Source organism: Nonomuraea sp. NPDC049637, assembly GCF_040675235.1.
Lineage (GTDB): Bacteria > Actinomycetota > Actinomycetes > Streptosporangiales > Streptosporangiaceae > Nonomuraea.
On the sequence record NZ_JBFAOM010000048.1, the window covers coordinates 1 to 55,822 of the forward strand.

Below are 55,822 nucleotides of genomic sequence, written 5' to 3' on the forward strand. Positions count from 1 at the left end.
GGCGCGGAGATCGTGTTCCCGCTTCAGGACGTGCCGACCGGAGCCGGTTTCAACGCCCGGCACCCCGACGGGACAGTGGTGGAGTACGTCCATCATCGTCCCATCTAGAACTGGCGAGCAGCGCGCTTCGGCTCGCGGCCCGGGACGAGGTGGCCTTTCCTGTGGAGGGTGCGGGACCCGGCTGGGCGCCCCCAGACGCGATCACGACCGCACCCGCGCGGTCCATGTCGTATCTCGCGGAGGACTCGGCCGCCCATCAACACCGGACATCCCCCGGCCAGGCCCGACGGAGAAGAATGATCACTTGCGTGGTCCTGCAGCACGTTCAGCACGGCAGCGGCGACCGGGAGCCGTTTGCTCGTCGACCCACGGCGTGCGCCCGTGCTGGTCGGCGGGAGAGTTCGCCGGTCACCGTGGCGGGGCCGGGCACGAGGATTGACTCCTCCTCGTACAGGTTCCGGTACGTCTCCTTCGGCAGCCCGTGCCGATCGAGCAGGTCCACGGCGTCATCCCGGGCGAGGTGACTCGATCGCATGCGGCTGGCCCTGGCAGCGAAGTCCTGAAGGACCGGCCCGGCGCCCGGTCAGCGGGCCGCGGGGAGGAAGGCGCGTCGCCACGCCTTGGCGGTCAGGCGGAGTTCTGTGAACACCTCTCCTGCCCTGCGCGCGTCGCCGGCGTCCCCGCCGATGTGGGCGCGCAGGGCCAGCGCCAGGCCTTCGTGCAGGCGGTACCCCGCGGTACGGGCCAGCGCCAGGGCCAGGTCGGCGTGGCGGAGCGCCGGTTCGCGGGCGCCGCGCAGGCTCTGGCCGGCGGCGAGGCCGAGCAGCGCCTTCGTCTCCGGATAGCGGTTGCCCGCCGCCCTGGCCAGCTCCAACGCCCGGCTGTGGTGGTCGAGCGCGGCGTCCACGTCGCCGAGCGCGAGGTGGATCAGGCCGAGGGTGTGCAGGGTGTCGGCGACGAGCCTGCGGTGCCCGGTCTGGTGGGAGGCCTCAAGCGCCGTGGTGGCCAGCCGGAGCGCTTCGCCGAGGTTGCCGTCGTCGCGTTCGACCGCGGCCAGGTTGCGCAGCGTGTCGGCCTCGTTGCCGCGGTTGCCGATCTCCCGGTGCAGGTCCAGCGCGGCCAGGAGGGTGTCGCGGGCCACGGGCAGCCGGTCCAGGCCGTGCAGCACCTCGCCCATGATCGCCAGGCCGTTCGCCTCGCTGGCCCGGTGCTCCAGCTCGCGGCACAGACTCAGCGAACGGGTCAGGCTGGCCTCGGCATCGTGCAGGCGGCCCATCTCCAGGTAGAGGCAGCCGAGATTGCCCAGGTTGATGGCCTTGGCCGGGGTGTGGGCGAGGTCCTCGTTGAGGGCGAGCGCGCGTTCGAGGTGATCGACGGCCTCGCGGAGCATGCCCAGGTCGGCGTACGTGGCGCCGGCGTTGCACAGGGCGGCGGTGAGCGCCTCGTGCCAGCCGGTCTCCTCCGCCAGACGCATGGCCTCCGCGTAATGGTCGAGCGCCTGCTGCTGGCGGCCCTGGAACCCGTTCAGCCCGGCGAGGCTGAGCAGCAGCGCGACCTGCGCCCGTCGCTCGTCGGCCGCCTTGGCCGCCGTCAGGCCGGTGTAGCCCATCGTGCGCCACTCCGCCACCTGGTGACGCAGGAAGAAGTAGCCGCGCAGGGTGTCGGCGATGAGCCAGGCCAGCTCGTACGGGCCGTGCTCGGCGGTGTGGGTCACCGTGGCCAGCAGGTTCGGCAACTCGGCGTCGAGCCACCCGGACGCGGCCGTGTGGTCGGGGAAGCGTTCGGCGGCGGGCGGCATGGGCAGCCGCAGGAACTGCGGGTACAGCGTACGTGCCGCCGCGTCGGCCCGGTCGAGGTAGTGGCGGTGCAGGCGGACCAGCTCGGCCCGCTCGTCGCGGGCGTACTCGGCGGCGCACAACCTCAGCAGGTCGTGCTGGGCGAACCGGCCCGGCAGGTGCTCATCCAGCAGGCTCGCCGAGCGCAGCGCGGCCGCCAGCGCCTCGGCCTCCTCTTCGGTCGTCTCCAGGAACGCGGCCATGGCCGGAACGGTGATGTCGGGGCCGGGGATCAGGCCCAGCAGCCTGAACAACCGGCGCGCGGGCGGCGTGAGCGCGGTGTAGGAGAAGTGGAACGTGGTCCGCACGGCCGATTCGACGTCCCCGGGGATCTGGAGCACGTCCAGCCGGTCACCTGCGCGCAACCGCTCGGCGTACCGGGCGATGGGCCGGGCGGCGGGCCCGGCGGCGGGCCGGTGTGCGGGCCGTACGGGCTGACTGGAGGCGGCGGGCGCGAGCGCGCCGAGCAGGTTGGCGGCGGCGATGCGCAGGGCGAGCGGGAGGTGGGCGCACAGAGCGGCCAGCTCGGCCACCGCCGCCGGCTCGGCCCTGACCTGCGCGCGGCCGAGCAGCCGGGCGAGCAGGTCGCGGCACTCCGCCTCGGTGAGCGCCGGCAGTGGCAGCACCCGGGCGCCGTCGAGCGCGACCAGCCCGGCCAGCGTGTCCCTGCTCGTGATCAGCGTGGCCGAGCCCGCCGTGCCGGGCAGCAGCGGGCGCACCTGGCCTGGGTCCGAGGCGTTGTCCAGCACGACCAGCACCCGCTTGCCTGCCAGCATCGTCCGGTAGAGGGCGGCGGCCTCGTCCGGGTCGGCGGGGACCTGCTCGGGTGGCACGCCGAGTGCGTGCAGGAAGCGGGCGAGCGCGTCGATCGGGCCGAGCGGGTGCGCGGCGGCGTAGCCGCGCAGGTTGACGTAGAGCTGGCCGTCGGGGAACCGGTCGCGGGCGCGGTGCGCCCAGTGGACGGCGAGCGCCGTCTTGCCGACGCCCGCCGTGCCGGTGAGCACCGCGATGGCCGCGCTCTCCCGCCGCCCCTCCAGGAGCCCGTCCAGGCGGCGCAGCGCGGCGGTACGGCCGGTGAAGGCGGCCACGGCGGCGGGCAGTTGCGCGGGCACGGTCACCGCCCGTTCCGGTTGCCGTCCGGCCGGGACCTCGGGCGGGCGGGTGAGGATGCGTTCGCGGGCCCGGCGCAGCTCGTTCCCCGGTTCCACGCCCAGCTCCGCGGCCAGCCTGGCCCGCATCTCGCCGTACAGGCGCAGGGCCGCCGCCTGCTCGCCCTGCTCGGCCAGCGCCGTCATCAGCCTGGCGGCCAGGCCCTCGTGCAGCGGCTCGTCGTGCACCACCCGCCACAGCGCGGCCACCACCTGCGGCCCGGCGCCGGAGGCGGCGTCGGCGTAGGCCAGGGCGGCGGCGACGCGCGTCCTGGCGGCGGCCACCGCGATCGGATGCTCGCGCAGACGGCCGGGCGATCCGGCGAGCACCGGACCGCGCCAGCACGCGAGCGCCGCCGCAAGGTCGTCCGCGGGCTCGTCGGGGAGGGTGCCGGCGCGGGCGGTCAGTGCCTCGAAGGCGGCCAGGTCCAGGCAATCAGCGGCGGACGCGAGGAGGTGGCCGGCGGACGTGCGCCGGATCGCCTCTGTGCCGAGGACCGCGCGCAGCCGGCCGGCGTACACGTGGATGAGGTTGTCGTACGTGCGCGGCGGCCGGTCCTCCCACAACACGTCCACGATCTCGTCGGACGGGACCGGCCGCCCGGCGTGCAGCGCCAGCAGGCCGAGCAGGGCCCGGGGCATCGCCGCGCCGACGTCCAGTTCGACGCCGCCCTGTCGGACGGCGAGGGGGCCGAGCACCCCGATCCACGGCGGCGCGGCGCGCTCGAAGCCGGCCAGCAGCTCGGCCCGGTCGGCGTCGGCCAGGGGCAGCGCGGCGACCAGGCGTTCCAGGGAGGCGCGCTGCGGGCGGCGTACGTGTCCCCGCTCGATGTCGCGCAGCGTGCGCACGCCTACACCGGCGCGGGTGGCCAGTTCGAGCTGACTCCATCCCGCCGCCACCCGCCTGCGCCGGAGCGCTTCACCGCCCGAGCTCATCTGGATTCCCGCCGCGATTCCTGCCGGTCGCCCCGCCTCAGACACCCCGTGTGCCTGGTGGACATACTGGCAAATAGTTAAGAAGCTTGCCAGTAAATCCGAGGCGCCGATTTTCTACGGTTCGGCGCATGGACCTTCTCGCCGTCGGATGTGGGGTCGCCCTCGTCGTGGTGTTCGGCGCCGCGGTCGCGGGCAAGGCACGCGACCTGCCCGCCTTCGCGCGGTCGCTGGAAGAGAGCGGGATCGTCCGCCGCCGGTGGCGCGGGTGGGCGGCGGGCGCGGTGACGACGGCCGAGTCGGCGGTCGTCGTGCTGCTGGTCGCGCCGGTCCCGCCGCAGTACGGCTTCGCCCTGGCCGCGGCGGTCTGCACGGTCTTCACGGCGGCCGTCGCGTTCACCGTGGCCCGGCGTACGCCGACGTCCTGCCTGTGCTTCGGCGGCCCGCCGCGCACGCTGGGGCCGGTGCACGTGGTCAGGAACGTGCTGCTCACCGGCGTGAGCGTCCTCGGGTACGTCGCCGGCGCTGCCCCGGCGGCGACGGTCCTGGCCGGCGCCCTGGCGCAGAGCGCCGTCGCGGGGCTGGCCGGAGCTGTCGCGGCGCTGTTGCTCATCAAGATCGACGATCTCAGGAGCGTGTTCCGATGACGTACTTGCTCATTTTCGTCACCGTGCTGAGCGTGCTGAACCTCCTGCTGGTGCTGGCGCTCATCGCCCGGCTCCGCGGCAGCGGGGGCGCCCGCGGAGCCGGGCCCGCGCCGGAACGGATCCCCCTGCCGGTGCTCCCGCCCGGAACGACGCCCGCGCCGTTCACGGCCACCACCCGCGACGGCGAGCTTGTGGACGCCGGCGCGATCCGCCTGGTCGGCTTCTTCAGCCCCGCCTGCTCGCTGTGCGGCGAGCGCCTGCCCGGCCTCCTGGACTACGTGCGCCGGGGCCGCTTCCGCCGGGAGGAGGTGCTGGCGGTGCTCATCGGCACGCCCGACGAGGTGGCGGAGCTGGCCGCCAGGATCGGACCGGCGGCCAAGGTGGTGATCGAGGAGGAGCCGGAGGGGCCGGTGTGGCGCGCCTTCGGACTGCGCGGGCTGCCCGCCTTCTACCTGCTGGACGAACGCGGCGTGATCAGCGGTTCGGGCACCGAGCCCGCCGCGCTGCCGACCGCGGAGCCGGTGTGAGGCCGGGCGACGGGAGCCCGGCGCGGTCGCTCTGGCAGGCCGTGGCGCTCGCCTGGGAGGCGGGCCGATGGTACGTCGTGCTGCAGGCCGTGCTGACCGCGGCGACGGGCGTGGCGCCGGTGCTCACCGCCTGGTACACCAAGCTCGTCCTGGACGAGGTGGCGGGGCGGGGCACCACGGCGGCGGCCCTGGCGCCGTACGTCGCCGCGCTGCTGGCGCTGGCCGCGGTCGCCGGGACGGGCCCGTACGTGCTGACCTTCGCCGGCGCCGAGTTCGAGCGCCGGGTCGGCCTGCTCGTCCGCGACCGGCTCTACACGGCCGTGAACGCGCTGCCCGGCCTCGCCCGGCTGGAGGAGCCCGCGTTCCAGGACCGGCTGCACCTGGCCGAGCGGGCCGGCAGTGCCGGGCCCGGCCGGGTGGTGACCAGCGCGCTGGGCCTGGCGCAGGCCGTGCTCATGACGACGGGATTCCTGGCCACGCTGGCCGGAGTGAGCCCGGCTGTCGCGGTCCTCGTCGCCGTCGCGGCGCTGCCGCTGCTCCGCGTGCACCTGCGGCTGGGACGGGAGCAGGCCGAGGTCATGCGGACCACGGGACACGGGCAGCGCAGGGAGCTGTTCTTCGCCCGGCTGCTGAGCATGCCGCACGCCGCCAAGGAGATCCGCCTGTTCGGTCTCGGGGACTTCTTCCGCGGCCGGATGCTGGCCGAGCTGCGGGCCATCGACGCCGAGCGGCGGCGGGTGGCGGTGCGGCAGCTCCGGGGACAGGGCGGGCAGGCGCTGCTGGCCGCCGCCATCTGGGGGGCCGGGCTGGTGTGGATCGTGGCGGAGGCGGCCGCGGGCCGGGCGTCGGTGGGCGATCTGTCGGTGTTCGTGGCGGCGGTGGCAGGCACGCAGGGCGGGCTGGCGGCGGGCGTGCGCAGCCTGGCCGCCGCGCACGAGGCGCTGCTGCTCTTCGGCCACTACCGGGCGGTCCTGGACACCGCACCCGACCTGGCCCCGCGCACGCCGTCCGGGCGCGGCGCGCCGTCCCCCGGCCCGGTCCCGCGGGGGATCGAGGTGCGGGACGTGTGGTTCCGCTACGGGCCCGACCAGCCGTGGGTGCTGCGCGGCGTCGATCTCGACATCCCCTCCGGCCACTCGCTGGCGCTGGTCGGCCTGAACGGCGCGGGCAAGTCCACCCTGGTCAAGCTGTTGTGCCGGTTCTACGACCCCGAGCGCGGCGCGATCCTCTGGAACGGCGTGGACCTGCGCGAACTCGACCCGGCGGCGCTGCGCGAACGACTGGGCGCGGTCTTCCAGGACTTCGCCGCCTACGACCTCAGCGCGGCCGAGAACATCGCGGTCGGCGACCTGACGGCCGGGCGCGCGCGGATCGAGGCGGCGGCCGTCCGCGCGGGCGCCGACGCGATCCTACGGGCGCTGCCGCGCGGCTACGACACGCTGCTCACCAAGCTGTTCTCCGACGACGAGCAGTCGGGCGTGACGTTGTCAGGAGGGCAGTGGCAGCGGATCGCGCTGGCCAGAGGGCTGTTGCGGGACCGTCCCGAGCTGATGATCCTGGACGAGCCGAACGCCGGTCTCGACCCGGCCGCCGAGCACGAGGTGCACACCGTCCTGCGCGAGCACCGCGCCGGCCGGACGACACTGCTGATCTCCCACCGGCTGAGCACGGTACGCGACGCCGACACGATCGCCGTGCTCGCCGACGGCCGGATCGTCGAGCGCGGCGACCACGAGGACCTGGTACGCGCCGGCGGCCGGTACGCCGAGCTGTTCGCGACCCAGGCCCGCGGCTACGCCCCGGCGGGCGTCCGTTGACCGCGGTGGCCGTGGCGGGCGTCGTCGGCGTGGTCGTCCTGGTTCTTCTCGTCGTCCTGGTTCTCGTGTTGCGGGCGCGGTTCCTCACGGTGACCGTACGCGGGCGGAGCATGGAGCCCGCGTTGCGGCACGGCGATCGTGTCCTGGTGCGCAGGTCGCCCCTGGCCCGGGTGCGGCCAGGACGGCTCGTGGTGGTCGCCGCGGCTCCGGGGCTGGGCATGAAGTGGATGGTCAAGCGGGCGGCGGCGGTGCCCGGGGATCCGGTGCCGCGCGCCGAAGTGCCCGCGCTGGCGACCCGGCCGGAGCCCGTCGTACCACCCGGACAGCTGGTCGTGCTCGGTGACAACCGGCCGATCAGCCTCGATTCCCGCAGGCTCGGCTACGTACCCGCCCGGCAGCTCCTGGGCGTGGTCGTCGGCCACCTGCCGCGAACTCCGCGCCGGCGTCCCGCCGGGCGGTGAGGAAAAGGTGAGGAAAGGACAACAGCAATGGTCAAGCTCGCGGAGCGGGTGCTCGCCCGTGTCCTCCCCCAGACGACCGCCGGCGCCGGCTGCACGTACCGCACCTGGTGCGACCACTGTGGCGGCTCCTACTACAAGCGGATCTTCTTCTACACCGACTGCACGTCGAACTACACCGCCTGCAACAACCCCTGCCCCTCGTTCTGACCAACCTCGGAGGCCGGACGGCAGCCCGCCGCCCGGCCTCCGGCCCAGTCACCAGCCGTGGACGTCGTTCAAGGTGAGGGCGGCCGGCGCAGCGTTCCAGCCGGGCGAATCCGACGACAGCGCGACGATCGGCCTGCTGCGCGAGACGGCCGGTGATCGGCGGCTACGACCTGCCGTGATGCGAGTGATGACCGGCGGCACTCGGCCCTGGAGGAGATTCACGCAGCGCTGCGCATGGTGGCCGCCCCGCACGCGCACCGCGGGGCGGCAGATCACCACGGACAGGGTCCAGCCCGCACGCCAGACCATCGCACGATCGGGGCCTACCCCGGCGATCGGGCGCAAACACCCTGCCGGCTCCCCCTGCTGGGCCCTTGCGGCAGGTCTGACCTGGTGGGACAGATCACGCGCCGATCCGAGGCCCGTGTTCTGACGGGGCGTGCGATGTACTGAACGCCTCGCCGAGCACGTCGCGCGCGGACGGAAGTCGGCGATGATCAGCCGGAGCCGAGCCCGGCATCCCGCGCCCGGACAACCGCCGCCGAACGGTCGGAGACGTGCAGCTTGGCGAAGATGTTGGAGACGTGGTTGCGCACGGTCTTCTCGCTCAGCACGAGCCGCCGCGCGATCGCCTGGTTGTTCAGGCCGACCGCGACCAGGTCGAGGATCTCCACCTCGCGGTCGGTCAGCTCGGGCAGCGGGCGCGGGCGTGCCGCGGTCGTGGCGAGCACCGACAGCAGGCGTTCGCCCGTAGAGGCGCCGAACACCACCTGCCCGGCCGCGACCGCCCGCACCGAGCGCACGATGTCCTCGCCGGTCGACTCCTTCAGCAGGTAGCCGCGGGCTCCGGCGCGGATCGCGGCGAGCACGCTCTCGTCGTCGCTGAGCATCGTCAGCGCCAGCACGACCGTCTCCGGCCGGTCGGCGAGGATGCGGGCGGTCGCCTCCACGCCGCTGATGCCCGGCAGGTGCAGGTCCATCAGCACCACCTCCGGCGCGACCCGTCCGGCGAGGTCGACGGCGGCCTCGCCGGTGCTCGCGACGCCCACGACGTCGATCTCCGGCGCGTCGCCGAGGAGCGCGACCAGGCCCTCGGCGAACACCGGGTGGTCCTCCACCACCATGACCCTGATCATCAGGCCGCCAGCGGGAGTCTGACGAGCAGCAGCGTGCCCGGGCCCGAGCCGGTGACCAGCTCGAACGTGCCGTTCAGCTCCTCGGACCTGCGCCGCATCGAGGCCAGGCCGAACCCGCGCCGGACGGGCGCGCCGACGCCCACGCCGTCGTCCTGCACGCGCAGCTCCAGGGTGTCGGTGGCGCGCAGCGTGACCGTGCAGCGGGAGGCCATGGCATGCCGTACGGCGTTCGTCAGCGCCTCGGCGGCGATCCGGTAGGCGGCGAGCTCGACCGGCGGCGGCAGCACGGGCAGGTCGGGCGGCACCTCCACGTCGACCGCGAGGTCGCCGGCGAAGCCCCTGCCGAGCTCGGCCAGCGCGCCGGCCAGGCCCAGGTCGTCCAGGGGCGGCGGCCGCAGGTCGTTGACGATCGTGCGGACGTCCTCGACGGTGGCGCGGATGCGCCTGGACAGCTCGTCCATCACCCCCTTGGCCTTGGCGGGGTCGGTGTCCACGAGGCGGCGGGCGCGGTCCGTCTGGAGCGCGAGCGCGGCCAGGTTGGGGCCGAGGCCGTCGTGCAGCTCGTACAGCAGGCGGTCGCGTTCCTCCTGGCGGGCGGCGAGCATACGGCCGTGCGAGCGCTCCAGGTCGGCGCCGAGGCGGTGGGCGTGCACGGCCACCGCGACGTGCGGGGCGAGCTCGCCCACCAGCCTGTGGTCCTTCGGGCGCAGCCGTTCGCCGAGCAGCAGCGCGCCGACCGGCTCCCCCCGGTGCAGCAGCGGCACGCTCTCGGCGACCTCTCCCGGACGGCCCCAGGAGGCGACGACCGCGCCGGATTCCTCGACCGCGACGTAGTGGACGCGCAACACCCTGCCGACCTCCGCGGCCATCTGGTCGAGCAATTCGCCCGGCACGCCGGCGCCGGACAGGCGGGTGCCGAGCATGCGCAGCGCGCGGGCCGGGTTGTCGCGGTCGCCGTACACCAGACGGTTGGCGGCGGCGAGGACCCAGGCGTACAGGGGATGCACGACGAGCGCCACGAGCACCGCCGACACGCCCGCGCCGACGATGCCACCGAGGGTGAACGCGACCAGCGCGTACATGATCAGCAGCCCGACGCTGAGCGCGCCGAAGGCGAGCGCCCGCGACAGCAGGAGGTCCAGGTCCCACAGGCGGTGGGCGACGATCGCGACCGAGACCGCCACCGGCAGCGGCACCGCCGCCAGCACGAGCGCGCCCGCCCCCCACGGCGCGGCGAGCGCCACCCCGGCCAGCGCGACCGTGATCAGCGCGGCGGCCACCACCCACTGCAGCCGCCTGCGCACCTCCTCGCCCGACGACCGGTAGCGGACGGCGAGCGAGGCCACCGCGGCGGCCACGGCCCCCGCCGTGCACACCACGACCGGCCCGTCCAGCACGTCGGGCAGGCCGCGCAGACCGGCCAGCACGCCCGCGTACCCGTCGGGGAACAGGCCGGGCACGTTCTCGTACGGCACCGGCCGCAGCATCCAGTCCAGCGTGTTGGCCCCGATCGCGACGAGCGCCGCCACCAGCGCGGGCCGCCAGCGGCGCGAGGGCAGCCGCCCGTCCGGGAAGATCAGCAGGAAGACCGTCGGCACGACGAGGTAAGCCGGCATCCACAACCAGTTGGACGCCCACATCGCCCAGTCGTCACCCGGCAGCCGCCCGCCCCCGACGCCGCCTTCGACACCCTGGTTGATGCCGAGCAGCCCGTACGTGCCGAGCGCCAGCCCCACCGCCTGGGCCGCCCCGGTGAACACCATCACCCAGCCCACCCGGCCCGCCGGCCCGCCCGGCCGCTGCGACACCACGAAGAGCCCCGGCACGCCGAACGACAGCGCCGCCACACCGCGGAAGGCGTCGAACCGCTCGACGATCCCCGTGACGCCGAGCGCCCGCAGCCGCGGCTCGACCGCCAGCGAGCCGACCACGAGGGCGACGAGCACCCCGCCGACCAGCGAGGCTCGCCGTACCGATCTGTCCTTCATGGAGTGAATCGTGCCACCCGGGTGTCCCGCCGTCACGGGACGAGAAGTCCCCTCCGGGTCGGGACATGAGACTCATGACGCCCGGCGGCCGCCCCGCACATCCTTGAGGCCGTTCCCTACGACCTCAGGAGAAGAACATGTCCGTCGCCACCACGACCACCACCGATCGGCCGCTGAAGGTCTCGCTGCTCGCCGGGGTCGGGCTGCTGCTCGCCCTGGATCTGGCCGGCGCGCTCATCTCGCTGTCGGCCGGGCTGAACGCCACGTTCCTGGACGCGCTCGGCCCCCAGGCGCGCCTGTCGGCGCCGATCCCGATGATGGTCGCGCAGGTCGTCCTGGTCGCGGGGGCGACCAGCCGCCGCCGGGCGCTCGCCGCGCCCGCCGCGGGGCTGCTGGTCGTGGCGGGGGTGCTGGCGTTCATGTCCGGCTTCTACGACGGAGGCTACGCGGCCGACCTCACCGGCGGGCAGCGGATCTTCCAGATCGTCCTGGTGTGCGCGCATCTGGGGGTGGGCGTGCTGGCCGCGATCCGGCTGGTCAGGATGCTGCGCCGCCGTAAGCCACTTGCGTGAGCAGGAAAACGTCGATCGCCGGAGCCGGCGGCGCAAGGTGAACCATCACGACCCGTCCGCAGCACGTCCAGCCATCATGGAGGCCAGCCACTCCCGGTCAGCGGCAACCGCGTCCAGGTCGCCAGGATCCTCAAGAGCACGTGATGGCCGAGCCCGCCATGCGATGACCGCCATCTGCGTGCTGCAAACGGCGCGGGGCACTGGGAGGCCTAACCCTCAAGACGAGCCACAACCACCTGCTCGGGCATGGGCCACACCCGGAGAGATCCGATCACATGGCGGACAAAACGCAGTTTTCGACGCACTACAGGCTCTAAGAGGTTGATTGGTCGGATGAAACGTGACCTTGGCGTGATCGCCTTCGTCTGAGGGGTTGGCCACAATGAGGGCCATCCCCCCACTGGAGGCCCTTGTGCGCCACGGCAAGCCCTGGCGGCTGCTCCTCGCGGCAACGCTCGCCGCGAGCGGACTGACCGCTCTCTCCCCCGCCTCCGCCCAGGCGGCCGGCACCGTCTTCCACGTCTCCCCCGACGGCGACGACGCCGCCGCCGGCACCGAGGCGGCGCCGTTCCGTACGATCGAACGTGCCCGGCGCGCGGTGCGCGCGATCCTGCCCAGCGCGCCCGAGCCGCCCCGGGTACGCGTCCGCGGCGGCGTCTACCACCTCGCCGAGCCCCTCACCTTCACCCCCGCCGACTCCGGGGCCGTCTACGAGGCGGCCCCCGGCGAGCAGGTCGTGCTCAGCGGCGGACGCCGGCTGACCCCCGCCTGGACCCCGTACCAGGGCGCGACCCTGGTGGCCGACATCGGCGCGGGTCTCGACTTCGACGAGCTCTTCCTCGACGGCGCCCGGCAGATCCTGGCCCGCTACCCCAACGTCGATCCCAGGGAGCCCGTGCTCGACGGGTACGCCGCCGACGCCATCTCCCCCGAACGGGTGGCCCGCTGGAAGAACCCCACGACCGCGCTGGTCCGCGGGCTGCACCAGGGCGAATGGGGCGGGAACTCGTTCAGGGTGAGCGGCGTCGGAGCCGGCGGCGCCCCGATCCTGAAGTGGGTCGGCGACAACAACCGGGGCGACGGCCTGCATCCGCAGAAGCGCATGGTCGAGAACGTCCTGGAGGAGCTGGACGCCCCCGGCGAGTGGTTCTACGACAAGGACGCCGGCCGCCTCTACCTCCAGCCGCCCGCGGGCCTCGACCCGGCCACGGCCCGCGTCGAGACCGCCGAGCGTGAGGAGCTCGTGCGGGTGGTCGGCGACTCGCCCTCCGCGCCGGTGCGCGACCTCACCTTCACCGGGTTCACCCTCACCCAGACCCACCGCACGCTGTTCAGCCGCCCGTACGAGAAACTGCAGCTCGGCGACTGGGCCATCGTCCGCGCCGGCGCGGTCTACCTGCGCAACACCCAGCGGGTCGCCATCCGCGACGCCCGGTTCGACCAGGTCGGCGGCAACGCCGTCTTCATGGACGGGTACGCCGAAGGCAACGTCGTCTCCGGCGGCGAGTTCCGCGGGTCAGGGGCCAGCGACGTCGCGGTCGTCGGCTCGCCGGCGGCCGTCCGCGAGCCGTCCACCTGGGACGACATGCGACGCACGATCACCGACACCACGCCGGGCCCGAAGACCGAGGACTACCCGCGCGACATCACCATCAGCGGCAACCACATGACCCGCAACGGCCGGTTCGAGAAGCAGAGCTCGGGCGTGCAGATCTCGATGAGCCGCCGGGTGACGGTGTCCGGCAACACCGTGCACGACGGCCCGCGCGCCTGCGTCGACATCAACGACGGCACCTGGGGCGGCCACGTCATCGAGGACAACGACATCTTCGACTGCGTGAAGGAGACCTCCGACCACGGGCCGATCAACACCTGGGGCCGCGACCGCTTCTGGCCGCTGACCGCCGGCGACGCCCAGAAGAAGGCGTACGCCAAGCTCGACGCGATGGAGACGACGAAGATCCGGCACAACCGGATCCGGCACTCCTCCCACTGGGACGTCGACCTCGACGACGGCTCCTCCAACTACGAGGTCACCGGGAACCTGCTGCTCAACGGCGGGGTGAAGCTGCGTGAGGGCTTCTTCAGGACCGTGCGCGGCAACATCTTCGTCAACGGCGGCGGCCACTTCCACGTCTCCTACGCGAGCAACGGCGACGTCGTCGAGAAGAACATCTTCGTCACCGACGACCCCTACGACTTCATCCAGAGCGACCCGTCCACGTCCGGGACGGTCTACGACGACAACCTGTTCTGGAACAACGGCAAGCCGGTCGCCGACCTCAGCGCCGCGTGGCGGGCCCGCGGGCTGGACACCCGCTCGGTGGTCGCCGACCCGCTGTTCGAGGGGCAGAGCCCGTACGCCGACCCGGCCAAGCTCGACTACACGCTCAAGGCCGGCTCCCCCGCCCTCGCGCTGGGCTTCCAGCCGTTCCCGATGACCGGGTTCGGCAAGCCGGGCTCGCCCACGCCGCCGCCGCTCACCTGGCGTGCGCCCGAGACCGGCATGACGATCGGCAACCTGGCCGAGCCGCTCATGGGCGCGACGGCCACCGAGGTCCACAGCGACGAGGTGAAGTCCTCGGTCGGGCTCACCGACTACGACGGCCTGTTCCTGGCCGCCGTCCCGGCCGGGTCCCACGCCCACGGCCAGGGGCTGCGCACCGGCGACGTGATCAGGGAGATCGCCGGGACCAGGGTGACCGGCCGCGACAGCTTCTGGAAGGTCTACAACCGCACGCCCGCCGGGCGTCCGGTGCCGCTGAAGGTCTGGCGCGCGCAGGCGCTGACCGAACTGAGCCTGACCAAGGCGTACGGCGTGGAGACCATCGACAACGTCTCCGGCGTCACCTACACCGGCGAGGGCTGGGACTGGAAGAACGACCGGCGCGGCGGCGGCGGCTCGACCCTCGACGACCTGCACGCCACCCAGACCGACGGCGACTCCTTCGAGCTGGCCTTCCACGGCACCGGCGTGGAGTACATCGCCCAGGTCAACTCCGACGAGGGCAAGGTCGACCTCTACCTGGACGGCAAGCTCGACGCCACCATCGACAACAGCAACCCGACCCGGGAGTACCAGAAGGTCGTCTACACCAGGACCGGGCTGGCGCCCGGCCCGCACACGCTCAAGGGCGTCAAGAAGGACGGCTCGTACTTCATCGTGGACGGCTTCAAGATCCACTCCGCCCCCGCGAGCGAGGACGGCGAGCCTCCGGTGACGACCGCGTCCGGGGTGCCCGCCGGCTGGTCGGACGGGCCCGTGGAGGTGGTCCTGACCGCCGCCGACGCCGGCTCCGGCGTGGCGCGCACCGAGTACCGGCTCGGCGACGGCCCCTGGCAGCCCTACACGGCCCCCGTCCGGGTGGACCGCGAAGGCGAGAGCGTGCTGGCCTTCCGCAGCGCCGACCGGGCGGGCAACGTCGAGGAGCCGAAGTCGGTCACCGTCCGGATCGACGCGACGGCCCCCGCCCTGACCGTCACGCCGGACCCCGCCCGGCTGTGGCCGCCGAACCGCAAGCTGGTGCCGGTGCAGGTCGCGCTGAAGGCGTCCGACGCCGGGCCCGTCACCGTCACCCTGGTCTCGATCACCAGCTCCCAGGGCGACGCCCGGGAAGACGTGCGCGAGGCCGCCACCGGCACCGCCGACACCTCCTTCGCCCTGCGCGCCGAGCGGGACGGCGGCCAGGACCGGGTCTACACGATCACGTACCGGGCGGTGGACCGCGCGGGCAACGCCACCGAGGCCCGCGCCCAGGTCACCGTGGGACACGCCGGGTAGGCAGCGGACGGACCGGCTCCTTCCAGCCGGTCTGTCCGACTTCCGCCGTCATGCGCGTGGCGGGCTTCCTGTCAGGGCAGGACCCCGCCATGACGTCTGCGCGAGGCTTCGACGGCGGGTCCGGGATATTCCGCCGCAAACCAGTAGAACAGATCGCCACCGAGCACGAGGGCGAGCTCAACCGCGTGCTCGGGCTCTGGCAGCTCACCGCGATCGGGGTGGGCGGCATCATCGGCGCCGGCATCTTCGCGCTGGCCGGCGCCGTCGCCAACCAGACCGCCGGGCCCGCCGTGGTGATCTCCTTCCTGATCGCCGGCATCGCCAGCGCCGCCGCCGCGTTCTCCTACGCGGAGTTCACCGGCATGATCCCGAAGGCCGGATCGGCGTACACGTACGGGTACGCGGTGCTCGGCGAGATCGTCGGCTGGTTCATCGGCTGGGACCTGCTGCTGGAGTACACCGCCATCGTCGCGGTCGTGGCGATCGGCATCTCCGGCTACTTCGGCTTCCTCCTCGGCCAGTTCGGCATCGACCTGCCCGCCTGGATGCTCGGCGCGCCCGGCACCGGGCCGGGACACGTCGTGGACCTGTTCGCGGCGATCCTGTGCCTGTTCATCGCGTTCCTGCTCAACCTCGGCATGCGGTCGGCCGCCCGGTTCGAGACGTTCGTCGTCGCGATCAAGGTCGCGGTGGTGCTGCTGGTGATCGTGGTCGGCTTCTTCTACATCGAGACGGCCAACTACACGCCGTTCTTCCCCTTCGGCTTCGGCGGGGCGGTGACCGGCGCGGCCACCGTGTTCTTCGCCGTCTTCGGCTACGACGCCATGAGCACGGCGGCCGAGGAGTCGAAGGACGCCCAGCGGCACATGCCCAAGGCCATCCTCTACTCCCTGGCCATCTCGATGGTCCTGTACGTGCTGGCCTGCCTCGTGCTCACCGGCATGCAGAACTACCAGGACATCGACCCCGAGAGCGGCTTCTCCTCGGCGTTCGCCTCAGTCGGGCTGTCCGGGCTGGCCAGCGTCATCGCGGTCGGCGCCATCGTCGGCATCCTGACCGTCATGTTCACGTTCATGCTGGGCGTCACCCGCGTGTGGTTCGCGATGAGCCGGGACGGGCTGCTGCCCTCCTGGTTCGCCAAGCTCCACCCCGTGCGGCACGTGCCGTCCAGGGTGACCTGGATCGTCGGCGCCGGGTCCGCGCTCATCGCCGGGTTCCTGCCGATCAGGGAGGCGGCGGAGCTGACCAACATCGGCATCCTGCTGGCCTTCGTGGTGGTCTGCGCGGCGGTGATCGTGCTCCGCTACCGGCGTCCCGACCTGCCGCGCGGCTTCCGCATGCCGGGCATGCCGGTGGTGCCGGCGATCGGGGTGCTCTTCTCCCTCTGGCTGATCACGTTCCTGGAGCCGCTGACCTGGCTCAGGTTCGTCGTGTGGTTCCTGATCGGGCTGGTGATCTACTTCGCCTACGGGCGCCGCCACTCGGCGCTGAACCGCCCCGACTGACGTCCGGCGGCGGGGTCAGTTCGTGTCCTGGTAGACCTTGGGGCCGATGGCCTTGTACGCGGCCTTGGAGGCGTCCTTGAGCCACGGCCGGGTGCTGGTGGAGTTGGCGCGGTTGGTGTAGACGGCCATGGTGTGCAGCAGGTAGCGGTGGGTGTACCCCACCCATCCCCAGGTCTGGGCCCGGCTCCAGCTCGTCGAGTGGCACAGCCCCGAGCCGGGGCCCTTCCTGGGGCAGACGATCCCCCAGGCGTCGGCGTAGGCGTCGTCGAGCCGGGCGTACGCGGTGTCGGCCCGGCCGTCGTTCTTCAGCGGCACGACCCACACCGAGACCATGATGCGCTTGTTCCCGGAGGCTCCGGGGTTCACGTACGAGCCCTTGACCATCTTCGAGCAGCGCGCCTTGCGCAGGACCGAGCGGACGTTGGCCGCGTGGTAGGCGTCCGGGCACTTGTCCACGCCGCTCGACCGGAGGGTGTAGCGCACGCCCTTGGCCGTGGTGAAGGAACTGGGCAGCAGGGCGCTCGGCGTCAGCGGGATCGGGTCGGTGTCCTGGCGGTCGAGGTCCCCCGGGTCGAACGGCTCCTCGGTGGGCGGTTCGAGGGTGGGCGTCTCAGTGGGCGGTTCGAGGGGGGGCGTCTCAGTGGGCGGTTCGAGGGTGGGCGTCTCGGTGGGCCCCGGGGTGGCCGGCGACGGCGACGGTGTGGGGGCGACCGCGTCCGGCGAGCCGGAGGACGCCGCCGTCAGCCGGCTGTCCCCGCGCTCCGGGCCGAGATCCTTCACCACCGAGACCACGATCACCGCGGCCGCCACGACGAGCGCCACACCGACCACTCCCAAGCCGACCCCCAGACCGACCTTCATCCCCGTACTGAGACCGGCACCGGACGGAGGCGGCCCCCCGGGCCCTGGGAAAGGCGGCCTCGAAGTCCCCTGCGGCGGTGGCGGCGACATGTGTGAGGGCGACGGCAGGAGCGGCGCCCCCCGCGATGGTGCCGGTGACGGTGCTGGGAACGCCGGCGGAGGCGGCGACGGCGGCCCCACCGATGGTGCCGGGGGCAGCAGCGAAGGTGACGGCGGCTGAGGTGACGGCGGCCGCAGCAGCGGGGACCCTTGCGATGGTGCCGGTGGCAGCAGCGGCAGTCCTCGCGATGGTGGCGGGGGCGGTGGTGGGGATGACGGCGATGGCACCAGTGGGGGTGACGGCGGGGGTGGCGGGGGCTGGAGCGGGGGTGGTGGGGGCGGTGCGTGGGTGGGCGCGGGCGTGGCCGACGCGGCGGCCTCCCGCAGTTCCTCCGCCCACTGCCCCGGACGCGGCCGCTCGTCGGCGAGCCCATTGAGCGCTGCCGCCGCGAGGTCGGCCGCCGCGGGGGCGACGGCGGCCAGCCGTCCGGGGTCCGTGGAGGTCCGGTCGCGGGCCAGGAGCCGTACGGCCAGCAGCGCGAACCTGTAGGCGTCGCCCTGCGGGGTGCCGTCGGGCTCGTCGGCGGGGATCTCCCAGCCGGGCGTCTCCACCTGGGGTAACGCCGCCGCTCCGGCGAGCCGCATCATGTCGCAGCCGATGAGGAAGCACTCCGGGGAGCCGTCCGTGGCGAACAGCAGGTGCTCGGGCGACAGGTCGCCGACGACGATGTCCATCGCGTGCAGGCGGGCAAGCGTGTCGGCCAGGTCGGCGAGCAGCAGCAGGCGGTCGCGATCATCGACCCGCCGACCGATGCCACCGCCGTGAGCGCCGTCATGAGCGCCGGCGTCGGCGGGGTCGCCGGTGCTGACGTGGGCAGGATCGTCGGCAGGGGTGTGGGCGTCGTGGTTGAGCAGGAGCTCCATCGCGGCCGGTCGGCGCTCGGTTCCCGAGGGCGTCCGCAGGTCGAAGGAGAACCGGTGGGGCACCGACCGCATGAGGAAGCCGCGGACCGCGCCGTCGTGCCGGACGATCTCGGCGGGCCAGGCGGCCTTGTCGCACAACCAGGCCGCGTCCCATCCGGGTAGCCGGCCGATCAGCCCGGCCATCTCGGTGAGCACGCCGGCGTCGAGGCCAGGCAGGACGGCGGGGTCGTACTCCTTGTAGACGACCTCGAACTGACCGTTGATCCGGCGCCCGGGCACCTCGTGGACCGTGCTCCGGCCGCCCCGCCCGAGACGCCGTCCGAGGACGAGGTCCGCCCGGTCAGTACCGCCCGTCGCGCCGGTAGCCGGGCCGTTCGTCGGGTCGTTCATCGCGTCGTTCGTCGGGTCGTTCGTCGGGCCGTTCGTCGAGCCGCTTGTCGAGCCGTTTGTCGAGTCGCTCATCGGGCCGCGTCCCTCGGCCACAGGGCCGGCAGCGTGCGGTCGCCGTCGAACGCCTGCCCGGAGAAGTCCAGCAGGCGCGCCAGCCACGGCGCGGGCTCGGCCCCGGGGCGCGGCGGCTCCGGCTCGGGGCCGGGCGCGTCGAGCACGACGCGCTCCCGGGCGCGGATCCGGTCTGCCTGGTCCGGTGCGTGCCGCACGTGCGCTCCCCGTCCTTCGAGCCTTCGAGCCCGCCCTTTTTCGGAGGATATCAGCGTCCATTTGCTGAAGATCAAGGATTTGTGGAGCCGGATCTGCCGGTGCCCCCGGCATACCGTGGCGTTATGGAAATTTGTGAGCTGTTCGCCTGACCACCCTGGGTGACAACTTTAAGCAAGCCCCAGCCAAAGGGCTCCTTCGATCCCCACACCCCCGGGGACATGTGAGAGGAGTCACCCAGAGTGAACAGCACGTTCAAGTCGGGCACGATCGCCATATTGGCGGCGGCGGCCCTTACCGCCTCGATGACAGGCGCCGCCGGCGCCACCTCGAAGGCGCACTTATCCACCGCGGCGACCACCGTCGCCAGGACCGAACCCCCGGCGTTCGCGCCGGCGGACGCCAAATCGCGCGACCGCGCGAAAGTGAACGCCGACGCGGCACTCGCCGCCGGCGCCGAACGCCTGCACAAGGGCTCCGGCGACGCCTTCACTCTCTCGTCCAACGTCGCCGGAACCTACGGCCTGCAATATCTGACCTACGAACGTACGTACAAGGGCCTGCCCGTCTACGGCGGCGAGGTCGTCGTGGGCACCGACCGGGCCGGCCAGGTGATCCAGCAGGTGGTCACCGGCCAGACCGCGAAGATCAAGGTCGGCACCGAGCCCTCGGTCACGGCCAGGCAGGCGACGGCCACCGCCAGGGCCCTCCTGCCCCAGGTGGACGAGGTGACCACGGCGAAGCTGGTCGTGCACGCCACCAGCGCCACCCCCAAGCTGGCCTGGCGGGTCCAGGTCACCGGGCGGACGGCCACCGGCAGGCCCAGCATCCTCGACGTGTTCGTGGACGCGCGCTCCGGCTCGCTGATCGACAAGTTCGACAAGGTGCACGAGGGCACCGGCCGCGGCTTCTACGACGGCACGGTGACGATCGACACCAGCGGCTCCGCCGGCTCGTACCGGATGGTGGACACCACCAGGCCGGGCCTCCAGTGCGGCGGCCAGAACGGGTCGGCCTACACCAAGAGCAGCGACTCGTGGGGCAACGGCTCGGGCACCGACCTGGAGACGGCCTGCGTGGACGCGCTGTACGCCGCCCAGATGGAATGGAACATGCTGCGCGACTGGCTGGGCCGCAACGGCCACAGCGGGACGGGCCGCTCGTTCCCCATCCGGGTCGGGCTGAACGACGTCAACGCCTTCTGGAACGGCTCGTACACCACCTTCGGCCACAACCAGGCCGGTAACCAGCAGGCCACCCCGATGGACGTCGTCGGCCACGAGTTCGGCCACTCCGTCTTCACCAACACCCCGGGCGGCGACACCGGCAACAACGAGGTCGGCGGCCTGAACGAGTCCACGGGCGACATCTTCGGCGCGCTGACCGAGGCCTACGCCAACAACCCGAACGACCCGCCGGACTACCAGGTGGGCGAAGAGGTCAACCTCGTCGGGAACGGCCCGATCCGGTACATGTACAACCCGTCCCAGGTCGGCGACCCCAACTGCTACAGCACCGCGATCCCCACCACCGAGGTGCACGCGGCGGCCGGGCCCCAGAACCACTGGTTCTACCTGCTGGCCGAGGGCAACAACCCCGGCGGCGGCAAGCCGAGCAGCCCGATCTGCACCGGCGGACCGTCCTCGGTGACCGGCATCGGCATCCAGAAGGCCGGCAAGATCTTCATGGGCACGCTGCAGGCCAAGACGCAGCCGTGGACCCACGCCAAGGCGCGGGTGGCCTCGCTCAACGCGGCCAAGGCGCTGTTCCCGAACAGCTGCGTGGAGTTCAACGCGGTCAAGTCGGCCTGGGACGCCGTGAGCGTCCGGGGTACCAGCGACCCGACCTGCGTGGCCAACCCGGACACCTTCTCGCTGCAGGTCAGCCCCGGCTCCGGCGCGGCCGACCCGGGCGGCTCGGCCGCCACGACCCTGAGCACGGTGACGACCGGCGGCAACGCCCAGCAGATCCAGCTCAGGACGGGCACGCTGCCGGCGGGCGTGACTGCCCAGTTCAGCCCGGCCACCATCCAGTCCGGCCAGTCGTCCACGCTGACCCTCAACGTGGCGGCGAACGCCGCCCCCGGGACGTACACCGTCCAGGTGATCGCGCAGGGCACGGCCCAGACGCAGACGCAGAACTACACCCTGACCGTCAACCGGCCGATCCCCGACCAGTTCTCGCTGACGCTCAGCCCCACGTCGGGGTCCGTGGACGCGGGCGGCAGCACCGCCTCGACGCTGACCACCACGACCACGAGCGGCAACGCCCAGCAGATCCAGCTCAGGACGGGCACGCTCCCGGCGGGCGTGACCGCCCAGTTCAACCCGGCCACCATCCAGTCGGGCCAGTCGTCGGCGCTGACGCTCGCGACGGCGTCCTCCGTGCCGGCCGGGACGTACACCGTCCAGGTGATCGCCCAGGGCACGGCCCAGACGCAGACGCAGAACTACACCCTGACCGTCTCCCGGCCCGGTGACCCGGACGCGTTCTCCGTCCGGCTCGACCCGGAGGCGGGCACCGCGACGGCGGGCGGCACCGTGGCCACCACGGTGAACACGGCGACGACCGGCGGGCAGCCCCAGCAGGTCACGCTGTCGGCGGCCAAGCTGCCGAACGGCGTCACCGCGGCCTTCGACCCGGCCACGATCCAGTCGGGCCAGTCGTCCAGGCTGACCTTCACGGTGGCCTCGACGGCGAAGAACGGCACGTACCCGATCACGGTGACGGCCACCGGCACGGCCCAGACGCAGACGGCGAGCTACGCGCTCACGGTCACCGGCGGCACGCCGGCGGGCGACTTCACCGTCGCCGCGGACCCGTCGTCGGCCACCGTCACGGCGGGCGCGACGGCGACCACCACGCTGAGCACGCAGGTCACCACCGGCCGGCCGATCCCGCTCACGCTGGCGGCCGACGGCGTGCCGCCGGGCGCGACCGTCACCTTCAGCCCGTCGTCCATCAACTCGGGCGAGTCGTCCACGGTGACGGTGACCACGTCGTCCAGCACGCCGGCGCAGACGTACACGATCACCCTCAACGCGAACGGCTCCGCCAGCCACGGCACGTCGTTCTCGCTGACGGTGAACGGTGGCGGCAGCGGTGACACCTGGCAGGAATGGCACGCCTACAACGCCGGCGACGAGGTCACCTACCAGGGTGTCCGCTACCGCTGCGTGATCGCCCACACCTCGCAGCCGGACTGGACGCCCGACGTCGTACCGGCTCTGTGGCAGCGGATCGGATGACGGTCCGCCCGGTGCCCCACGTACCCGGGGGGTGACTGAGGGCCGGAGCGGAGGGGGTCCCACCGGACCCCCTCCGTTCTGGCTTCCGGCGCTCCGGCACTGTCCGATCGCGTTCGGGGACGTCCGGCCGTAACTTTCACCGCGTTCCCTGCGTCGAACACCACATGAGACGCATCACCACCGCCACGCTCGTGGCCGGGCTGCTGCTGGCGGGCGGCGCCGCGCCGGCGCTGGCCGGCGAGTCCGCCCCCGTCCGCCGCTGCTCGGCCGGCCAGCTCCAGGTTCGCCTGGGCACGATCGACGCCGGAGCGGGCAACAGGAACGCGCCGCTGGTGTTCACCAACAGCTCACGCACCGCCTGCACCCTGTACGGCCACCCCGGCCTGATCATGATCGACAAGCAGGGCGACACGCTGCGCACCCGCGTCCGCCGCGCCACCGGCCCCAAGCACCGGGTGACGGTCAAGCCGGGCGGCAGCGCCCGCACCACACTGCACTGGACGGTCGTCGAGACCGGCGACGAGACCGCCTGCCCGAGCCCCGCCCGCCTGCTGGTCATCCCGCCGGACGAGCGGTCGTACCTGAACGTGCCCTTCGACGCCGGCCAGGTGTGCGACGGCGGGCGGCTCGACGTCACCCCGCTGGCCTGAGCTCCACACGGGGCAGGCAGGGGGGCCGGTCAGCGCAGCAGCAGGTTGACGACGACCGTGAGCACGGCCGACAGCAGCAGCGAGATCAGGATCATCGCCAGGCAGCCCGGCCAGCCGCCCAGCGGTCGCACTTCCCAGTTCCCGAACCTCATCCCCGGCCCCTACCCGGTGCGGCCGGGGTCGTACCCGGGCCGGGGCGGGCGTCAGAGGCCGGCGACGAAGTCGAGGGCGACCGCCCAGGCGCGCTCGGCGGCCGGGGCGTCGTAGTCGGGCAGGCCGGGGTCGGTGAACAGGTGACCGACGCCCGGATAGCGGAAGACCTCGACGTCGGCCCGCGCCCGGCGCATCTGGAGGTACCAGGCGTTGAGCCAGTCGACCGGCTCGTAGAAGTCGGGGTCGGCGACGTGCAGCTGCACCGGCAGGTCGTCGGCGTCGGCGGACTCGGTCATGTCGGAGGTGCCGTGCATGAGCAGCAGCCCCTGGGCACGCTCGTCGCCCAGCGCGAGGTTCTGGGCGATGGCCGCGCCGAGGGAGAAGCCCGCGTAGACCAGGCCGTCGCCGGACAGCGGGGCCGCCACCGTGATGGCCCGCTTCAGCAGCTCCTCGCTGCCGATCTCCTCCTTGATCGCGATGCCCTCCTCGGGCGTGTCGACGACGCGGCCGTCGTAGAGGTCGGGGACGTGCACCTCGTGCCCCGCCTCCCGGAGCATTTCGGCGGCCTGGTGGACGGCGGGCCGCAGGCCGTACATCGAGTGCAGGAGGAGAATCCGCGCCATACGCGCAGCTTAGCGGCCCTGGACGAGTGCGCCCGGCCCGGCCGCGGCGGGTCAGCCGTCCTCGCCGGGCAGGTCGCGGGCGGTGAACATGTCGATCAGCAGGCGGACGGGCAGCCCGGCCTCGGTCGGGTAGCGGAACTGCCGGTCGAGGTCGAGGCTGTAGCGGTTGCGGCGGCCGATCCGCTCGCGGGTCAGGTAGCCGGCCTGGAAGAGGTCGGAGACGATGTTCTGCACCGTGCGTTCGGTGACGCCGATGCGGGCGGCGATGTCGCGCAGCCGCACGCCGGGATCACGGGCGATCTCCACCAGCACGCGGGCGTGATGAGTCAGGAAGGTCCACGTCGCCGGATGGTCTTCAGGGTCGGGCACAGCCTCTGACGCTTTCTACCTGGACGTCCCGGATCCGCGGGGCGGACGAAAATGCTTACCTGAAGATCCTATGACGAAAGCTCTTTCCTGCAACCCTCTTCGCCCCTAACCTTGGGTCGAGGGCGGCTCAGACGCCGTCCCTACCGGCCAGGCCCACTTGGGGAACAACAGATGTCCGTCACCCAGACGTACCTTGCCGTCGCGTCGAGCGCCGCCACCAGGCCGCCATGTCCGTGCTCGACATGAGCTGCCGGCCGGTTCCGGCCGGCGCGCTGGTCACGGTCTCCGGTGAGCTCGACGCCACCAACGCCGATCGCCTGGAGGGCGCCATCCGCGACGCCCTTCGCCCCGGCCGGTCCGTGATCCTCGACCTGGGCGAGCTGACCTTCATGGACAGCAGCGGCCTGCACGTGCTGCTGCGGGCGCACGACGACGTCCACGACGCGGGCGGGAGCCTGCGCCTGGCCGCCGTGCGGGACATCCCGGCCCGCATCCTGCAGATCACCGGGGTGTGGGACGCGCTGCACATCCACGCCTGCGTGGAGGAGGCCGCCGGCGCGGCCGCGGACGCCCAGCCCGATCGACTGCCGGATGATGTGGAGCGGTTGTGATGCACCTGGCCAGCAGCTATCTGCCGGGGATCACCGTGATCACGGTGGCCGGCGAGGTGGACGCCACCGCCTCCGGCCACCTGGAGACCTACCTCGACCAGGTGCGCCGCCGCCTGGACGAGCACCTGGTCATCGACGCGCACCGGCTGACGTTCCTGGACAGCTCCGGCCTGTCCGTGCTGCTCGCCGCCGCCACGCTGGCCCGCGCGCACGGCGTCGACGTGCACCTGGCCGGCCTCCAGCCCACGGTGGCCCGGATACTGGAGATCACCGGCACCGCCGAGCTCGTGACGCTCCACGACCGCGTCTCCCAGGCCGTCACCGCGGTGCAGGCGCTCCGGGACGCCGCGCCCGGTGAGCCCGGGGAGCCGGGTGAGCCCGCCGAGCCGTCCGAGGCCGTCTGACCGTCTCGTGGGTGTGGCGGCCGGCGGCCACCGGGTGCTCACCTGCGGATCCCGCCCTGCCACCGCCAGCTAGCAGGAAGTGCCCTCGGTGTCCAGACCCGGCCGGCCGTGACCTCCCCTCCAGGTGGACGGCGGCTTCGTTCATGGGCATGAGCACCGAAATCATCTCCGGTACGGAGTTTTTGCGCGCTGCGCGTACCTAGCGTGGCGGTCATGAATCGCGCACTTCTCCGACGGGGTCTGGCCGCCGCGGTGGCGGTCGGCCTCCTGCTCACCGGACCCGCCGTACAGGCCAGGTCGAAGCCCGTCACCGTGACCCTGCCGCAGCCGACAGGCCCTCGCGAGATCGGCACTGTCACCCTGCACCTGCGTGACGGCTCCAGGGCCGACCCGTGGATCAAGACGCATGACCGGCGTGAGCTGATGGTCAGCCTGTGGTACCCCACGCGCCGTCCGGACGGCCGCCCCGCCGCGCCCTGGCTGCCGCCCCGCGCCGCCGAGGCCTTCTACCGCAACAACGGCCTCTCGCCCGCGGCTGTCGGCCTGCCCCTGACCCATGGCCGCGAAGGGGCCCGGGTAGCCGGGCGGGGGCTGCCCGTCGTCCTGTTCTCGCCCGGCAACGGCGCCGACCGTTCCATGAACACCACCACGGTCGAAGAGCTGGCCAGCTGGGGCTACATGGTGGTCACCATCGACCATCCGGGCGACGCGGGCGAGGTGGAGTTCCCCGACGGCACGGTCACCGGCCGCGTGCTGAAGCCCGTCCCGGTGAGCCGGCTGGCGGAGAAGGCCGACGAGATCAACGTGCGGGTGGCTGACGCGCGCTTCGTGCTGGACCGGCTCAAGGAGCTGAACAAGGGACAGAACCCCGACGCTGAACGCCGGGCGCTGCCGGAGGGTCTGCGCGGCGCGTTCGACCTGAAAAGGGTCGGGATGTTCGGCCATTCCGCCGGAGGAGCGACGGCCGCCGCGACGATGCTGGCGGACCGGCGGATCAAGGCGGTGCTGAACCTGGACGGACCCGCCCTCGGCAAGGTGGCCGCCAAGGGGCTGGCCAAGCCGTACATGCTCATGGAGGCCGAGATCTTCGACAAGCCCATCCGCGGGCAGAAGGCCTTCTGGTCCCGGTTGAAGGGCTGGCGGCTGCACGTGCGCACCAACGGCGCCAAGCACAATTCCTACACCGACCTGCCGCTGGTGTACGAGCAGGCGGCCGCGGCGCTGGGCCTGTCGAAGGAGCAGTTGCGAGCGGTGAACGGGACGCTGCCGGCGGCGCGTGCCGTGGCCGTCACCCGCGCCTACACCAGGGCCTTCTTCGATCTGCAGCTACGACGCGAAGGCCATCTGCTCGACCGGCGTTCCCCGCGCTTTCCCGAGGTGCAGGTGATCGCCCGCTAGTCATCGACGGCCGCCGAACCCCCAGTCGTGCACCTCGATCCCGGCGTAGCGGTCGGCGGTGAGGACCGCGCGGGCCGCGTCCGCGTCCGGCGCGCGGACCAGCAGCGCGGTGCCGACCCAGGTGGCGCCGTCGTCGGACAGCAGCGGCCCGTAGGCGATCAGCTCGTCGCCGTCGGCCGGCGGGACGAGGTCGGCGGGCTGCCCGGAGCCGAGGCCCAGCACCAGGTACCGGTTCCCGCCCTCCCGGCCGCCGGGGAACTCCCACATGGTGCGCCCCAGCACGTTGCGCCAGCGGCGGAGCAGCACGTCGCGGTAGACCCCGGCCTGGTAGTTGGGCTCGTCGAAGGCGAACGCCCGCGCGGCGGCGGGGTCGGGCAGGTCGACGATGTGCACGCTGCCGGTGGCCGCCCTGGTGTCGCGGTCGAAGGTCGGGCCGCGGGCGATCAGCTCCGCTTCGTACCGGTCCATGTAGGACCAGTGCGCCTCCCCCAGCTCCCCGCGCAGGGGGCCCGATCCGGGACGGTCACGGTGGTAGCAGAAGAACTCCATGACGAGAGCGTACCTACCACGTGATCTTCACCCGGTCACGACCGTCGCACGGCCCGGCGGCTCAGCCGAGCATCTGCTCGACGAGGTCGGCGGCGCGGGTGGTGCCGCCCTCGGCCCGCGCCTCGGCCTGCAGGCGCGTCAGCCGGCGGGCCACCTCGGGGTCGCCGGTCAGCTCGGCCAGCGCGGCGCGCAGGGCCTGCGCCGTGGCGTCGGCGGTGTCGATGCGGCGGGCCACGCCCAGCTCCACGAGCCGGTCGGCGTTGGCGAACTGCTCGGCGCCCTGCGGGACGGCGATCATCGGCACGCCCGCCAGCAGCCCTTCGCAGCAGCCGCCCATCCCCGCGTGGGTGACGAACGCGTCGGCCTGGTCGAGGATCGCCCGCTGCGGCACCCACGGGTGCACCTCGACGTTGGACGGGATCTCGCCCAGCTCCCCCACGTCGGTGTACTTGCCGATCTGCAGCACGACGTGCCAGCCGGGCAGGTCGCCGAAGGCCGCCAGGCACCGGCGGTAGAACTCCGGCTGCCGGGTGTAGGCCGACCCCAGGGAGATCAGCAGGACGTTCGCGGCGTCGGCCGGACGGGTCCAGCCGTCCTGCCCGTGCAGGTCGTGGCAGGGGCCGACGAAGGTCACGGTGGCGGTGTCGACCTGGTCGGCGTGCGGCTGCATGGCCCGCGGGATCAGGGCCAGCGCGCGGGGCGGACGGCCGGAGAAGGCATCGACGTCGGTGGTGGTGGCGCCGCATCCGGCGAGCCAGGCGGCGAACCTGGCTCGGTAGGCGTCGGCCCCGGGCAGCCGCCACAGCTGGGCCGCCACCTCCTCCTGGTAACCCTTCCAGGCCACGAACGTCGGCGACAGCTGCAGCAGGGGACGGCCCTGCGCCTCGGCCAGGGCCCGCGCGGCGTAGGCGCCGATGTCGTACAGGTAGAGGTCGGCGGGGTCGTCGTCGTAGGCGGCGCGCAGCTGCGGGAGCGCCTGGACGGCGTCGTCCAGGAAGAGGCTCATCGCCGCGATGGGGTCGTCGGGCCAGTCGTTGTCGGCGACCGGCAGCGTCGAGGTGCACGGGACCAGCTCGGCGCCGGTGCCCGTGACCAGGTCGGCGACCGCCGGGTCGTTGGCGTACGTCACCCGGTGGCCGCGGGCCACCAGCTCGCGGACGATCTCCAGGCTGGGCAGGACGTGGCTGACGGCGGGGATGCCGACCATGGCGATGTGGGCGCGGCGGCGGGACACGGGCGAATCACTCATTTCAGGTTCTGTCGCGGCGGGACGGGTGCTGGTCGGCGGGACGAGCGCTGGTCGGCGGGTCAGGCGGGACGCGCACCCGGGGCGGCGGCCTCCAGGTCGGCGACGCTGCCCGACATGATCGTGCGCACGTGCTCGGTGATGTGCTCGGCGGGCCAGTCCCACCAGGCCACCGCGAGCAGCCGGGCGACGTCGTCGGCCGGGTAGCGGGTGCGGATGAGGCGGGCCGGGTTGCCGCCGACGATCCCGTAGTCGGGCACGTCGGAGGTGACCACGGAGCCGGCGCCGATGATCGCGCCGTGCCCGATGCGCACGCCGGGCAGCACCGTCGCGCCGTGGCCGAACCAGACGTCGTTGCCGACGACGGTGTCACCGCGGTTGGGCAGGCCGGTGAGCAGGTCGAAGTGGTCGGACCACGAGCCGCCCATGGTGGGGAAGGGGAAGGTCGAGGGGCCGTCCATGCGGTGGTTGGCGCCGTTCATGATGAATCGCACCCCGGTGCCCAGGGCGCAGAACTTGCCGATGACCAGCCGCTCCGGACCGTAGTGGTAGAGCACGTTGCGGGTCTCGAACGCGGTCGGGTCGTCGGGGTCGTCGTAGTAGGAGAACTCCCCCACCTCGATGAGCGGGGACTTGACCAGCGGCCGCAGCAGCACCACCCGTGGCTGGGCGGGCATCGGGTGCAGGACGGTGGGGTCGGCGGGGCCGCGGGCGTTCATGGATCTCTTCCTTCCGCCACTGCTAATGCGACAACTTGTACATTAAGATGGTGGCATGCCGACGTCCGCCCCGCAAACGGGAAAGGGATCGACGACGCCCGAGAGCCCGTCGTCCGGGCCGCGCCGCCGTCCGGGCGGCCGTACCGGCCGCATCCGCGCGCAGGTTCTCGACGCGGTCCGCGCCGAGCTCGCGGAGCGCGGCTTCGACGGGCTGACCCTCGACGCCGTCGCGGCCCGCGCCGGCGTGCACCGCGCGACGGTCTACCGGCGCTGGCGGGACGTCGGCGGCCTGCTCGCCGACGTCCTGGAGGCGACCGGCGACGACGACTGGCAGCCCGAGGACACCGGCTCCCTGCTGGGCGACCTGACGGCGCTCAACCACGAGAACCAGGCGGCCATGACCGCGCAGCCGTCGATCGCCACGGCCCTGATCGCCGCCTCGTTCCGCTCGGAGGAGGCCGCCCGCGGCCTGCAGCGGCTCTGGGACGACCGGTACACCCGCTGCGAGGTCATCGTCAGCCGGGCGGTCGAGCGGGGCGAGCTGCCGGCCGGCACCGACGCGCGGCGGCTGCTCGTCGCCGCCACCGCGCCGCTCTACCACCACCTGGTGCTGCTGCGCACGTCCCCCGACCCGGACCTGCCGGAACAGGCGGCGCGGACGGCCGTGCTCGCCGCCGAGGCCGGCGCCTTCGCCCCTCCCCCGGGGCGGTGAGGGCGGGGTCGCGGTCAGGAGGAGACGGCGACGGGCAGGCGGTAGGTCCGCGGGTCGTCGAGGTGGGCGACGATGAAGGCGGCCAGGTCGGCGCGGGACGTACGGGCGCCCAGGCGTTCGGTCGCGCCGATCGAGACGCGGGGGTGGCCGGTGCCGGGCCGGTCGGTCAGGCCGGTGGGGCGGACGGCCGTCCAGTTCAGCCGCGTCCCGGCGAGCGCCTGTTCCATGCGGGCCATGTCGGCGTACGGATGACGCATGACGTGGTGCAGGACGCGGCCGAGCAACCGGGTGACGGGCCTGGCGCCGGCCGGGACGGCCAGCCCGGCCGAGGAGATCACGACGAGCCGGGCGGACGGCGGCAGCGCCGCGACGATCGCGGCGGTCCCCTGCGAGTAGACCGTGGTGGGGCCGCGGCCGGACGAGCCCAGGGCGGAGATCACGGTGTCGTGGCCGGTCAGCGCGGCACGCAGGCTCGCGGGGTCGGTCACGTCGGCGGCGCGGCGGACGAGCCGCGGATGGTCGAGGCCGAGGCCGTCGGGGCGGCGGGCGACGGCGGTGACGGTGTGCCCGGCCGCCAGTGCGTGTTCGACGACGAGGCGTCCGGTGCGGCCCGTGGCGGCGACGACGGCGAGGGAGGTCATGAGCGGGCGATCTTCCGTGGCGAGGGGGCGTGGGTTTCAGGCGTGGGCTTCAGGCGTGGGCGGCGGGCCTGCTGGCGGGCTGGAACTTGAAGGAGATGGCCTCCATGAGGGCCTGGTGCTTGGTGTTCTGGAAGGCGGCGATCTTCCAGTCGCCGTCCGCCTGCCGGACCATCGTGTAGGTCTGGATCTTGTGCAGCTTGCCCGGCTTGCCCTTGTAGGTGTCGCCGCGGGTGATGACGAGGGCGGTGTCGGGGCCGGCCAGACGGATGCCGACGGTCTCGTAGGCCAGCCGGGTGCCCTTGACGAAGCTGTCGAACAGCGCCTGGTGGGCCTCGCCGATCTCGCGGGCGCCGGTGTACAGGGTGCCGACGTAGGTGATGTAGGTGGCGTCCTCGGTGAACAGGTCGCCGTACGCGCCGCCGTCGGCCCGGTTCCAGGCGTCGGCGAGACGGTCGAGCACGGAGGTGATGGCGGCGGCGTCGGCGGCGGTGAGGGTGTTGCCCATGGTCGTTGCCCTTCCGGGGGTAACTTCTCAGAAGCATTTGCTTCTTTGAAGATTTATCTTCTCTGGAGAAGAGATTAGGAGAGGGGCCGGCCACTGTCAACTCTCCGGCGCGAGAGGTCGCGCCGGGAAGCTCGGAACGGGGAAAGCCGCAGGTCAGGGGCGATGGAGCGCCGAGATCGCGAACCCGTCCACCGGGCCGAGCGCGGCCTGCGGCACGCCGGGGGTGATCTCGGGGAAGGGGAAGAAGTCGTACCCCTCGCCCGGCTTGACCTGGTTGCCGTCCCAGTAGCCGCTGATCCAGGTGCCCATGAGGGTCATCGCGGCCTTGCCGGAGGGGACCATGTCGCCGGCGTCCGTTGAAGTAGCCCCCGTATGCTTGCGGTCCCATGAGTGAGCAGTTGACGATCGGCGAGCTGGCCGAACGCACCGGGGTCGCCACCTCCGCGCTGCGCTACTGGGAGGAGCTCGGGCTCATCCCGGCGCCCGAGCGCGTCTCGGGGCAGCGGCGCTATCCGCCGGCGGCGGCCGAGCGGGTGGCGGTGATCCTGTTGCTGCGCGAGGTCGGCCTCACGTTGCGCGAGATCAGGACGTTCATCGCGGCCCGGTCCGAGCCGGGCGACGCGTGGCGCGAGCTGTACCGGCGCAAACTCGCCGAACTGGACGAGCGCATCGCCCGTGCCCAGGTGGCGCGCACCGCCATCGCGCACGGCATGGCCTGCCCGCACGAGAACGTCTTCGAGTGCCCCGCCTTCACCGGAGCGGTCAGGGCGCGGCTGGCGGGGGCGTCCCTGGAAGAGGCGCACCAGCACTGAACGGCGGCCCGGCGGCCGCGAACGCCTCGGCCGCCGCAGGCACCGAGGCGGTGCTCGCGGCGGCCGGGACGCGCGTCAGGGGGCGGACCGTCAGGCGGTCGGCTCGGGGGTGTGGCGGGGCAGGGCGAGGGTGACCAGGAGGCCGGCGATCATCACCGCCGCGGTCAGCAGGACGACCAGGAACTCGCCGTCCGCCGTGGCGGCGCGCAGGGCCTGGCCGGTCCTGCCCGCGGTGCCGACGTCGGCGATGACGGTGAAGACGGCCAGGCCGATGGCGTTGCCGATGTTGAGCGCGGTGGAGGCGATGCCGTTGGCGACGCCCTGCTCGTGGGCAGGGGTGCCGGTGGCGGCGGCGATCCACATGGCGGTCCAGACGACGCCCTGACCCAGCCCGGAGACGACCAGACCGGGGATCAGCAGGCCGTACCCGGCGTCGGCGTCGAAGCCGAGGGCCAGGACGGCGGTCCCGGCGACCCCGACGGCGAAGCCGATCAGCAGCGTGGCCCGGGTGCCGATCCGGGTGGCCAGGCGTTCGCCGCCCTGGGTGCCGGCGGCGATGGCCAGCGACGGGACGAGGAAGGCCAGCCCGCTCTGCAGGGCGCTGTAGCCGTGGACGCTCTGCAGCAGCACGGTGAGGAAGTACGGCAGGACGCCGAACGTGGCCATGTAGACGAAGGTGACCAGCATGCCGACGGTCAGGCTGCGGTTGCGGAACAGCCGGAACGGCATGAGCGGATCCGCGCTGCGGGCCTCGACCAGCGCGAAGACGACCAGCAGCACGGCGGCCACCGCGAAGGCGCCCGCGACCAGGGGGCTGCCCCAGCCCAGCTCGGGCCCCTCGACCAGGGCGAAGACCAGCAGCGTGGACCCGCCGGTCACGGTGAGCGCCCCCGGCATGTCGAACCTGCGCCGCTCCCGCCCGGCCGGGTCACGCGGGACGACGGCCAGCGCGGCCAGCGCGACCAGCCCGGCCAGGGGGACGTTGACGAAGAAGACGGCGGGCCAGCCGAAGTTCTCGGTGAGGACGCCGCCGAGCAGCGCCCCGATCGTCAGCCCGCTGGCGCCCGCGCCGCCCCAGACGGCCAGCGCCCGGTTGCGCTGCCGCCCCTCGGCGAACAGGCTGTTGAGCAGCGCCAGCGTTGACGGCAGCAGCAACGCCCCGCCGACGCCCTGCACCGCGCGGGCGACGATGATGACCACGGGGCCGGTGGCCAGCCCGCCCGCCAGCGAGGACAGCGCGTAGAGGGCCAGGGCGAGCACGAAGACGCGGCGGCGGCCGAGCAGGTCGGCCGCCCGGCCGCCGAACAGCAGGAAGCCGCCGGCGAAGACGACGTACGCGCTGACCACGAGCTGCTGGGTCTGGCCGGGGAAGCCCAGGTCGGCGCCGATCCGCGGGAGCGCGACGAACACGATGTTCAGGTCGAGCGCGTAGATGAGCTGGGCCAGGGCGAGCAGCGCCAGGGTCCAGCCGAGCCGGGGCTTGACGCCGTCCGCGACGGCCGCGGGCAGCGTGGATGGTGTGGACATGGAACGCCCTTCGGAGGGAGCCGGTGAGCGGGCACGCGAAGGCCCGCCGCACGAAACGACAGTACGAGTATTTACGTACGGTCGTACTATGCCAGACCGAAGGGGAATTGTTCGACAGTCGCGGTACAGTTGGACCATGGCCTTCCGTCATCCCGACCGCGACCAGATCCGGGTCGAAGACGTGCTGTCGGCGCTGGGGAACGGCGTGCGCCTGTCCGTCGTCCGCATCCTCGACGCCGGCGGCGAGCACAACTGCACCAGCGTCCTGAACACGCTGGGGATCACCGCGAAGTCGACCATGACCCACCATTGGCGGGTGTTGCGTGACAGCGGGGTGATCTGGCAGCAGCCGTCGGGCCGGGAGAACCTGCTCGTCCTGCGGCGCGAGGATCTGGACGCCCGCTACCCCGGCCTGCTCGACGCCATCCTGTCCGGCGCCCGCACCGACGACGCCGCCCAGCGGCCCGACCGCCCCGGCCCGGCCACCTGACCTGCCCGCCCACTTGACCTGCCCGGCCGCCTGACCTGCCCGCCTGCGGGGCTTCCGCCGCGCGGGACGGAGGCCGAGCCCCGGCCTACCGGTCGGCCGGGGCTCGGACCCGATCAGCTATCGGCGCCGGCGGCGGCCGCCACCGCGGCCCGGCTGGAGGCCACCCAGGCCGCCCAGGACGTCTTGGATCGGTTCCAGACATCGGGCGGGAAGAGATGATCGGGTGGCTCCTATCCCTGGTAACCGGGGATGGAGAGCTCCGGGACGGTGCTGCCGGCGCAGCGGGCGCGCTGGTCGGCGGTGGGGGCGGCGTTGCGCATGCCCACGACCGGCACGGCGCGGCCGTCGGCGTAGGTGTTGTCGGAGGCGGTGAAGGCCGCCGCGTCCCCGGCGACCTGGGAGACGTCGGGGCGGCCCGGGGTCCCGGCGAGCGGGTCGAGGAAGCGGTTGCCGAAGACGGCGATCGCCTGCTCGGCCCCGGTGCCGGGGAAGTTGCGCCAGTACATGATCCCGCTGTGGTCGGCGGCGGGCGTGACCGTGCGGATGTCGTAGACGTTGCCGCAGACGACGACGTCCTGGAAGACCTTGGGGGCGTTGGTCACGTCGTAGGTGTAGAGCAGCAGCGCGGTGCCGTACAGGAGGTTGCCGGCGATGGTCGCGCCGGTGCCGTTGCGCACCTTGAGCCCGCCCCTGGCGTCCTGGGGCCAGCCGCGCAGCCAGTTGCCGGTGATCTTGAGTCCGTCGAAGCCCCAGGCGTACACGCCGTGATCGCTCTTGGCGCGGCTGCGCGGGTCGCGGTTGACGATGTTGCCGGAGACGGTCGCGTTGATGTCGCCCTTGATGCTGATGCCACGCTGGATGTGGCCGAGGGCGGCGGGCAGGCCGGTACGGCGGCGCACCTCGGCCAGGCGCGTCGCCGGGGCCTGCGACCAGGAGCGTCCGCCGGCCCAGGTGCTCAGCCATGCCGTCGAGGACAGGTCGGCGCCCAGGACGTTGCCGCTGATCGTCAGGTCGCGGGTGCGGTAGGTGAACAGCGGGGCGCCGCCGTCCACCTGCCGGTCCGACAGGAAGATCGAGTCCTGAACCTTGGCGCCGACCACGTTGGTGAGAGCCACGGCGACCTGGGCCGAGCTCGTCTGCTGCTCGTCGCCCCCGCTGGGCGTCTCCCCGTCGCCCATGCGGTTGACGAACACGCTGCGCCGGATGATCGGCCCGGTCTTGTAGGGGCTGTTGACGTCCAGGCGCAGCCCGTCGAACACCACGTTGTCCAGTACGGGCGTACGGTCCCACCGGTTGGCGTAGGCGGTGTCGGCGAGGGCGGCGTTGGTCGTGCTGCGCAAGATGGCGGGTGTGTCGGGGTCGCCGAGGATGGAGGCGGGCTTGCTCCAGTCGAGGCCGCCGGTGATGCGGTAGAGGCCGCCCGGCAGGTAGAGGCAGCGTCCCGAGGCGTACGCGGTGGTGATCGCCTGCCGCATGCTCGCGGTGTCGTCGGCCTGCCCGTCGCCCTTCGCACCGGCGTCGGCGACGGCGTTCAGCACGCCACCCGAGCAGGCCGGGTCCGCGGCCACCGACTCCGGCACCGCAGGAGCGGCGCCGGCCATGGCCGGCTCGGCGCCGAGCCCCGACACGACGACCACGCCCGCGACCAGCGCCTTGCGCATCCGCCCTGGGTTGCTTGCTCGCATCGCCCGACTTCCTCCGGTTCCCCGACGCCGGCCGCGACGTGGTTGCCGCGTCCCCCCGTTCAGCAAGGTGATCTTGCCATACGCGGCCGCCGCCGGGGTGGCGCGTCAAGACGCCAGGGGCCGCACGAGCGACGATCATCGAGACCGGCTCCCGGTCGCCCTGCGTACCGCAGGGTCCAGTGAAGTGCTCAGGCGTGGCGGCCTGTGGATCTCGATGGAACGCTCAGCCGGGCAGTGGCCAGCGGTGGAAGATCCGTTCGTCTACGCCCGGAACCGCCTGGACATGAATGCCGTAGACGACCTACGGGGCGATAGGTTCGCCGGGTTGCCGGATCTCGAATCCGGATCGGCGGCGGAAGGCATCCGTGCCTGGCGTAGGCGGCACCTGTCCATAGAGCTGCATGTACCTGCAGTGGAAATAGATCTGTTTGCAGCGCTTGAGTAGCGTGGCGCCGACGCCTCTGCCGCGGGGTGTGCTCGGCGACCGCGATGGCCTTGATCTTTGTCAGGGCCGCCCAGACTCAGGCCCGAGCACAGCGGGAGGCGGCGCACGGCGAAGGCTGACCCTGGCTAGCGATGGCCGCACGGCATCGACGGACCCTCCAGGGCGGCAAATCGGTTGCCGGGCGACGAACGGGCCATACAGAATCGCCACCATGATCTCTCAAGGCCGCGACCACCGCCATCCGGACATCGCCGGCCACACTGAGTATCCCCGCCTTGCACTACGCCATCCGTGACTACAACCCCGAGCACGAGAGCGCCTGGCTGCGCTGCCGCGTTCTGTCCTTCCTGACAACCGCCTACTTCGACGACGTCGTCACGAGCAAACCCGCGATCCCAGCTCCCGGTTTCGAACTCATCACACAGGACAGCGGCACTCTTGCCGGAATTCTCGACGTCGCCATTGACGGTGAACTGGCGACCGTTGAAACCATCGCGGTTCATCCTGACCATCAACGTCGGGGCATCGGCCGCGCTCTCCTCGACCAAGCCCGTGCCCGAGCCCGCAGGCTCGGCGCACGCACGCTCGACGCCTGGACAAGGGACGATCCGGGGACATTGCGCTGGTATCGAGCCAACGGCTTCACCGAGGGAGAGCACTACCTCCACGTCTACGCGAACTACTACACCGATCCCAGCGAGCCGGACAGGGCCATCGGTGCGCGCCAGCCAGGCCTGCGGCCCATGGCGATCTTCGCGCATGCCAGCTTGCAGGACGAGCATGCCATGCGCACGCAGTTCGCCCGAGTTCACGTCTGTCGGCGCTTCGTGTCAATGCTCTGAAGCACGCTCCCGACGTCCTCAGAGACCTTGAGTCCTGACCGCCCCGGGATCCGCGAGCCTGTGCCGACGCAGTACGTCGCGCCGACGGTACGGGCCTCAGCGTCGAGCCGTCGAACGCCTGTGCTTGGGCGCCCGGCAGGCCCACGGCATCGGACCTCCGTACGGGCTCCTCATGTCCCGTAACGGCGGCGGGGACATGGGGCCGCGGCCGCGCGTGTCGCCGGCCCGGTCCGGCTACTCTCGCTGCCGTGACCACTCCGCCGTCCGGCTCTCCCGAACGTCTGCGCGCCGACCTGGTCGCCGAGCTCAGGCGAGCCGGCTGGATCCGCTCCCCCGCAGTCGAGGCGGCCTTCGTGAAGGTGCCGCGCGAGCGGTTCGCCCCCGAGGCGTCTGCGGAGGCGGCCTACGCGGCCGACGACGTCGTCGTCACCAAGCGCGGCCCGGACGGCCGGGCCACGAGCTCGATCAGCGCGCCCTGGCTGCAGGCCGGCATGCTCGAAGCGGCCCGGCTCCGCCCCGGCGCGAAGGTTCTGGAGGTGGGTTCCGGCGGCTGCAACGCAGCCCTCATCGCCGAGATCGTCGGGCCGGACGGGCTGGTCCTCACCGTCGACATCGATCCCTTCGTCACCGAACGCGCGAGCCGCTTCCTCGCCGACACCGGCTACGGCAGAGTGCGGGTCGTCCTAGGCGACGCCGAGCACGCGGCCGGGCGGCACGCGCCGAGCGGCGGCTTCGACGCTGTGATCGTCACCGTCGGCGTGTGGGACGTGCCCTGGGGGCACCTGCTCGCCCCGGACGGCCGGATGGTCGTCCCGCTGCGCTTCTCCACCATCAGCCGGTCCTTCACCTTCGTCCGCGAGGGCGACCACTTCGCCGGGCTCGACCCGACGGTCTGCGGCTTCGTCCCGTGCCAGGGGGCCGGCAGGCTGCCCGACCAAGAACCGGTGCTGGCCGGCGGCGCCGTCAGGCTGACGCTGGAGCAGGGGCCCGCGCTCGACGCGGCCCGCCTCGACCAGGCGCTGGACGGCGACCGCACCGAGCTGTGGACCGGCGTCACCGTCGGCCATGGTCGGCCGTTCGACACGATGCACCTGTCGATCGCCGCCGACGACGAGCGGTTCGGCATGTTCTGGCAGGACCCCGGCCGCGACTGCGGGCTCGTCCAGCCGGCCATGCGCTGGTACTGTCCCGCGCTCATCGTCCCCGACAGCTTCGCCTACCTCACCATCCGGGAGACCCACGGCCCGCACGACGCCGAGCGGCGCTGGGAGTTCGGAGCCTGCGGCCTCGGCCGCGAGGGCGCCGGGCTCGCCCGGCAGCTGCACGACCACGTGCTGACCTGGGATCGCGATCGGCGCCACCGCCCGGACCCGGTCTTCACCCTCCACCCGGCCGACGCCGCCGTACCGGCCCCCGCCGACGGCCGCGTCTTCCGCAAGCGTCACACCCAGCTGGTCATGGCCTGGCCCTGAGCACGAACGAGCCGACCGGTTTCCGGTGTCTTGCCGGTGGTCAGGCGGATCTGACGGCGGAGATGTCGAATTCCAGGGTGATCCGGTCGGAGATCATCACGCCGCCGGTCGCCAGCGTGGCGTTGTACGTCATGCCGAAGTCCTTGCGGTTGATCGCCGTGCTGCCCTCGAAGCCGACCCTGGTGACGCACTGGGCGTCGACCGCGGTGCCGGTGTAGTCGAGCGGGACGGTGATCTGCCGGGTCACCCCGCGGATCGTCAGGTCGCCGGTGACCTCGAAGCTGTCGCCGCCCGCATGCTTGACGGACGTGGACTCGAACGTGATGTGCGGGTGGGCGGCGGCGTCGAGGAAGTCGCCGGTGCGCAGGTGGCCGTCGCGCATCTGGTTGCCGGTCTGGATGCCGGCCACGTCGAGCACCACGCGGACAGCGGAGGCCGCCGGGTTCGCCGCGTCCAGGCGGGCGGTGGCCTCCTGGACGGGGATGCTGCCGCGCACCTTGGTCACCATGGCGTGGCGGGCGACGAACAGCAGGCGTGGCGCAGGTTCGGGCTGGCCACCCGCCTGCTGACCGACCGCCTGGAACGCGACCTGATGGCGGCCGCCGGCATGCCGCCCACCTACTACGAGCTGCTCGTCCTGCTCTCGGAGGCCCCTGAGCGCACGATGCGCATGAGCGAGCTGGCGCAGTGGACCAACTCCAAGCCGAGCCGCATCTCGCACGCGGTCAACAAGCTGGAGCAGAAGGGGTGGGTGCGCCGGGAGCACTACGCCGGCGACCGGCGCGGGTGGCTGGCCGTGCTCACCGACGACGGGCACGCCGCGCTCCGGGCGGCCGCCCCGAAGCACGTGGCCAGCGTCCGTGAGCACCTGGTCGACCTGCTCACCGCGGAACAGCTGCGGCAGCTCGCCGACATCAGCCAGGTCCTGCTCGACCACCTCACCGAGCAGGAGTGAGGGCGCCCGTCCGGCCGGGCGGGGGCGAAGCGCCCGGCCGACGGTCAGTTCATCGGGCGGGGGTGACGCGGACGGGCGGGTCGGTGGTGAAGGCCGCCAAGGCGTCCGGGTCCGGCGTGACGCCGACGCCGGGGCCGTCGGGCACGGTGATGGAGTCGCCGGTCAGCTCGATCGGCGCGGTGATGTCACGCTCGTAGTAGCGGGCGGTCGCCGAGATGTCGCCCGGCAGCGTGAAGCCGGGCAGGCTGGCCAGCGCCAGGTTCGCCGTCCGGCCGAGCCCGGTCTCCAGCATCCCGCCGCACCACACCGGCACGTCCGCGGCCAGGGCCAGGTCGTGGATCCGGCGGGACTCCAGGTAGCCGCCGACCCGGCCGGGCTTGATGTTGATGATCGAGCAGGCGCGCGCCCTGATCGCGGCGGTGGCGGAGCGGGCCGAGGTGATCGACTCGTCCAGGCAGATCGGGGTGTCCATGCGGGCGGCGAGCCGGGCGTGGCCGTCCAGGTCGTCCGGGGCGAAGGGCTGTTCCAGCATGGCCAGGCCGTAGGCGTCCAGGCCGGCCAGGTGGCGGGCGTCGGCGGGGGTGTAGGCGGTGTTGGCGTCGGCGGTGAGCATCAGGCCGGGGCCGAACGTCTCGCGCACCAGCCGCACCGGCTCCAGGTCCCAGCCGGGCTCGATCTTGAGCTTGATCCGGGCGTACCCGGCGCCGATGTGCCGGTCCACGGTGTCGAGCAGGTCGTCGAGGGTGGCGGCGATGCCGACGGACACGCCGACGCGCACGCTGGACCGCACCCCTCCCAGGTGGGCGGCGAGCGACAGGCCGCGCGCCTTGAGCACGGCGTCCAGCACGGCCGTCTCGACGGCGGCCTTGGCCATCGGATGGCCGCGCAGGTGGGCCAGCGCGGGCCCGACGCCGGCCGGGTCGAGGCGCGGCACCGCGAACAGGGCGGGCAGCAGGAAACGGCGGATGAGGTCGGCCGCGCCCTCCAGGTACTCGGGGCTGTAGGTGGGCTCGTCGTCGGCCACGCACTCGCTCCAGCCCTCCTCCCCCTCGGCGCCGCGCACGCGCACCAGCAGCGCCCGGCGCACGGTCTGCGTGCCGAGCGAGGTGCGGAACGGGGTGATCAGGGGCAGCGCGACCGTGCGCAGCTCGGCTTCGGCGATCCTCATGCCGCGCGCTCCAGCACGTACCAGCCGTCCCTGGTGAACCCGGCGATCCGGTAGCCGCGGGCCAGCGCGCCGCCCAGGGCGGCCCGCTGGGCGGTCCGCCACCGCGCGGCCTCCCGGGGCTGCTCGCGCCGCAGCCGCTCGGCGTCGGCGGGCGTGGCGCAGCGCAGCACGGCCGCGCCGCCCGGCTCGCGCGGCGCCCCGGTCTCGTCGAGGATCACCTCGGCCTCCTCGGTCCCGCCCAGGGCGCCCGGCTCGCGGTCCGGGGCCGGGTGCACGGGCCAGTGGGCGAACAGGCGGTCGGTGACGTCGCCGCCGTTGATGCCGTCGTTCATCGGCCCGTAGAAGTCGGGCACGTACCGCTCGGCCCGCGCGCCGAGCCTGGCGAGGTTGAAGAAGGCGTTGCGGCGGACGAGCGGGTCGAAGGTCCAGGAGATGGAGTTCAGGGCACGTTCGGCGGCCCACGCGCGCTGGTGCGCCTTGATCGCCTGGCCGATCCCCCGGCCCCGCGCCTCGGCGGCCACGCCCACGACGTGGGAGTGCAGGCTGCCCCCCTCGGCGAGGAACCCGGAGGCGGCGGCGACGAGCACGCCGTCGAGGAAGGCGCCGCCGATGTAGCCGCCGGTGTGCTCAAGGGCGCACATGAGGTCGACGGCCACCGGCGGGTCGTCGCCCGCCCTGGTGTTCCAGACGCGGCGCAGCAGCCGGTCGGCGGCCTGGAACTCGGAGGTCCCGTGGAGGATGCGGATTTCGAGCATGGCACCAGCATTCCGCCGGACCGCCGCCGGATCGTTGGCGCGCAAGCCCAACTTCAGCCGCCGCCGTTTGTGCCGGACGCCGGGCTCTGGCCGCCGCTCGCGCCGGACGCCCCGATCTCGGCCAGCCGGAGCTGAAGGCCCAGCACGAGCCGGACGTCGGGGTCGTCGAGCGCGATCAGCTCGCCGATGCGGCGCAGCCGGTACCTGAGCGTGTTGGGGTGCAGCGACAACGCCTCGGCCGCCCTGGGCACGTCGTAGTGGGCGGCCAGCCAGGCCCGCAGGCTGCGGACGTACTCGGTGCCGTGCCCGGCGTCGTGCTCGGTCACCAGGGACAGCGGCTCGCCGACCAGCGCCGGGCCGGACCGCATCGAGGCGGCCGCGTCCAGCAGGAACAGCGCGGCGGCCAGCTCCTCGTGCAGGCCCACCTCGCCGCCCGCGAGCGGGCCGCCCATCGCGCGCAGGGCCTCGTCGGCCTGCCGGGCGGCGGCGGGCACCTGCGCCAGCGAGGCCGCGACCCGTCCGACGCCGGCCCGCCAGTGGCCGCCGAGCCGGTCGGTGATCCGGCCGAGCGTCTCGGCGGTGACGCGGCGCAGCAGCGCGGTCCCGGCGCCGGCCGCCACGATCGCGTACGTCCGGCCGTCCACGGCGCCGACGGCGGCCCTGATCCGGTAGACGGCGTAGGCGGTGCGCAGCAGGTCGGCGGCGTGCGTGGCGGCGAAGACGTCGGTCCGGCCGGCCGGGTCCCCGGCGGCCACGACCCTGACCGGCTCGTCCGGGCGCAGGCCCAGGGAGGCGGCCAGCTCGCCGGCCGGGCCGACGCCGCGCAGCAGCCGGCCCACCCACTCGTCCCTGGTCCGGCGGGCCTCGTCGGCCGCCAGGCTGAGGCGGGCCAGGTGCGGGGCGGCGGTCCTGGCGGCCTCGGCGAGCACGGCGTCGGCGTCGGGCGCGAGCGGCTCGTCCGCCTGGATGGCCCAGATCGTGCCGAGCGCCTCGCCCCTGGCGCGGACCGCGATGGCCAGCCGGGGCAGGTACTCGCGCGGCTCGTGGCTCCACACGGCGCCCTCGCAGCGCAGGACGGCGGCGTACTCCTCGGCGTTCGTCGGGTGCTCGGGCACGCGCCGGCCGAGGATGCCCTCCCTGCGCAGGTCGTCGATCGGCTGGCCGATCGTGGAGTAGGCCAGGACGCGCATGGCCAGGTCCTCGATGGCCACCGCGCCCCCGACGCGGGCGGCGACCTGGTTGGCCAGCGCGAACAGGTCGCCCGCCGGGCCACCGCCCAGGTCCGCGGCCGGGGCGACGAGCGCGAGCAGGGCGTCCACCAGGGCGTAGAGCTGGCCCCAGGCCAGGCCGGGGGCGGCGGCCAGCAGCGCCACGCCCGCGTCGCGGGCCGCCTCGGTCAGCGCCGCGGCGTCGCCGAGCCCGTCCCGGACGACGACCGCGCTCACGCCCGCCGCGGCCGCGCTCTCCAGCAGGGACGGCTCCGGCCGCCCGGTGGCCAGCAGCAGCGCCCCGGCGTAGGCGGCCAGCGGCTCGTCGGAGCCGTGGATGACCGGCGCGCCCACCATCGCCTGGCGGCCGGCCGGCAGGCACAGCGCGCTCACCGTCTCCGCGCCGAGGCTGTCGAGCAGCACGCCGAGCGTCACCCGGCCCTGGCCGCTCACGCCCGGCTCCCGCGCAGGAGGCGTCCGTGCCGGCCGCCGGTGAACTCGCCGTCCTCGATCACCATGCGACCGCCCAGGAGCACGTGGGTGACGCCGGCCGGGCGGGTCGCGGGCTCGTCGTAGGTGCCGTCGTGGCGGATGGCCGCGGGGTCGAACACGCACACGTCGGCCACCGCTCCCCTGCCCAGCCAGCCCCGGTCGGCCAGGCCGAACTGGGCCGCGGTGGCCGAGCCGGCCTTCCTGATCGCCTCGGCCATCGGCACGAGCCCGCGCTCGCGCACGTACTCGCTGAGGAAGGTGGGGAAGGTGCCGTACGTGCGGGGATGGGTCGGCCCGGCGGGCGGCCCGCCGTCGGAGCCGATCGACACGAGGGGGTGCCGCATGATCCGGGTGACGTCGTCGTCGTGCATGGTGTGGAAGACGCCGTCGGCGTGCGGGTCGGCCATGAGCAGGTCGCACAGCGCGTCCCAGGGCTCGCGGCCGTCCAGCAGATCGGCCAGCGAGCGGCCGGTGACGCCGGCGGAGGCGTGCCGCAGCAGCCGCACGTCCTCGGGGTGCGTCTCCCGCCACAGGCCGACGCCGGTCGTGCGCTCCGGGTCCTCGGCCAGCGCGCGCAGCGCCCGCCGTTCCCCGGGGTCGGCCAGCCTCCTGAGCAGCTCCGGCTCGCCGCCTTCGCACGCCGCGGGCGGCAGCAGCGCGACCAGTCCGGTGCAGAACGCCCGGTATGGGTAGACGTCGGCCCGCACGTCCACGCCCCTGACGCGGGCGGCCGTCAGCTTGTCCAGCAGCATGGCCGACGAGCCGTGCACGGCCCGGCCCGACGCCTTGCAGTGGGAGACCTGCAGCCGCACCCCGGCCGCCGCCGCGACCTCGACGGCCTCGTCCAGCGCGGCGGCCAGCCCCTCGCTCTCGCTGCGCAGGTGGGTGGCGTAGACGAGGTTCCAGCGCCGGGCCGCGCGGGCCAGCGCGATCAGCTCGGCGGTGCCGGCGTAGGCGCCCGGCACGTACTCCAGGCCGCTGGACAGCCCGCACGCGCCCGCGGCGAACGCCTCCTCGGCCAGCTCGGTCATCCGCTCCAGCGCGCCGGGCGGCGGCGCGGCGTCCATGCCGCAGACGGCCGTGCGCAGCGTGTTGTGGCCGACGAGCGCGGCCAGGTTGTTGGTCGTGCCCTCCCGCTCCACGGCGTCGAGGTAGCCGCCGAAGGTGGTGAAGGCGTGCTCGCCGAAGATCCCGGGGGTGAAATGGGGCGACTCCGGGTCGGCCGGCCCGCAGGAGAAGCCGCAGTTCCCGATGATCTCGGTGGTGACGCCCTGCCACAGCTTGAACGGCTGCTCCCCGGCCATGAACGGCACGGTGTCGGAGTGGCTGTGCGGGTCGACGAAGCCGGGCGCGACGACCATGCCGTCCACGTCCACCACGCGGGCGGCCCGGCCGAGGTCGCGGCCGGTCGCGGTGACGCGTCCGCCGGCGACGGCCACGTCCGCGGTACGGCCCGGCGAGCCGAACCCGTCGTGCAGGGTGCCGCCGCGCAGGATGAGGTCGTGCATGAAGGTCTTACCTTTCCCGGGTACGAGGTTCGTCGGTCATGTCAGGGGACGGCCGCCACCAGGCGCCTGGTGTAGTCGTGGGCCGGGGCGTCCAGGACGGCCGAGGTCGTCCCCTCCTCCACGACCGCGCCCTTGAACAGCACCACGGTCCTGACGGCGACCTGGCGGACGACCGCGAGGTCGTGGGTGATGAACAACATCCCGGTGCCCAGCTCCCGGCCGATGCCGCGCAGCAGTTCGAGCACGTGCGCCTGGACCGACACGTCCAGGGAGGCGACCGGCTCGTCGCAGATCAGCAGCGCGGGCCGGACGGCCAGGGCCCGGGCGATGGCGACGCGCTGGCGTTCGCCGCCGGACAGCGCCTTGGGGCGGCGGGCGGCGTACGCGGCGGGCAGCCCGGCCAGCTCCAGCAGCTCGCCCACGCCCATCCGGTCGGCGGGCGCGGCCCTGGCGATCGCCTCGGCCAGCGTCGCGCCGACGGTCATGGCGGGGTTGAGCGAGGTGGAGGGGTCCTGGAAGACGCACTGGACGAGCCGGTGCACGCGGGCGCGCTCGCGCGGGTCCATGGCGGCCCGGTCGGTGACGTCGAGGCCGGCGAGCCGGATCCGGCCGCCGTCGGGGGTGACCAGGCCGAGCACCGACCGGGCCAGCGTGGTCTTCCCCGAGCCCGACTCCCCCACCAGGCCGACGGTCTCGCCGGGGTTCACGTGCAGGCTGACGCCGCCCAGGGCGGTGTGGGCGCCGTACCGTTTGCGCAGGTCCTCGATGTGCAGCAGCGGTTCGCCGGCGGCCGGGGCGGCGGGGAGCGCGGCCTCGCGCAGCGCCGGGCGGGCGGCTCCGGCGGTATCGTGCACGCAGGCGGTCAGCCGGCCGGGCCCGATCGGGCGCAACGGCGGCCTGGCCGCGGTGCAGGCGTCGGCGACCCGGTCGCAGCGGGTGGCGAACGCGCAGACGTCCGCCACCGCGTCCGCCCGCGGCACGGCGCCCGGGATGCCCACCAGGCGCTCCAGCGTGCGTTCCGCCGAGGGCAGCGCGGCCAGCAGCCCGGCCGTGTACGGGTGCGCGGGCTCCGCGGCCAGCTCCGGGCCCGGCCCCTGCTCGACGACGCGCCCGGCGTACATCACCGCGACCCGGTCGCAGACGGCGAACGCCACGCGCAGGTCGTGGGTGATGAGCAGCACGCCCATGCCGCGCGCCTCCTGCACCCGGCGCAGCAGCGCCAGGATCTCGTGCTGGGTGGTGGCGTCCAGCGCGGTGGTGGGCTCGTCGGCGACGAGCAGCTCGGGGTCGCCGGCCAGCGCGGCGGCCAGGGCGATGCGCTGCCGCATGCCGCCCGAGAGCTGGAACGGGTAGCGCCCGGCCACGGCGGGGTCGTCGATGCCGACCTCGGCCAGCCTGCGCGCGATCTCCTGCCGGGACGTGCGGCCGGGCAGGGTCTCGGCGATGTGCGCGCCGGCCGTGCGCAGCGGGTTGAGCATGGCGAAGGGGTCCTGCATGAGCAGCGAGATCCGCCGTCCGCGCACGCCGCGCAGCAGCCGCTCGGACGCGCCGACGAGCTGCGCGCCGCCGACCTCGACCGACCCCTCGGCGCGCAGGCCGCGCGGGAGCAGGCCGACGAGGGCGCGGGCGGTCAGGGACTTGCCGCTGCCGGACTCGCCGACCAGCCCGACGGTCTCGCCCGCGGCGACCGTCAGGTCCACGCCGTCCACGAGCACCCGGTCGCCGACGACCCGCAGGCCGCGTGTCTCAAGCATCGGAGAGCCTTTCGAAGAGCTGGTCGCCCAGCAGGGTGGCGGCGGTGGCGGCGACGGTGACCAGCGCGGCGGGCACCACCGCTGCCCACGGGTTGAGGTCGAGCAGGCCGCGGTTCTCCTCGATCATCAGCCCCCAGTCGGGCGTGCCGGCGGGCAGGCCGATGCCCAGGAAGGACAGGCCGGACAGGGCGACCAGCGCGGCGACGAAGCTGAGCAGCGCGCCGGCCACGACCGTGGGCGCGATGTTGGGCAGCAGGTGCCTGAACATGATGCGGCCGCGGCTGAGCCCGAGTGTACGTGCCGCCTCGGCGTAGGCGAGCTCGCGCTGGGCCATGGTGAGGCTGCGCACCACCCGGATGTCGCCGGGCGTGAACAGCACCGCCATCGCCAGCACCGCCCAGCCGATGCCGCCGCCCAGCACGCCCACCAGGACGATCAGCATGAGCAGCCCCGGCATCGCGATGAGCAGGTCGACCACCCGCATCATCACGGCGTCGATCCAGCCGCGGCGGTAGCCGGCCAGCAGCCCGAGCGAGGTGCTCATCGCGCACGTGCCGAGCGCGACGACCAGCGGCCACAGCAGCGCCGAGCGGGCTCCGGCCAGGCAGCGCGACAACACGTCCCGGCCCAGCTCGTCGGTGCCCGCCCAGTGGGCCCAGCTGGGCATCGACGCGCCGAGCGCGAGGTCCTGGGCGGCCGGGTCGTAGGGCGCGAGCCACGTCCCGAACAGCGCGGCGAACGCCATCAGGGCGAGGATCCCGCCCGACAGCAGCGTCAGCGGCCCCGGCCTGGACCGGCGCAGCCGCCGCGCCCGGCCGCCGAGGCGCACGGTCCCCGTCACGACGCTCACGCGGCCACCGCCCCATGACGCACCCGCGGGTCCACCGCGAGGTAGGCCAGGTCGATCAGCAGGTTGACGGCGACCACCACGGCGCCTCCCATCAGGACGAGCGCCTGGACGACGGGCAGGTCCTTCTGCCCGACGGCGCTGACGAGCAGCTCGCCGACGCCGTGCAGCCCGAAGGCCCGTTCGACGAACAGCGCGCCGGTGAGGTTGGCGGCCAGCAGCAGTCCGCCGACCGTGAGGACGGGCAGCGCGGTGTTGCGCAGCGCGTACCCGATCCAGTAGCGGGCCCGGCCGACGCCGCGCGCCCGGGCGAAGGTCATGAAGTCCTGCCCGGCCAGGTCGAGCGCGGCTGCCCGCATCTGCCTGATGACGACCGCCGCCTGCCCGGTGGCCAGCGCGATGGCGGGCAGCGTCAGGTGCGCGACGCGCTCGGCGAACGTCTCGCCCGCGCCGAAGACGGGGAACCAGCCGAGGGTGACGGCGAAGCCGTACAGCAGCAGGATGCTCATCGCGAACGGCGGGATCGCGAGGCCGACCAGCGCGGAGAGCGTGATGCCCCGGTCGAGCGGGCCGCCTCTGCGCATGGCGGCGGCCAGCCCGGCGGGCAGGCCGACGGCGAGGGTGAGGATGATCGCGTAGGCGGCCAGCCCGGCGGTGACGGGCAGCCGGTCGGCGATGACGCTGGTGACGGGCTCGCGGCTGTAGAGGGAGGCGCCGAAGTCGCCGCGCACGGCGTCGCCGAGCCAGGTGGCGTAGCGGACGGGCAGCGGGTCGTCGAGGTGGTACTGCGCGCGGACGGCGGCGCGCGACTCCGCGGTGGAGGGCCGCGGCCCGAGCAGGACCTGCTCCGGGTCCCCGGGGGCGAGCGCCAGCAGCGCGTAGGTGAGCACGGACAGGACGCCGAGCAGGAGCAGCGCGGCGGCCAGGCGGCGGGCGACGAAGGCCATCAGACACCGGCCGCCGGGCGGATGGTGCTGAAGACGTTCATGGTCCAGGTGCCGAACTGGCCGGTGAACCGCTTGCGCAGCGCGACGGCGGCCTCCTTGGTGTAGAGCGGCACGTACGGCACCTGGTCGGCGATCTCGGCCAGCACGTCGGTGACGACGGCGGCACGGTCCGCTCCCTCGAGCTTGCCCAGGTCGTCGAGCCGGGCGTCCGTCTCGGGCGAGCCGTAGCCGCTGAAGTTGAAGCCCTGGGGCCCGGCCGAGGCGCGGCTGACCAGGTCGGGCAGCACCTCACCCGGGTCGGGGGTGCCGTAGAGCAGGTCGACGAGCTGCAGCGGGGTGTCCTGGTGGCTGAACATGCGCTGCCGGTACTGCTCGGTGGGCAGCGGCTGGAGGTCGAGCTTGACGCCGATCACCGCCAGGTCGGCGACGATGGCCTGCAGCGCCTTGACGTCGTCGCTGCCGCTGTCGTACGGCGCGGTCAGGGTGAAGCCCTGGGGGTGGGCCGACTTGGCCAGCTCGGCCTTGGCGGCGTTCACGTCGTGGGGGTAGGCGGGCAGCTTGGGCAGCTTGCCGCCGTACAGGGCGGCGAGCTGCGGCTTGGGCAGCATCAGGTCGGCGATGCCGCCGTGGCCGCTGGTCATGAGCGTGGCCAGCGCCTCCCGGTCGAGGGCGTGGGCGATGGCGCGGCGGACGTGCACGTCCTTGAGCGGCCCCTCGCGCACGCCGAGTGACAGGTAGGTGATGTTGTTGGCCGGGTAGAAGGAGGTCGTGACGCCGGGCAGGGCGCTCCACTTGCGCGTCTCGCTGACCTGGATGTCGTTGGTGCCGTCCACCTCGCCGGAGGAGACGGCCAGGCGCAGCGTCTCGGCGTCGCCGATCGCCTTGATCTCGATCTTGCGCAGCTCCGGCTTGGGGCCCCAGTACAGATCGTTGCGTTCCAGCGTCACCCCGGAGGTGAGCGAGAACTTCGTGACCTTGAAGGGGCCGGAGCCGAGCGTGCCGACCTCGGGCGAGCCGAGGTCCTTCGGGTGCGCGGCGGCCAGCCTCTTCGGGACGATCTGCCAGGCCAGCGCGGCGGTGGCCAGGAAGCTGGCGCTGGGCTTGCTCAGGGTGACCTTCACCGTGCGCGGGCCGGTGGCCTCGGCCTTCTTGACCTGCGTGACGTAGCTGGCGGCCTGGGAGGTCACGGCGGGGTCGAGGTGGCGGGTCAGGGAGTAGGCGGCGTCCTCGGCGGTGACGGGCGTGCCGTCGCTGAACTTCGGGCCCTCGCGCATGGTGAAGACGTACGTGCGCGGGTCGGGATGGGTCCAGGAGGCGGCGATGCTCGGGATGACCCTGCCGTCCGCGCCGAGGGTCACCATCGTGTCGAGGACGGCGAACTGCACGGTCGTGGAGGCGTCGTTGAAGCCGTGGGCGATGTCGAGGCTGTTGGGGGCCGTCCCCGTCGCCCAGCGAAGCGTGTCGGGGGCCGCGCCGGAGCTCGCGGCTCCGGCGCAGCCGGCCACCAGCACGAGCAGAGCGCCCGTGGCGAGCCTGGCGAGTGCGGTTGCGGATGTCATGGAACCACCTCGGGGTGTGAGCGGGGGGAATAGTCGGACGCTAGAAGCCCGGCCTTCCTCGTTCACTGACCCGGCAGCCAAACTCTGCGCGCCCCGGCTCGTGCTGCAGGCCAACACGGCCCTAGACCAGACCAGGGGGGACGCCGACGGGCGCGGTGCCCTCGGGCTGGGCGGCGAAGCGCAGTCCGAGCAGACCGAAGCCGCTGAGCAGCAGGTCGCCGTCCCCGTCGAGGCGCAGGGTGAACGGGCCCGCCCGCCACGTCCCGGCGGGTGCGGGGGCGACGGGGGCCTGGAAGGTCAGGCCGACGCGCAGCGTCCCCTCGTCGATGACGGCGAGCACGCCCGTCTCGTCGTTGAGCCAGGCGCCCTGCGGGGCGGGCTGCTCCCCCGGCGGGTCGCAGGGCTCGTACACGTTCGGCCACCGGATCGAACCGTCGTGGCCGAACAGCAGCCGCCCGTCCTCCGGCACGATCCAGATCCGGCCGGCCGGCACCTGGGCGTACCAGCGGCCGTCGACGTCGAGGGCGAGTTCGAGGTCGGCGGCGCCGGTCAGGGCGATCTTGCCGTCCTGGTCGTCGCCGGCGGGTTCGAGCGTGAGCGTGGCGTCGGTCTCCGGGTCGTACCAGTGCCCGAGCAGGGCGGGCCGGGCCGCCTCGGCGTCGGCCCGGGGGGCGGGGGCCGGGCGGGGGGCCGGGTCCTGGCCGGTGAGTGCGCGGGCCAGGCCGAGGCTGAGGCCGACCGGGTCCAGGCCGCTGTGGTTGGTCAGCACGGCCACGCCGAGGCCGGGCTCCGGCAGGTGGAGCAGGTTGCCGACGTAGCCGTGCATGCCGCCGGCGTGGCCGTAGGCGTCCAGCTCGCCGACGGTCAGGTGGCAGATGCCGCGGGCGTACCGCAGGACGGCGCCGTCGGCGAGCGTGGTGCGCTCCAGCAGCGCGCTGCGCACGTCGGCGCCCAGCACCCGGCCGTCGGCCAGGAAGCCGAGCCAGGGGGCGAGGTCGGCGACGCTGGTCACCAGGCCGCCGTCGCCGACCGCGCTCTCCTGCGTGTCGGCCCGCGCGCCGGCGCCGTCGTAGCCGTAGGCCATCCGCGGCAGCGGGACGGAGGCGTCGTCGCGGAAGACGGTGTCGTCCATGCCGAGCGGCTCGAAGAGCCGTTCGCGGGCGAAGTCGGCCAGCGAGCGGCCGGTGAGCCGCCGGATCACGACGGCGGCCAGGACGTAGCCGGTGTTGGAGTAGGAGAAGCGGGTGCCGGGCTCGAACGTGGTCCGGCGCATGCTCGCCACGATCTTCATCAGGCGTTCCTCGTCCATCAGGGTGAACGGGACGCCGGTGACGGCCTGCAGGCCGTACCACTCCGGCAGGCCGCCGGTGTGCCGCAGGCACTGGTCGAGCGTGACGGGCACGCCGAGCCGCAGCTCGGGGACGTGCTCGCGGACGTCGTCCGACAGGCTCAGCCTGCCGTCGCGGGCCAGCAGCAGCAGGCACGCGGCGGTGAACTGCTTGCTGATGGAGGCGATGTCGAAGCGGGTGCGGGAGTCGATCGGGACGCCGAACTCGACGGTGGCCATGCCCCTCGCCGCGGTGTGCAGCACCTTGCCGTCGGCATAGACCCCGACCGCCAGTCCCGGCCCGCCGGGGCGGAGGCCGGGAAGGGCGTCGAGCGCGCGTTCTACCTGCTCAAAATCCATCGTTCAAGTATCTGGATGTCCGGGTTCGAAACGCTTGTCCGGAGCGGCAAACCTGGGGGCTACCTGGTTGGTCTGCCGTACAGGGCCATCCTGGCGATCATGGCGTCCGCCGCCAGGTGGTAGCAGGTCGTCACGCATCCGAGCACCTCCCTCGGGGTGGTGAAGGTGGCCGCGAGCGTCTTGTCGGCGATGCGGCGCACGCCCGGCACCAGCTCGCCCAGCTCGGCGGCGGGCGTGGTGGGCATGTCGATCTCCAGTTCCAGCACGCCGGGCAGCTCGAGCGGCCGCAGCTCCCCGGCCGAGCGCACGGTCTCCGCGGCCGCCTCCTTGATCAGCCGTCGCGCCTCGGACGGCGAGAGGCTGTCGGCCGCGGTGTGCCCGTGAGCGATCTTGACGGCGACCGTGCGCACCCCGGGGAACGCCTTGCCGGCGACGTCGCAGATGACGTCGTCGCCGGTGAGCAGCCCCACCGGCACGCCGACGGCGGCCGCCTGGAGTGCGTTGACCTCGGCCTCGGAGACGATCGCGCCGTTGAGCCGCACCTCGTAGAAGTGCGAGGAGTAGGTGTGGGCGAGCACGCCCGGCGAACCGGCGGCGGCGTGGTAGCCGAGGAACATGGCCACGTCGTGCTCGGCCGAGACGCCCTCGGCCATGCAGTCGAGCTTGGGCGTGCCGAAGATCAGCCGGGCGCGCGGGTCGAGCTCCTCGTGCAGCAGGTTGTCCATGGTGCCGTGGCTGTCGTTGACCAGGACGCTGGTGGCCCCGGCCGCGAAGGCGCCCTCGATGGCGGCGTTGGCCTCGGCGGTCATCAGGCGCTGCGCCCGCGGGTAGCCGTGGCCGGCGCGGGAGACCTGGTCCATGGTGGCGATGCCCGCCACGCCTTCCATGTCGATGGAGATGTAGACGTTCGTCATCGTCACAGGCTTTCACCGGGGCGGGCGGACGGCTTCGTCGCCAGGGCAGAAACCGCCGGCCCCGCTTGCGTCTTCCGCACAGTCGCGGGGATCACGAAGGCGGCGGCGACGGCCAGCAGGCCCAGCGCCGCCGACAGCAGGTACGTCTCGACGAAGCTCTGCTCGGTGGGCACCCCCGCGACGGCGCCGGAGGCCAGCACCATGGCGCCGAACTGCGCCCCGAACGTGCCGCCGATGCTCTTGGCGACGAAGACCACGCCGCTGACCCCGGCCGCGCGCTCGCCGGGCACGTCGGCGGCCACGGCGTTGAGCCCGGCGGTGAGGCCGATGGAGGCGCCCAGCCCGATGACCGTCACCGCGGCCATGACCTGCCACGCGGCGGAGTGCCACAGGGCCAGCCCGCCGGTCCCGCCGCAGACGAGCACGCTGCCCAGCACCAGCACCGCGCGCCGGCCGAGCAGCCTGGTCATCGGCCCGACCAGCGGCGCGATCACGGTGCCCGCGACGCCCATGGGGAACATGTAGATGCCGATCCACAGAGTGTCGGCGCCCTGGCCGTACCCGGTGCCGGCGGGCGCGGCCAGCATCATCGGCAGGGCGACGACGAGGCCGAAGGAGGCGAAGCCGAGCAGCACCCCCATGGCGGTCACCCCGGCCGGGGTGCGTCCGGCCAGCAGCCGCAGGTCCACCAGCGGGTCGGCGACGCGCAGCTCGACCACCGCCCACGGGCCCAGCGTCAGCGCGGCGGCGGCGAACAGGGCCAGGGTGGCCGGGGACGTCCAGCCCCAGCTGGAGACGGCGGTCAGGCCCAGCATGACCAGGGCCACGCCGCCGCCGAGCAGCAGCCCGCCCGCCCAGTCGACGCGACCGCCGGCCGCGCGCGGGGTGGACGGCACGGTGAACCAGGCCAGCAGGGCGGCCGCCGCGACGCCGGCCACGGCCAGCAGGAACAGCGACCGGTAGCCGAGGGCCGAGGTGATCGGCCCGGCCAGGATGAGACCGAGCGCGCTGGCCAGCGCGGCGACGCCGACCACCAGTCCGTTGCCGGTGGCGGCGCGCTCGGGGGTGAGGGTGTCGCGGAACAGCCCGACGGTCAGGGGCAGCACGCCCAGCCAGATGCCCTCGATCGCCATGCCGGCGATCATCAGGGTGATGTTCGGCGCCAGGGCGGCGAGCAGGACCCCGGCGCCGCTGATCGCCATCAGCGCGAGCAGCACGCGCCGCTTGTCGTACATGTCGGCCAGGCGGCCGACGATGGGGGTGGCGATCGCCGAGCTGATCAGCGAGCCGGTGAAGATCCACGCGAGCGCCCCGGGCGAGGCCCCCAGGTCCTGCTGGACGAGCGGAAGCGCGGGCGAGAGCGTCATCTCCATGGTCTGGAGCACGCCGATGTACAACACCGGCGCGCCGATGACGCCGAAGCCGGATCTGGACATGGTTCTGCCTTTCGGGGTGGGGTGACGTGCGGCCGTGTGGTCCCCCCGAACCCCGGCCGTGATCTAGGCCGGTCCGAGCACCGCCGGCGTGATCAGCGCCAGGGCGGTCTCGACGAAGAACTCCTCGTCGGCCTCGTGGGCGCCGAGCACGACGCTCTGGCCGAGGCCGGACAGCAGGGCCGACAGCGCCCGCGCCAGGCGCAGCGCCTGGCCTTCGGTGACGGCGGCCCCGCCGTGCTCGCGGCCGGTGAACAGCGCGGCGAACTCGACCTCGGTCGACCTGATCGAGGTGTTGAGCCTGCGGTGCAGGTCGGGGTCGTTGAGCACGAGGTCGAGCACGCGGGTCTCGAACAACATGCGGCCGGCCGCCTGCGGGTCGGCCGACATGTGCAGGTAGCGGCGGGCGATCTCGGCCACGACGTCCGCCAGCCGGGCGCCGAACCCGCCGGTCTCGGGCGTGCGCAGGTCGAGCGGGCCGACGTAGTCGTCGACCATGGCGGCCATCAGCCCGTTCTTGCCGCCGAACAGGGAGTAGACCGCCCCCGTGGTCAGGCCGGCCAGCTCGGTGATGTCCTCCAGCTTGGCCTTCGAGCCGTCCCTGCCGACGATCTCGCGGGCGGCCTCGATCAGCGCGCGCCTGTTGGCGGCCTTGCTTTCCGCCCTGTTCAGCCGCATGACATCTCCTGCATGCCGTAAAGATAATCTGATTTACTAGAATAATCCAGATTATCAGGAGGCCCGAAATGGACGTCACCCCCCACATGAGCCGCGTGCCCGACTTCACCGCGTTCCCGACGGTGGACCAGATGCACGCCGAGCTCGACGACCTCGCCGCCGCCCACCCCGACCTGGTGCGCCTGCGCCGCATCGGCACCTCCCGCCTCGGCGAGCCGCTGCGCGTGGCCACCATCGGCGCGGGCCCCCATGACGCCGTGATCATCGGCGGCCCCCACCCCAACGAGCCCATCGGCGCGCTCACCGTCAGCACGCTGCTGCGGCAGCTCGTCGAGGACGCCGCGCTGCGGGAGGAGTTCGGCTTCCGCTGGCACCTCATCCCCTGCGTCGACCCCGACGGCGCCCGGCTCAACGAGGGCTGGTACGCCCGCCCGAGCGACCGCCGCGCCTACGCCGAGCACTTCTACCGCCCGGCCGAGGCCGACCAGGTCGAATGGACCTTCCCGCTGACCGGCGAGGACTACTTCTTCGACCGCACGCTGCCGGAGACCGAGGCGCTGATGCGGCTGATGGACGAGGTGCGGCCCGCCCTCGTCTACTCCCTGCACAACGGCGAGCTCCAGGGCGCCTTCTACTACCTCAGCCGCAACGACCCCGCGCTCGCCGCCCGCCTGACCGCCATCGCCACGGCCGAGGGCCTGCCGCTGCACATGGGCCCGCCGGAGCTGCCGGGCGCCGTCCAGATCGCGCCGGCGGCCTACCTGACCCCGCGGGGCGCCGAGATCGGCCCGACGTACGGCACCGGCGGCGGCAGCGTCGACTACGCCGACCGGTTCGGCGCCCTGCACCTGGTCACCGAGCTGCCCTATTGGGCCGATCCCCGCGTCTCCGACCAGACCCCGACCGGCCAGAAGTACGAGGAGACGATCCGCGACTGCCTGGCCGGGCAGCGCGACCTGATCGGCGAGCTGGCCGCCTCCCTCGCCCGCGTCAAGGGCGACCTGACCGTGCGCTCCGCCTTCCGCCGGGCGCTGGAGGACTTCGTCGGCACCCACGACGACTTCATCGGCGAGTGGGAGAGCCTGCCCGGCACCGACCGCCCGGCCACGGTGGCCGAGGCGGTCGGCGGCCGGCAGCTCGTGCACCTCATGCGGCTGCGGTACTGCGGCACCTGCCTGCGCATGCTGGACGCCGAGCTGGCCGCGGGCAACGCGACGCCCGCCGTCCGGGCCGAGCGCGCCCGGCTCGGCGCGCGCTTCGACGAGTGGTTCGCCGAGGCCGAGGCCGACGCGCGGAGCACGCCGATCCCGCTGCGCTCGCTGGTCGCGGTGCAGCTCGGCGCGGCGCTGCTCGCGGCGGACGCCGTCAGGCGGGCAGGAGGGCGGTCAGCTCACGCCTGACCAGCGGCCAGGTTCGGCTCTCCGGATCGATGAGCACGAAGTGGCCCGCCCCCGGGACGCGCACCAGCGACGTCCCCGGGTGGGCCGCCAGGTACGACTCCGAGACCTGGACGGGGACCCGCTCGTCCGCCGTGCCGTGCACGATCACCAGCGGGCCTCGCCGGTCCGGCAGGCGTACCGGGTCCAGGCCGGGATGCTCGTCCGGCGGGCCGCCGAGGAAGTCGGTCACCGCGCCGTCGTCGAGGTCCAGCCGCGCGGCCAGCCGCAGGTCGGCGACCGGGGCCAGGGCGAGGACGGCGGTCCCGTCCGGGGCGGCGCACATGGCGAGATGACCGCCGGCCGAGTGACCGACGACCACCGAGGGACGCAGCAGGCCGA

51 protein-coding genes and 1 pseudogene (1 of these 52 cut by a window edge) are annotated in these 55,822 nt (G+C 73.4%); 20 read left to right on the plus strand and 32 right to left on the minus strand.

Annotated features, from left to right (window positions below):
- Window positions 1-325: 325 nt before the first annotated feature.
- Window positions 326-502 (minus strand): hypothetical protein, encoded by a 177-nt coding sequence (locus tag AB0J71_RS41030; RefSeq protein WP_364419517.1) that lies wholly within the window; start codon window positions 500-502, stop codon window positions 326-328.
- Between the two features lie 81 nt (window positions 503-583).
- On the minus strand, window positions 584-3,919 hold the full coding sequence (locus AB0J71_RS41035) for a BTAD domain-containing putative transcriptional regulator (protein ID WP_364419519.1): 3,336 nt from the start codon (window positions 3,917-3,919) through the stop codon (window positions 584-586).
- Between the two features lie 128 nt (window positions 3,920-4,047).
- On the opposite strand from AB0J71_RS41035, the gene AB0J71_RS41040 reads away from it, so the two are divergent.
- The 5 genes from AB0J71_RS41040 to AB0J71_RS41060 are packed head-to-tail and all read left to right on the plus strand — an operon-like array spanning window position 4,048 to window position 7,575.
- Window positions 4,048-4,563 (plus strand): MauE/DoxX family redox-associated membrane protein, encoded by a 516-nt coding sequence (locus AB0J71_RS41040; protein WP_352331302.1) that lies wholly within the window; start codon window positions 4,048-4,050, stop codon window positions 4,561-4,563.
- Window positions 4,560-5,090 carry a hypothetical protein gene (locus tag AB0J71_RS41045; protein WP_364394016.1) on the plus strand — a complete coding sequence of 177 codons (531 nt, stop codon included), beginning with the start codon at window positions 4,560-4,562 and terminating at the stop codon, window positions 5,088-5,090. The genes AB0J71_RS41040 and AB0J71_RS41045 overlap by 4 nt, the downstream gene beginning before the upstream one ends.
- Window positions 5,087-6,907, plus strand: a complete 1,821-nt coding sequence (locus AB0J71_RS41050) for an ABC transporter ATP-binding protein (protein ID WP_364419522.1) — start codon at window positions 5,087-5,089, stop codon at window positions 6,905-6,907. Before AB0J71_RS41045 ends, AB0J71_RS41050 begins: the two co-directional genes overlap by 4 nt.
- Before the next feature lie 5 nt (window positions 6,908-6,912).
- A complete protein-coding gene (locus AB0J71_RS41055) occupies window positions 6,913-7,368 on the plus strand; it encodes a S26 family signal peptidase (protein ID WP_352328490.1) in 456 nt (151 codons plus the stop codon).
- Window positions 7,369-7,395: 27 nt separating this feature from the next.
- Window positions 7,396-7,575: a hypothetical protein gene (locus AB0J71_RS41060; protein WP_352328482.1), complete on the plus strand. Its 180-nt coding sequence runs from the start codon at window positions 7,396-7,398 to the stop codon at window positions 7,573-7,575.
- A 48-nt stretch (window positions 7,576-7,623) separates the two neighbouring features.
- Here the strand turns inward: AB0J71_RS41060 and AB0J71_RS41065 are convergent, their stop codons facing one another.
- The 3 genes from AB0J71_RS41065 to AB0J71_RS41075 form a co-directional block, all read right to left on the minus strand.
- Window positions 7,624-7,884, minus strand: a complete 261-nt coding sequence (locus AB0J71_RS41065; RefSeq protein WP_364419524.1) for a hypothetical protein — start codon at window positions 7,882-7,884, stop codon at window positions 7,624-7,626.
- A gap of 188 nt (window positions 7,885-8,072) precedes the next feature.
- A complete protein-coding gene (locus AB0J71_RS41070; RefSeq protein ID WP_352328485.1) occupies window positions 8,073-8,699 on the minus strand; it encodes a response regulator transcription factor in 627 nt (208 codons plus the stop codon).
- A gap of 11 nt (window positions 8,700-8,710) precedes the next feature.
- Window positions 8,711-10,699, minus strand: a complete 1,989-nt coding sequence (locus tag AB0J71_RS41075) for a sensor histidine kinase (RefSeq protein ID WP_364419526.1) — start codon at window positions 10,697-10,699, stop codon at window positions 8,711-8,713.
- 137 nt (window positions 10,700-10,836) lie between these two features.
- Here AB0J71_RS41075 and AB0J71_RS41080 point away from each other — a divergent pair, with 137 nt between their 5' ends.
- The 3 genes from AB0J71_RS41080 to AB0J71_RS41090 all read left to right on the plus strand — a co-directional run bounded on the left by AB0J71_RS41080 (window position 10,837) and on the right by AB0J71_RS41090 (window position 16,557).
- Complete coding sequence (locus tag AB0J71_RS41080; RefSeq protein ID WP_364419529.1) at window positions 10,837-11,271, plus strand: hypothetical protein; 435 nt, start codon at window positions 10,837-10,839, stop codon at window positions 11,269-11,271.
- Between the two features lie 412 nt (window positions 11,272-11,683).
- On the plus strand, window positions 11,684-15,052 hold the full coding sequence (locus tag AB0J71_RS41085; protein ID WP_364419531.1) for a right-handed parallel beta-helix repeat-containing protein: 3,369 nt from the start codon (window positions 11,684-11,686) through the stop codon (window positions 15,050-15,052).
- Window positions 15,053-15,141: 89 nt separating this feature from the next.
- A complete protein-coding gene (locus AB0J71_RS41090; protein ID WP_352326281.1) occupies window positions 15,142-16,557 on the plus strand; it encodes an amino acid permease in 1,416 nt (471 codons plus the stop codon).
- Window positions 16,558-16,572: 15 nt separating this feature from the next.
- Here the strand turns inward: AB0J71_RS41090 and AB0J71_RS41095 are convergent, their stop codons facing one another.
- Together AB0J71_RS41095 and AB0J71_RS41100 are read right to left on the minus strand one after the other, a co-directional pair.
- Window positions 16,573-18,843 (minus strand): hypothetical protein, encoded by a 2,271-nt coding sequence (locus AB0J71_RS41095; RefSeq protein WP_364419533.1) that lies wholly within the window; start codon window positions 18,841-18,843, stop codon window positions 16,573-16,575.
- Window positions 18,840-19,040 (minus strand): hypothetical protein, encoded by a 201-nt coding sequence (locus AB0J71_RS41100; protein WP_352326284.1) that lies wholly within the window; start codon window positions 19,038-19,040, stop codon window positions 18,840-18,842. The genes AB0J71_RS41095 and AB0J71_RS41100 overlap by 4 nt, the downstream gene beginning before the upstream one ends.
- Window positions 19,041-19,280: 240 nt before the next feature.
- On the opposite strand from AB0J71_RS41100, the gene AB0J71_RS41105 reads away from it, so the two are divergent.
- Window positions 19,281-22,286, plus strand: coding sequence for a M4 family metallopeptidase (locus AB0J71_RS41105; protein ID WP_364419535.1), 3,006 nt, complete (start codon window positions 19,281-19,283; stop codon window positions 22,284-22,286).
- A 164-nt stretch (window positions 22,287-22,450) separates the two neighbouring features.
- Window positions 22,451-22,936 carry a DUF4232 domain-containing protein gene (locus AB0J71_RS41110; protein ID WP_364419537.1) on the plus strand — a complete coding sequence of 162 codons (486 nt, stop codon included), beginning with the start codon at window positions 22,451-22,453 and terminating at the stop codon, window positions 22,934-22,936.
- 29 nt (window positions 22,937-22,965) lie between these two features.
- Here the strand turns inward: AB0J71_RS41110 and AB0J71_RS41115 are convergent, their stop codons facing one another.
- From AB0J71_RS41115 to AB0J71_RS41125, 3 genes are read right to left on the minus strand one after another with little or no spacing between them, the layout of a single operon-like run.
- Complete coding sequence (locus tag AB0J71_RS41115) at window positions 22,966-23,088, minus strand: hypothetical protein (protein ID WP_352326287.1); 123 nt, start codon at window positions 23,086-23,088, stop codon at window positions 22,966-22,968.
- Between the two features lie 51 nt (window positions 23,089-23,139).
- Window positions 23,140-23,712 (minus strand): dienelactone hydrolase family protein, encoded by a 573-nt coding sequence (locus AB0J71_RS41120; protein WP_364419539.1) that lies wholly within the window; start codon window positions 23,710-23,712, stop codon window positions 23,140-23,142.
- A 51-nt stretch (window positions 23,713-23,763) separates the two neighbouring features.
- Window positions 23,764-24,081, minus strand: a complete 318-nt coding sequence (locus AB0J71_RS41125) for a helix-turn-helix domain-containing protein (protein ID WP_352326291.1) — start codon at window positions 24,079-24,081, stop codon at window positions 23,764-23,766.
- Between the two features lie 227 nt (window positions 24,082-24,308).
- Between AB0J71_RS41125 and AB0J71_RS41130 the strand changes: the two genes are divergently transcribed.
- The 3 genes from AB0J71_RS41130 to AB0J71_RS41140 all read left to right on the plus strand — a co-directional run bounded on the left by AB0J71_RS41130 (window position 24,309) and on the right by AB0J71_RS41140 (window position 26,494).
- Entirely contained in the window at window positions 24,309-24,692 is a 384-nt protein-coding gene (locus AB0J71_RS41130; RefSeq protein WP_364419541.1) for an STAS domain-containing protein, read from the plus strand.
- Window positions 24,692-25,096 carry an STAS domain-containing protein gene (locus AB0J71_RS41135; RefSeq protein ID WP_364419543.1) on the plus strand — a complete coding sequence of 135 codons (405 nt, stop codon included), beginning with the start codon at window positions 24,692-24,694 and terminating at the stop codon, window positions 25,094-25,096. Before AB0J71_RS41130 ends, AB0J71_RS41135 begins: the two co-directional genes overlap by 1 nt.
- Before the next feature lie 213 nt (window positions 25,097-25,309).
- On the plus strand, window positions 25,310-26,494 hold the full coding sequence (locus AB0J71_RS41140; RefSeq protein WP_364419545.1) for a lipase: 1,185 nt from the start codon (window positions 25,310-25,312) through the stop codon (window positions 26,492-26,494).
- On the opposite strand, the gene AB0J71_RS41145 is transcribed toward AB0J71_RS41140, so the two are convergent.
- The 3 genes from AB0J71_RS41145 to AB0J71_RS41155 all read right to left on the minus strand — a co-directional run bounded on the left by AB0J71_RS41145 (window position 26,495) and on the right by AB0J71_RS41155 (window position 29,008).
- Window positions 26,495-27,043, minus strand: a complete 549-nt coding sequence (locus tag AB0J71_RS41145) for a YciI family protein (RefSeq protein ID WP_352326296.1) — start codon at window positions 27,041-27,043, stop codon at window positions 26,495-26,497.
- 61 nt (window positions 27,044-27,104) lie between these two features.
- Window positions 27,105-28,292, minus strand: coding sequence for a macrolide family glycosyltransferase (locus AB0J71_RS41150; protein ID WP_364419547.1), 1,188 nt, complete (start codon window positions 28,290-28,292; stop codon window positions 27,105-27,107).
- A gap of 59 nt (window positions 28,293-28,351) precedes the next feature.
- Window positions 28,352-29,008, minus strand: coding sequence for a CatB-related O-acetyltransferase (locus tag AB0J71_RS41155; protein ID WP_352326300.1), 657 nt, complete (start codon window positions 29,006-29,008; stop codon window positions 28,352-28,354).
- Window positions 29,009-29,063: 55 nt separating this feature from the next.
- On the opposite strand from AB0J71_RS41155, the gene AB0J71_RS41160 reads away from it, so the two are divergent.
- Window positions 29,064-29,720 (plus strand): TetR/AcrR family transcriptional regulator, encoded by a 657-nt coding sequence (locus tag AB0J71_RS41160; protein ID WP_364419549.1) that lies wholly within the window; start codon window positions 29,064-29,066, stop codon window positions 29,718-29,720.
- A 14-nt stretch (window positions 29,721-29,734) separates the two neighbouring features.
- Here AB0J71_RS41160 and AB0J71_RS41165 read toward each other — a convergent pair whose 3' ends face one another.
- From AB0J71_RS41165 to AB0J71_RS41175, 3 genes and pseudogenes are all read right to left on the minus strand, one after another.
- Window positions 29,735-30,361 (minus strand): NAD(P)-binding oxidoreductase, encoded by a 627-nt coding sequence (locus AB0J71_RS41165; RefSeq protein WP_364419551.1) that lies wholly within the window; start codon window positions 30,359-30,361, stop codon window positions 29,735-29,737.
- A 49-nt stretch (window positions 30,362-30,410) separates the two neighbouring features.
- Complete coding sequence (locus tag AB0J71_RS41170) at window positions 30,411-30,866, minus strand: SgcJ/EcaC family oxidoreductase (RefSeq protein ID WP_352330284.1); 456 nt, start codon at window positions 30,864-30,866, stop codon at window positions 30,411-30,413.
- A 153-nt stretch (window positions 30,867-31,019) separates the two neighbouring features.
- Window positions 31,020-31,229, minus strand: a pseudogene (locus tag AB0J71_RS41175) (extracellular solute-binding protein); the annotation flags it as partial.
- Between the two features lie 23 nt (window positions 31,230-31,252).
- Here AB0J71_RS41175 and AB0J71_RS41180 point away from each other — a divergent pair.
- Window positions 31,253-31,678 carry a MerR family transcriptional regulator gene (locus AB0J71_RS41180; RefSeq protein ID WP_352330285.1) on the plus strand — a complete coding sequence of 142 codons (426 nt, stop codon included), beginning with the start codon at window positions 31,253-31,255 and terminating at the stop codon, window positions 31,676-31,678.
- Between the two features lie 90 nt (window positions 31,679-31,768).
- Here the strand turns inward: AB0J71_RS41180 and AB0J71_RS41185 are convergent, their stop codons facing one another.
- Window positions 31,769-33,205 carry an MFS transporter gene (locus tag AB0J71_RS41185; RefSeq protein ID WP_352330287.1) on the minus strand — a complete coding sequence of 479 codons (1,437 nt, stop codon included), beginning with the start codon at window positions 33,203-33,205 and terminating at the stop codon, window positions 31,769-31,771.
- Window positions 33,206-33,341: 136 nt separating this feature from the next.
- On the opposite strand from AB0J71_RS41185, the gene AB0J71_RS41190 reads away from it, so the two are divergent.
- A complete protein-coding gene (locus tag AB0J71_RS41190) occupies window positions 33,342-33,695 on the plus strand; it encodes a helix-turn-helix domain-containing protein (RefSeq protein WP_352330289.1) in 354 nt (117 codons plus the stop codon).
- A gap of 230 nt (window positions 33,696-33,925) precedes the next feature.
- Here the strand turns inward: AB0J71_RS41190 and AB0J71_RS41195 are convergent, their stop codons facing one another.
- The gene (locus tag AB0J71_RS41195) at window positions 33,926-35,380 is read right to left on the minus strand and encodes a glycosyl hydrolase family 28-related protein (RefSeq protein ID WP_364419553.1); all 1,455 of its coding nucleotides are present in this window, start codon (window positions 35,378-35,380) and stop codon (window positions 33,926-33,928) included.
- A gap of 720 nt (window positions 35,381-36,100) precedes the next feature.
- Here AB0J71_RS41195 and AB0J71_RS41200 point away from each other — a divergent pair.
- Both AB0J71_RS41200 and fxlM read left to right on the plus strand, forming a co-directional pair.
- Window positions 36,101-36,667, plus strand: coding sequence for a GNAT family N-acetyltransferase (locus AB0J71_RS41200; protein ID WP_364419555.1), 567 nt, complete (start codon window positions 36,101-36,103; stop codon window positions 36,665-36,667).
- A 248-nt stretch (window positions 36,668-36,915) separates the two neighbouring features.
- Window positions 36,916-38,139, plus strand: coding sequence for a methyltransferase, FxLD system (gene fxlM / locus AB0J71_RS41205; RefSeq protein WP_364419557.1), 1,224 nt, complete (start codon window positions 36,916-36,918; stop codon window positions 38,137-38,139).
- A gap of 40 nt (window positions 38,140-38,179) precedes the next feature.
- Here fxlM and AB0J71_RS41210 read toward each other — a convergent pair whose 3' ends face one another.
- A complete protein-coding gene (locus AB0J71_RS41210; RefSeq protein WP_364419559.1) occupies window positions 38,180-38,635 on the minus strand; it encodes a YceI family protein in 456 nt (151 codons plus the stop codon).
- Between the two features lie 15 nt (window positions 38,636-38,650).
- Between AB0J71_RS41210 and AB0J71_RS41215 the strand changes: the two genes are divergently transcribed.
- Window positions 38,651-39,094 carry a MarR family transcriptional regulator gene (locus AB0J71_RS41215; RefSeq protein WP_364419561.1) on the plus strand — a complete coding sequence of 148 codons (444 nt, stop codon included), beginning with the start codon at window positions 38,651-38,653 and terminating at the stop codon, window positions 39,092-39,094.
- A gap of 49 nt (window positions 39,095-39,143) precedes the next feature.
- On the opposite strand, the gene menC is transcribed toward AB0J71_RS41215, so the two are convergent.
- From menC to AB0J71_RS41275, 12 genes are all read right to left on the minus strand, one after another.
- Window positions 39,144-40,262: an o-succinylbenzoate synthase gene (gene menC / locus AB0J71_RS41220; protein WP_352325732.1), complete on the minus strand. Its 1,119-nt coding sequence runs from the start codon at window positions 40,260-40,262 to the stop codon at window positions 39,144-39,146.
- Window positions 40,259-41,017, minus strand: a complete 759-nt coding sequence (locus AB0J71_RS41225; RefSeq protein WP_352325731.1) for a GNAT family N-acetyltransferase — start codon at window positions 41,015-41,017, stop codon at window positions 40,259-40,261. Before AB0J71_RS41225 ends, menC begins: the two co-directional genes overlap by 4 nt.
- 53 nt (window positions 41,018-41,070) lie before the next feature.
- Window positions 41,071-42,678 carry a helix-turn-helix domain-containing protein gene (locus tag AB0J71_RS41230; protein WP_352325730.1) on the minus strand — a complete coding sequence of 536 codons (1,608 nt, stop codon included), beginning with the start codon at window positions 42,676-42,678 and terminating at the stop codon, window positions 41,071-41,073.
- Window positions 42,675-44,225, minus strand: a complete 1,551-nt coding sequence (locus AB0J71_RS41235; protein WP_364419563.1) for an amidohydrolase family protein — start codon at window positions 44,223-44,225, stop codon at window positions 42,675-42,677. The genes AB0J71_RS41230 and AB0J71_RS41235 overlap by 4 nt, the downstream gene beginning before the upstream one ends.
- Before the next feature lie 41 nt (window positions 44,226-44,266).
- Window positions 44,267-45,979: an ABC transporter ATP-binding protein gene (locus AB0J71_RS41240; RefSeq protein ID WP_364419565.1), complete on the minus strand. Its 1,713-nt coding sequence runs from the start codon at window positions 45,977-45,979 to the stop codon at window positions 44,267-44,269.
- On the minus strand, window positions 45,972-46,829 hold the full coding sequence (locus AB0J71_RS41245) for an ABC transporter permease (protein WP_352325727.1): 858 nt from the start codon (window positions 46,827-46,829) through the stop codon (window positions 45,972-45,974). The genes AB0J71_RS41240 and AB0J71_RS41245 overlap by 8 nt, the downstream gene beginning before the upstream one ends.
- The gene (locus tag AB0J71_RS41250; protein ID WP_352325726.1) at window positions 46,826-47,773 is read right to left on the minus strand and encodes an ABC transporter permease; all 948 of its coding nucleotides are present in this window, start codon (window positions 47,771-47,773) and stop codon (window positions 46,826-46,828) included. The genes AB0J71_RS41245 and AB0J71_RS41250 overlap by 4 nt, the downstream gene beginning before the upstream one ends.
- Entirely contained in the window at window positions 47,773-49,332 is a 1,560-nt protein-coding gene (locus AB0J71_RS41255) for an ABC transporter substrate-binding protein (protein ID WP_352325725.1), read from the minus strand. Before AB0J71_RS41255 ends, AB0J71_RS41250 begins: the two co-directional genes overlap by 1 nt.
- A gap of 121 nt (window positions 49,333-49,453) precedes the next feature.
- Window positions 49,454-51,019, minus strand: coding sequence for a serine hydrolase domain-containing protein (locus AB0J71_RS41260; protein WP_352325724.1), 1,566 nt, complete (start codon window positions 51,017-51,019; stop codon window positions 49,454-49,456).
- A gap of 59 nt (window positions 51,020-51,078) precedes the next feature.
- The gene (locus tag AB0J71_RS41265) at window positions 51,079-51,933 is read right to left on the minus strand and encodes a M55 family metallopeptidase (RefSeq protein ID WP_352325723.1); all 855 of its coding nucleotides are present in this window, start codon (window positions 51,931-51,933) and stop codon (window positions 51,079-51,081) included.
- 2 nt (window positions 51,934-51,935) lie between these two features.
- Window positions 51,936-53,369 (minus strand): MFS transporter, encoded by a 1,434-nt coding sequence (locus tag AB0J71_RS41270; RefSeq protein ID WP_364394049.1) that lies wholly within the window; start codon window positions 53,367-53,369, stop codon window positions 51,936-51,938.
- 63 nt (window positions 53,370-53,432) lie between these two features.
- The gene (locus AB0J71_RS41275; RefSeq protein ID WP_352325106.1) at window positions 53,433-54,044 is read right to left on the minus strand and encodes a TetR/AcrR family transcriptional regulator; all 612 of its coding nucleotides are present in this window, start codon (window positions 54,042-54,044) and stop codon (window positions 53,433-53,435) included.
- Between the two features lie 68 nt (window positions 54,045-54,112).
- On the opposite strand from AB0J71_RS41275, the gene AB0J71_RS41280 reads away from it, so the two are divergent.
- Window positions 54,113-55,444, plus strand: coding sequence for a M14 family zinc carboxypeptidase (locus AB0J71_RS41280; RefSeq protein ID WP_352325105.1), 1,332 nt, complete (start codon window positions 54,113-54,115; stop codon window positions 55,442-55,444).
- Here the strand turns inward: AB0J71_RS41280 and AB0J71_RS41285 are convergent.
- A protein-coding gene (locus AB0J71_RS41285; RefSeq protein WP_352325104.1) for an alpha/beta hydrolase crosses the window boundary here: on the minus strand, window positions 55,410-55,822 show its 3' portion. It continues 274 nt past the right edge of the window; the window shows 413 of its 687 coding nt (coding positions 275-687); its start codon lies beyond the right edge, outside the window — the gene reads right to left on this strand; it ends in the stop codon at window positions 55,410-55,412. The two genes, AB0J71_RS41280 and AB0J71_RS41285, sit on opposite strands and share 35 nt — an antisense overlap.

Coding starts and splice junctions, on each gene's coding strand:
- AB0J71_RS41035 (WP_364419519.1), bottom strand. CDS start 3,919: ATGAGCTCGGGCGGTGAAGCGCTCCGGCGCAGGCGGGTGGCGGCGGGA.
- AB0J71_RS41040 (WP_352331302.1), top strand. CDS start 4,048: ATGGACCTTCTCGCCGTCGGATGTGGGGTCGCCCTCGTCGTGGTGTTC.
- AB0J71_RS41045 (WP_364394016.1), top strand. CDS start 4,560: ATGACGTACTTGCTCATTTTCGTCACCGTGCTGAGCGTGCTGAACCTC.
- AB0J71_RS41060 (WP_352328482.1), top strand. CDS start 7,396: ATGGTCAAGCTCGCGGAGCGGGTGCTCGCCCGTGTCCTCCCCCAGACG.
- AB0J71_RS41065 (WP_364419524.1), bottom strand. CDS start 7,884: ATGGTCTGGCGTGCGGGCTGGACCCTGTCCGTGGTGATCTGCCGCCCC.
- AB0J71_RS41070 (WP_352328485.1), bottom strand. CDS start 8,699: ATGGTGGTGGAGGACCACCCGGTGTTCGCCGAGGGCCTGGTCGCGCTC.
- AB0J71_RS41075 (WP_364419526.1), bottom strand. CDS start 10,699: ATGAAGGACAGATCGGTACGGCGAGCCTCGCTGGTCGGCGGGGTGCTC.
- AB0J71_RS41080 (WP_364419529.1), top strand. CDS start 10,837: ATGTCCGTCGCCACCACGACCACCACCGATCGGCCGCTGAAGGTCTCG.
- AB0J71_RS41090 (WP_352326281.1), top strand. CDS start 15,142: ATGACGTCTGCGCGAGGCTTCGACGGCGGGTCCGGGATATTCCGCCGC.
- AB0J71_RS41095 (WP_364419533.1), bottom strand. CDS start 18,843: ATGAGCGACTCGACAAACGGCTCGACAAGCGGCTCGACGAACGGCCCG.
- AB0J71_RS41110 (WP_364419537.1), top strand. CDS start 22,451: ATGAGACGCATCACCACCGCCACGCTCGTGGCCGGGCTGCTGCTGGCG.
- AB0J71_RS41115 (WP_352326287.1), bottom strand. CDS start 23,088: ATGAGGTTCGGGAACTGGGAAGTGCGACCGCTGGGCGGCTGGCCGGGC.
- AB0J71_RS41120 (WP_364419539.1), bottom strand. CDS start 23,712: ATGGCGCGGATTCTCCTCCTGCACTCGATGTACGGCCTGCGGCCCGCC.
- AB0J71_RS41130 (WP_364419541.1), top strand. CDS start 24,309: ATGTCCGTGCTCGACATGAGCTGCCGGCCGGTTCCGGCCGGCGCGCTG.
- AB0J71_RS41135 (WP_364419543.1), top strand. CDS start 24,692: ATGCACCTGGCCAGCAGCTATCTGCCGGGGATCACCGTGATCACGGTG.
- AB0J71_RS41140 (WP_364419545.1), top strand. CDS start 25,310: ATGAATCGCGCACTTCTCCGACGGGGTCTGGCCGCCGCGGTGGCGGTC.
- AB0J71_RS41145 (WP_352326296.1), bottom strand. CDS start 27,043: ATGGAGTTCTTCTGCTACCACCGTGACCGTCCCGGATCGGGCCCCCTG.
- AB0J71_RS41150 (WP_364419547.1), bottom strand. CDS start 28,292: ATGAGTGATTCGCCCGTGTCCCGCCGCCGCGCCCACATCGCCATGGTC.
- AB0J71_RS41155 (WP_352326300.1), bottom strand. CDS start 29,008: ATGAACGCCCGCGGCCCCGCCGACCCCACCGTCCTGCACCCGATGCCC.
- AB0J71_RS41160 (WP_364419549.1), top strand. CDS start 29,064: ATGCCGACGTCCGCCCCGCAAACGGGAAAGGGATCGACGACGCCCGAG.
- AB0J71_RS41165 (WP_364419551.1), bottom strand. CDS start 30,361: ATGACCTCCCTCGCCGTCGTCGCCGCCACGGGCCGCACCGGACGCCTC.
- AB0J71_RS41170 (WP_352330284.1), bottom strand. CDS start 30,866: ATGGGCAACACCCTCACCGCCGCCGACGCCGCCGCCATCACCTCCGTG.
- AB0J71_RS41180 (WP_352330285.1), top strand. CDS start 31,253: ATGAGTGAGCAGTTGACGATCGGCGAGCTGGCCGAACGCACCGGGGTC.
- AB0J71_RS41185 (WP_352330287.1), bottom strand. CDS start 33,205: ATGTCCACACCATCCACGCTGCCCGCGGCCGTCGCGGACGGCGTCAAG.
- AB0J71_RS41190 (WP_352330289.1), top strand. CDS start 33,342: ATGGCCTTCCGTCATCCCGACCGCGACCAGATCCGGGTCGAAGACGTG.
- AB0J71_RS41195 (WP_364419553.1), bottom strand. CDS start 35,380: ATGCGAGCAAGCAACCCAGGGCGGATGCGCAAGGCGCTGGTCGCGGGC.
- menC (WP_352325732.1), bottom strand. CDS start 40,262: ATGAGGATCGCCGAAGCCGAGCTGCGCACGGTCGCGCTGCCCCTGATC.
- AB0J71_RS41225 (WP_352325731.1), bottom strand. CDS start 41,017: ATGCTCGAAATCCGCATCCTCCACGGGACCTCCGAGTTCCAGGCCGCC.
- AB0J71_RS41235 (WP_364419563.1), bottom strand. CDS start 44,225: ATGCACGACCTCATCCTGCGCGGCGGCACCCTGCACGACGGGTTCGGC.
- AB0J71_RS41240 (WP_364419565.1), bottom strand. CDS start 45,979: ATGCTTGAGACACGCGGCCTGCGGGTCGTCGGCGACCGGGTGCTCGTG.
- AB0J71_RS41250 (WP_352325726.1), bottom strand. CDS start 47,773: ATGGCCTTCGTCGCCCGCCGCCTGGCCGCCGCGCTGCTCCTGCTCGGC.
- AB0J71_RS41255 (WP_352325725.1), bottom strand. CDS start 49,332: ATGACATCCGCAACCGCACTCGCCAGGCTCGCCACGGGCGCTCTGCTC.
- AB0J71_RS41260 (WP_352325724.1), bottom strand. CDS start 51,019: ATGGATTTTGAGCAGGTAGAACGCGCGCTCGACGCCCTTCCCGGCCTC.
- AB0J71_RS41265 (WP_352325723.1), bottom strand. CDS start 51,933: ATGACGAACGTCTACATCTCCATCGACATGGAAGGCGTGGCGGGCATC.
- AB0J71_RS41270 (WP_364394049.1), bottom strand. CDS start 53,369: ATGTCCAGATCCGGCTTCGGCGTCATCGGCGCGCCGGTGTTGTACATC.
- AB0J71_RS41275 (WP_352325106.1), bottom strand. CDS start 54,044: ATGCGGCTGAACAGGGCGGAAAGCAAGGCCGCCAACAGGCGCGCGCTG.
- AB0J71_RS41280 (WP_352325105.1), top strand. CDS start 54,113: ATGGACGTCACCCCCCACATGAGCCGCGTGCCCGACTTCACCGCGTTC.